A 46,533-nucleotide genomic window follows, 5' to 3' on the forward strand; every position below is an offset into this window, starting at 1 on the left:
AGGTGCTGCAATGCGCAAGCTTATACATCTGTGTTATGGCGTTTTAAAACATCAGACTGCCTATCAAAGAGATTATTTAGTGGTCGAATAATCTCAAAACCTGATTGACTACCAAGACGGTATCTCATCCCATAGAGAGAGGGAGAAATCATTCCTAATTAAAAGCCGCTATAAATTTAATATTGGAAGTTCCCTCTCCTTTTAGGAGAGGGTTAGGGAGAGGTATTTCTAAAACGAAGTACAAGTGAGGATTAGAGAAAAGTCAAATTTCTGCTATAAAATCAAAAACAAACCGAAGAAAAATAAAAACATGTCAAATCACATTATCTTACTCAGCATTATCCTGATCATTCTTGTGTTCATCATTGGCGCATATCAGTCAAGAAGACGTAAATCTATCAAACCACGTACACTCACAGCCAGACAAAGCAAAATTGCCAACCTTTCCGATGGTATCGAGCTAATTTTCACGCCCATTTTCTGGATCATTAAACTCATGATCGGGATATTCAAATCATAAAGCGGTTGTTAACGATTTTTTTGAATTTGATCATAAAATCGTGTCTGTCCCATATTGAAAATCACTCAACAGGAATACAATCTGCACATTCTCCCATCCCGCCCTTACCATGTCGAAAAACCTCGCTACGCTGATTGGCTTAAGTGCCATTTTACAGTGGTCATCTATCGTGGGATTACTCAAAAAAATCAGTTTTAGTATTGGACCTGATCTGGCTGTACTTATGATGTATAGCTTAAGCACCCTGCTCTTACTGGCTGTTTTTGGCGTTCCCAAACTCAAAACCATACCCAAATTTTATCTGCTCAGTGCAGCTGCATTATTTCTGGTATATGAAATCTGCTTTGCCTATGCCGTAGCACTCGCACAAACTGCACAGCAAGCCATTGAAATTAGTCTGGTGAATTATCTGTGGCCCAGTATGACCATCGCCATGTTCATTCTATTTCATGAACTAAAATTTCACAGCTTGGTGGTGGTAGGGCTCAGTATTAGTCTGGCAGGTATTTTTTATATCCAGACGGGCAACGGCGATATTCATTTAGCAACCGTCATTCACAACATGCAGGCCAATCCAACCAGTTACATATTGGCATTCATTGGGGCGAGTTTATGGTCGTTATATTGTGTATTTACCAAAAAATACAGCCAAGGACATAACCCAATCGTGTTCTTTTTCGCGATGGTAAGTGTGGTTCTCTGGAGCAAGACGCTGCTGTTAGATCACGAACAACTGCCGCAACTTCTTAATATTGACTTGAATATTATGCTGTATATGTTGCTGGTTTCGGTCGTAACTGGATTGGGCTATGCAGCCTGGAATATCGGGATTAATCAGGGTAATATCGCAATGCTGGTCGCGTTATCTTATTTTAGCCCGATCTTTTCGTCTATCATTTCGATGTGGGTACTGAATACCAGTCTATCGCATACCTTTTGGATCGGTACGATGATGGTCACCTTAGGTTCATTTATTTGCTGGCTATCGACCAACTGGAATGAAATTCGAGACCGCCTGTTTCCAGGCAAGCTCTATAAAACTTAAACTACATTTTTGCGGTTTAAGTTTACTGCATCTGCAATTCATTAACGGGTGATGCCTAATTTATTCCACACCTCAGGGGTCAAAAAAGTTGTAACCAGTTTGCTCATATCGATATATTTAAGTACGCCACTTAGCTGACTTTTAATTTCCGGATTTTTCAGTATTTCCTGACCTGTGACCTGCCCAAGCTCCTGGAAACTTTCGCCCACTGCTTGTACTCCTTCAGCCTGAATCACCGCTTTGGTTTGGGTTGGACATTGCTCAACCAGAATCCGCTGTAAAACCGTCACTAAATTTCTGTCGAGTGTTTCCTTTTGAGTTGCAGTTACATTGCTAAAAGCTTTCAGATCGGGATGATTACCCAATGCCACAAAGGTCCATTGCAAGACTGTGGTTTTATCAGTGGCCGTCGTGGATTTCATTAAACAGTCACTAAGCTGATCAACTGTTGGACCGGCTGTCGCAATCTGAGTTGCACCCAGCAATGCTGTAGTCATAAAGACTGCCCGAAGACCCGATAAAGCTTTGAATCCCATATTCCTTTCCTTTTTCACCCGTTCAAACTGCTTGAACAATGCAGTTTCTTTGTAGCATGTAAAAGATTAGAAAACCTGTAGAACTCTGTAACCTGAGAGATAAAAAAAAGTCCCGACATCAGTCAGGACTTTTGGAATCGAATGAGGAAATCAGACTTACCAGATTTTTACCCGTTTATCTTCTTCCAGATACATTGGATCTTCTTGCTTGACGCTAAAGGCTTCATAGAAAGGTTTCTGGTTAAGTAAGGTCGCACGACCACGAATGGCTGCTGGTGAATGCGGATCTGTTTTTAACAGCTGTAATGCCAGTTCTGGACGAACTTTGGCACGCCATGCCTGCGTCCAGCCAATATAGAAACGCTGATCTCCGGTATATCCATCAATCACCGGAGCAGGCTTGCCATTTAGTGACAATTTATAAGCTTCATAGGCAATCGCCAGACCTGAGTTATCGGCAATATTTTCACCTAAGGTCAGCTCACCGTTGACGTGATAGCCCGGTATCGCTTCATAAGCATTATATTGCTCGACCAGAGCTTTGGTTTTTTCCTTGAACTTTTTATCGTCTTCTTCGGTCCACCAGTTTTTCATGTTGCCATCTGCATCAAAGCGGCTACCCTGATCATCAAAACCATGACTGATTTCATGCCCGATCACTGCCCCGATTGCGCCATAGTTCACGGCATCATCAGCATTCATATCGAAGAATGGCGGCTGTAAAATAGCAGCAGGGAAAACAATTTCATTGCCCATTGGGTTGTAGTAAGCATTTACCGTTTGCGGCAGCATATGCCATTCTTCACGATCAACCGGTTTCCCCAACTTATCCAGCGCAATGTCATAATTGAAACTGTTGGTACGACGCAGATTACCAATCAGGTCGCCATCTTTAATTTCCAGCTTGCTATAGTCACGCCATTTATTTGGATAGCCAATTTTTACTCTAAAGCTTTTCAGCTTACGGTGTGCCTGTGCTTTGGTTTCTGCACCCATCCAGTCCAGTTTTTCTAGATTCTGTTCAAATGCCAGCAACAGGTTTTCTACCAGTTTTTCCATACGCTGTTTCTGTTCAGGCTGGAAATGTTTTGCGACATAGACTTGTGCCAGACTTTCACCGAGTACGGCATTAGTCATATCAACCCCACGTTTCCAGCGTGCCCGTTGCTCGGTCACACCGCGTAAGGTTTTGCTGTACATTTCAAAGTTTGCATCAGCAAATTCCTGGCTTAAGTAAGGTGCAGCGCCATCAATCAGATGGAATTTGAAATAGGTTTGCCATACATCGAGGGGTGTGCTGCTTAAAATCTTGTTTAAATCTTCAAAATAACTTTTTTGCGCCACAATCACGGTTTTGGTTTTTTTATCTAAACCCGTCGCTTTAAAATAGGTTTTCCAGTCAAATTCTGGCACCAGGCTTTTGACGTCTTTTAATGTATAGACGTTATACATTTTTTCGAGATTACGGTTCTGCACATTATCCCACTGAATTTTGGCAATTTCAGTTTCTAAGTTCAGGATAGATTGTGCATGTGCAGCCGCATCTGCTTCTGTTTCACCCGATAGCGTCAACAGCTTAGCAATATGTTTAACATAAGTTTCACGGGCACTTTTCAGTTTTTCATCGTCTTTTAAATAGTAGTCACGATCCGGTAAACCTAAACCACTTTGACCCAAAAACACCGCCATTTGATCAGACTTTTTCAAGTCAGGAATCACGCCAAATTCAAAAGGTGTACTGACACGGTTTTTTGCATAGTCTGCAAGCAACAAAGTGAAATCTTTTTTGCTTTTCATGGCATCAATTTTGGCGATATCTGCTTTTAGCGGCTGGATACCTTTTGCATTTAAAGTTTCCGTGTCCATAAAGCTGGCATATAAGCTCCCCACTTTCTGCTCATTGCTGCCATAATCCGATTTGGTTTTCGCCAGCTCTTCTACAATGTCATGTAATTGCTGGGTCGAGTTTTCACGCAAAATCGTGAATGCGCCCCAGTTTGGCATATCAGCCGGGATTTCCTCATGCTCTAACCAGTGCCCATTTACATGCTGATAGAAGTCCTGTTGTGGTGCGATTTTTTTATCAAAATGTTGAAGATGAATCCCCGAGCCAAGTGCTGCAATAGCGGTTTGATCTGAAGCATAATTTGCAGAGGAAACGGCTAATAAAGCACTTACCAATGCGGTTTTTAGAAAAATTTTCAAAGCTTGCTATCCTCGCGCTTCATTGCGCAGTTGAATTTATCAATGCGTGTTGACCTGATAATCAAACACTTAAATCTTTATAAGCAGCATATATGCCAATTTTTAAACTGTTCTTGACTCTGCATGCTGGTCATTTAGATAAAAAAATAGGCCAGTTTCTTTTCAGATGAACAGACCTGTTTTTTTAAATCCTGTTACCAGATGGAGATTCGTTTTTCAGGTGATAAATACATCTTGTCCCCTTCTTTAATCCCAAAAGCTTCATAGAAACTTTGCTGATTGCGGACGGCGCCATTGCCACGTACATGACCTGGCGCGTGGCTGGCAATATTTAGGCTATTTAACAAATATTCAGGATTACTTTTGCTACGCCAGACTTGTGCCCAGCCTATATAAAAACGCTGATCTCCACTAAAGCCATCAATGACAGGTGCTGGCTGACCCTTGAGCGATAACTTGTAAGCCATATGAGCGATCCCTAAGCCCAGGTTGTCAGAGATATTTTCACTTTTATTTAATTCCGCATTCACCTTATGCCCTGGCAGAGCTTCGTATTGTTTATATTGCTCGACTAAAGCTTTGGTGCGTTCGTTGAACTTCTTACGGTCGCGCTCGTTCCAGGTTTCTTCACCCTTGCCTTTGGCATCAAAGCGGCTTCCTCTATCGTCAAAACCGTGGCTAATTTCATGTGCGATAACAGCCCCTATGGCACCATAATTCACTGCAGGATCATGACTATCATCATAATAAAATGGTGCCTGCCAGATGGCCGCAGGTAATACGATTTCATTCAGCTTGACATTATAGTAAGCATTGGCTGTTTGTGGCGACATGTGCCAGGCTTCTGGATCGATCGGTTCTCCCACCTTGTCCAGTTCACGCTGGTAATTGAATAGCCGGGTCCGCTGGATATTCCCAATCAGATCATCCTTACGAATCTCTAGGGCTGAATAATCCCGCCATGCTTTCGGATAGCCGATTTTGATATTGATGCTATCTAGCTTATGCCGTACTTGTTTTTTAGTGTCCGAACCCATCCAGTCAGCTTGGTCCAGTTTCAGATGAAAGGCTTTACGGACGTTTTCCACCATTTCCAGTATCGCTGGGCGCTGGCTTTCATTAAAGTGCTTTTCTACATAGAGCTTGCCAAGCACATTGCCTAAAATACCGTTAGTTAGCTTCAAGGCAGACTCATTCCGTGGAGAACGTGCTTGTACACCCTCTAGTGTTTTGTCATAAAATTCAAAATGATGATTTTGAAAAACTTCTGTTAAAAATGGCGAATAACTATTGATCAGATTGAATTTCAAATAGGTTTGCCAGGTTTCAATTGGAACAACCTTCCATAACTGATCCAGCTGACGCAAATAATTAATCTGCGAGATCGCAACCTCTTTTCTTGCTCCTTTTAAGCCCAGTTCTGAGAAATAATTCATCCAGTCAAAAGAAGGCATATAGTTAATAATATTTTTAGTTTCAACGAGATAGGTTCTCACCTCATCATTGCGCAGCTCCACAGCGGACCAGCTAATTTTTGCCAGTGCCTTTTCCAAAGCCAGGATAGTGCGAGCATCTTCAATCGGCTTAGGCTGACCGGCAAAATTCAGGGTATTGGCGATATAAAGCATATAAGTATTGCGAATTTCCTGTTGTCGAGGCTGCTCACTCAGGTAAAAATCACGATCAGGCATTCCCAAACCACCTTGCCCTACATACATCATCGCCTTGGAAGAAGCTTTACGGTCCTGATAAAAACGGGTAGAGAATGGCAAATTCAGATTGATTTTTTCCGCATAGGCAAAAAATTCTGCCAGATCTTTTTTGGTCTTGATACTTTCAATCCGCTGCAGGTCTTGTTGCAATGCCTCAAGTCCGAGCTGTTCTAGCCGATCGGTATCCATATAACTGGCATAAAGATCCGCGACCTTTTGTTCATTGCTACCTTGCGGATGCTGTTTTTTGGCCAGCTCATTAAAAATGCCAAATAACTGCTGGGTTGATCTCATACTCACTTCAGCAAATGCACCCGACAATGCCTGATCTTCTGGAATCTTTGCGGTTTTCAGCCAGTTTCCATTCACGAATTGATAAAAATCCTGCTTTGGATCAACCGTCCGATCAATCGCATTCAGATCAATTGCCGATTTTAATAAAGTTGTACTCACTGCATAACTCACAGGTGAATGTAGAAATGCACCCACAAGAATCAAATGACTTAAAATATGTTTTCTCAAGCGATAAATCTCATTATTGTGTATGTTAAAAATCAATTAGTTTTTCTTGCTCTGTCCATAAGCACAAAACTGATAATTTTTAAGCAAGAGATATACCAATAATTTTTAGAATATGCCGTTGAATGGGCTTGTATTTAACAAGAGAGATAGAGGAGAAAATCTGAGATGGCGGCGGGAAATTTACTCTGAAATGAGGTTCGATTTGCGACCCAATAATAATTAATTTTTATTCCTATCAACAGAATAACTATTTATCTTTTATCATTGATCTTCAAAAGAAAAATATTGTTTTTAAGTTCTGCTATGCTTAAGAAATACTTTTTTAAATATCACCAATATTTAAAGTAGATGACTTTTCATGTGCATCTACTTTGCCAAATAAATGATCAAACTGAATGTGAAAATAATAGACTTATTTTAACTGTCTCAACTGATTCTTTGCCCCAGTATGGTTATAGTTGGTGGCCAGATTCTGCAGTACTCGTTTGGCTTGAACCTTGGAATTTGGAATACGGTTGGCATAGGCTGGAATACTGCTTAAACAGCGTGCCACTAGCATGCCGGATTCGGTATAGACACGTGTTCCTTCTGTACCCTGTAATTTGCCATAGTTATAGGCACGCTGGGCATTATTGCAGGCATTGTTCAGGTTCTTGCCGCTATTGATATCACGACGTGCAGCTACATACAATTTCATCTGTTGCTGTTGTGGCGTTTCGATACTAGTTGTACGAGCAGCAGGGACAGCAACCTCTGTCGGTTCAATAGCAGGTATTTTTATTTCTTTCTTATCAGCTTCTTTTTTATCTAATTCCTTTTTCTCATCTTTGACTGAGGTTTTGGCTGCATTCTTCTCGGCAATTTTATTAGACTTAGTCGTAGTCTTATGGCCCTGATAGAAATGACGTGCTTCAGCTGGGCTTTGAAGTTTGCTCAAGATCCGGACTACACGCGTAGTATTATTCTTATCTGGCTGATGTTCAGAAATCGGCTCAATAGAAACAATCCAGTTTTGTCCTTGAGGCATCGTACATTGATAGGCACCAATACCCTGAGTGACATAACGGTTTTTGCTTAAACGGTTCTTCTGGGCAGAATCTTTTACTGAAGCCAATTGGCTCTTATACAGTAGAGAAAACTTGCCGCCCCGTTCATGACAATACTGGCTTAAGGTGGTTCGTGGATAGAGGGATTGTGGCTCCAGATGCTGCTTGGATTTTTCCCATGAATAAACATATTCTTTTGCCGAACCGTCAGCCTGATTCAAGTTTCTTTTAACAATCAGTTCTTGAGGACTTACATAAGGATGCTGCATATCTGATTTCATTTGCTGAATACTGTTACATCCAGCCAGGCTTGCTACACATATTGTTGGAATTATTAATTTTAGCTTCACTGCTTATCTCCCCCAGGCCTCTATAACATATAGCAAATGTGCCAAAACAACAATCTCAACAGATTGATAAATATAAAAATATAGCGAGACCTATCACTAAAAATGAGGAATAAAATGCCTAATTCATCCGGCTTTAATCCAGATAAATTGATCAAATTAACATTCTTCAAGTCAACAAATACGCTGGATTACTCATCAATTGAAAGATGAAGCAGTAGAAAAAAGATATAAAAAAACAGAAGAAACAGATCAGTTCTCCGGTTACTCATTCAACAAAAATTAGAGATATTATTATCATGGACAATAACGGCAATTATGCTCTCTATCGCTGTCTGAATGAGATTATAATTTGAATAATTTCCTTTACGTACACTAATTGTTTTTATACGCCATATTATTGGAAATTAAACAGCACCCTGGCTGGCCCTTAAAATTCTAGCCAAGAAAAAATAGCTTGAATACCCTAATATTGGGATGTTTGGGTACCATTCATCCTAATTTTTTAGCACCTCTCCAGATCGTAATTTTCAATTGGATTTTGAATAAAAATTAATCAATAAAAAAGCCAGACCTATAATGATCTGGCTTTTAAAATTGTCTAGGAATAGAAGAAAAAAATTAATCGAGATGGGATTCAAATGCTTTCAAACGTTTATAGATGGAGAGCAATTCAATAATCGTAGGCCAAGATAGAATAAGATACTGGAAAGATTCACGAACCTTACCGAAAACATTCAGGATCTGCATCATCAAACCGAGTGTAATCGCACCCGCGGCAATACTTGGAAACAAAATAAATAATCCGTAAATATTGTCCAATTGCAGATACCAGATGCGCACCATATTGAAATAGGCATAGTGGAAATACAAACGGAAATAATTCGTACGTACCCGACTAAACAGTTCTTGCAAGGTAAGCGGGTGAGCACGATCAGCATAATCTTCACCATAAACCAGCTCTTTACGATAAGCCGCTTCAACTTTCTGATTATTGAATTCCAGTCCAGGGAGTTTCATTCCGACAATCATTAAAATCACAGTTCCCAGAACTGCCCATCCGATCGACGCCCACATTAATGCATGCGGTATTTCACCGACAATGGGCAGTACTTTTACATGACTCGATAACTCATACAGGATTGGCAGGAAAGCCATTAATAGCATCAGAGATTCAATGAGTGAGACACTCAGCTGTTCCGTAGTTTTGGCAAAACGCATGGTATCTTCCTGAATACGCTGTGACGCCCCTTCAATATGACGTAACTTTTCCCAATGTGCCGTATAATAGTCATTCATTGCCGTCCGCCAGCGGAATACATAATGACTGACAAAGAACAGGTTAAACACTGCCAGCGTGACATAGACCATGGCAATATAAATAAAGGTCAATGCACCTTGATATAGTAGGCTGACATCTCCGCCCCCTTGGGTGAGCATATTCTGGATCTGGTCATAGAACGGACTATACCATTCATTTAAGACCACATTAACCTGCACCCCAAACCAGATATTGAACAGGATAAAGGCCGAGCCCCACACGGACCAGCGCTGCCAGGGATGTTTCGCTTTAAAATACCAGAAGGTAGCAAATATCGCGGTACTCACAAAAAACCAGAGATAGAACCAGAGAAATTTTGGCGCCCAGAAACGGCTGATTCCTATCGGCATTTTAAGATCATGATAACCTTCAGTCATACCTAAATAGACACCCCAGCCTGATCCACCACTATGCCAAAGGCCAAGATTGATCAGAAACCACAGTACCAGACTACTAAAAAACCACACTGGTTGTGGAAAAAATGACTTAAACATTGGGGCTTAATTCTCCTTATAGATGTAGGGGTCATCCAAATGACGCACAGTTTATTCTTATTTTCAGACTTTCAACGAACTGCAGCATAAATTTGCAATTCAATGTAAAAAATTACATACAAACACAAAATCGCTAAAGCCAAATTAATATCAGATTATATGATTCTTGCTTTAATACTAGCGCATAACATACGCAATATAATGGAGGAGATCATGACTGGCCTGTCAAAAAGTGACAAGCAGATTTTGCGCTAGATTGACTATTTGGTACCGTTTGTCTTTTTCTCTTCTTTTCGTCGGTAAATAAACTGAAAATATTCGAGTTTAAGAAACACAAATCGTTTGAAAATTAAATCTTAATCTCTATCCCTTTAATTTACTGACTTAAGCGCTTTTTAAGAAAAATTGACCGACTTGTTGACTTATGTCTCGGTTTTTCAAAAATTAGTTAAATGTGCAAAAATCATGTTAAGATTAAAAAACAGCGAAGTATCAATATTTGGGAATAAAAATATGGAAAGTTCTGTGATTGAATTACTTAAGCCAGTGACCTTGGAAAAGGAAAACTGTCACCCGATTATTTTTGAAGCTGGTACTGTTTTAAAAGTTTTGATGCAAACCCCTACCAGTCTTTTAGTCAGTAATGATGATGACTTTAACTTTACTATTCCATTGAAAGATGAGAACGATGTCTGGAGAGAGCTATAAGCACTCTGCTCTCCTCTTTATGGGGTTATGTCTACCTAGTCTCTTCAATGATATAACCCTAACTCTTCTTTGTAGCACCAAGATTTTATAATTTATCCTTCCTTTCAAAACTGGCTTTAATAAAAAATTAATAGGCTGCACTATATTCTTATTTTATATTAAATGTGTTTTTTAATATTTCCAATTTAATACCTATTATTTAATAGAAAGCCAATGAATTAATTTTTAGAAATATAAATCAAAACCATTTTTTACATTAAATAATCAAAAGAATCTTATTTATAGCACTCAAACTTACTCAATCACTTAATATGCAATACCTTAAATATCATTATTAATATATTAAAAATCACTGAAAAATTATTTTACAAATATACAAAGAATATCAACTTTTTCTGCTGAATATTTCCAAATTTTACAAAGTAACTTTACATGTCAAAAGTGTTTCTTTTCTGCGCCTAAAGCCATTTTGAAAAATAGAATATGTTATAAAACTAATTAGATTAAAAATCACACAGTTTAACTCTAAATTTTAATCTATTTTATATCAAGTACTTAGGTGGATTTATGTCAGGCATATATAGGGAACAAGATTTAGAAGATTCATCTAGCTCATCTTTTTATATATCGCCAAAGATGATTTTAAATGATTGCAACCTGAATATGGACTCAGACCAGGTTGTTTTATTTCTTGATATTGACGGAACAATCTCTGAATTTCACCCAGATCCAGATAAAAGTATAATTCAACCTGAAATTATAAATATATTGGAAAATTTACAACAATATATTCAGCTGATATTAGTTACTGGTCGTTCTATTTTACAAGCACAAAAACTTATTCACCCTCTGCAATGGAATATCGCTGGATCACATGGTCTGGAATTAATCTATCAAGCTAATTTAAAGACATTAATCTCTTTAAATAAGTCGCAGCTACAAGCCCTAAAACAATATATTCAGGAACAGGCAGTTCAAATCCCTGATTTGCGGATCGAGGTTAAAGATTATTCTGTTGCACTACATTTTCGTGAACATCCTCAACTAGAAGATCGCGTACATGCTTTTGCGCTGGAATGTCTCAACCAGTTTTCCGACTTTGAGTTAAAAGCTGGCAAGTATGTTTTTGAACTGGTGCCCAAAGGCGCCAATAAAGGTTCAGCGATTCAACAGATTATTCAGCAATACCATCTCAATGATCATTATCCCATGTTTATTGGTGATGACCTGACCGATGAAGCCGGATTCAAAGTCATCAATGCCCTTCACGGCTGCTCAATCAAAGTAGGCCCTGGCCAGACCCTAGCACGGTACAGACTGGAAAACGTCTCTCAAGTTCAGGCCTTCCTGAAAGAATTTTTAAAGGTAATTGAAGTACAAGAACAACAACGATTGGAGAAATCACATGTCTAAACTCATTGTGTTATCAAACCGTGTGAATCTACCTAACCCAGAAAGTATGAAGGCTGGTGGATTGGCTGTTGCATTGCAGGATGCATTGCTAGATATAGGCGGTATCTGGGTTGGATGGAATGGCTCCAGAGTTGACCAGAACAAGGAACAGAAATTTCAGATTCTGAAACATCAGAATGTGGAATATCATACCAGTGCACTGAGCGAAGCCCAGTACCAGGGTTATTATTGTGGTTTTTCTAATAATGCCTTATGGCCGTTAATGCATGACCAGCATCAACGTGTTGAATATCAGCCGCAGGATTTTAAAACCTATAAAGATGTCAATTTGCGTTTTGCCAAACACCTGAAACAGGTGGCTTCACCACATGACATCATCTGGATTCATGATTATCATTTTCTGAGTGTTGCGCATTACTGTCGTAAATTAGGTATGCGCAACCGGATTGGGTTCTTCCTGCATATTCCTTTCCCCGAACTAAAACTTTGGCAAACGCTGCCTCCTTATCAGGAACTGGCCCGACATCTGGGAGATTTTGATGTCATCGGTCTGCAAACTCCACGCGATCAGGCCAACTGTATTGATTTCCTGGAACAGGTATTAAATATCCAGCATTGCAATGATGAAATCCTGAGTTATCAGTCTAAACGGATTTATGTGAAAGCTTATCCAATCGGTGTACACCCGGCGCAGATTCAGAAGCAGGCTGCTGAAAGCCAAGTCACTGACCTGCCCTTTGATCTGGATAAAGCACATGCCCATAAGACCATTATTTCGGTTGACCGGATTGATTACAGTAAAGGGCTGCTGGAGAAAATTCATGCATTCCAGGAGTTGCTGGATGAACAGCCTGAATTTAAAAATCAGTTCCAGCAATTACAGATTGCCTGCCCATGTCGACTAGATGTGAACAGCTATAAAAAACTTTATGAACAGTTCCAGGCTGCGGTGCAGAATTTAAACCATCAGCATGGCAATGCAGACTGGCTGCCTTTTGACTGTAGCTATGACACTTTGGGTCATGAAGCCCTGATGCAGCTCTATCGTAAGGCGGATATTTGCTGGGTGAATTCAATCCGTGACGGGATGAATCTGGTCGCCAAAGAATATATTGCTGCGCAAGATCCATTAGATCCAGGCGTATTGATTCTGTCTAAATATGCCGGGGCTGCCGAGCAAATGAAGGAAGCCTTACTGGTCGATCCTTATGATCAGGACAGTATGGCCAAAGCCTTGAAAAGAGCCTTGCGTATGCCTAAGTCAGAACGTTTGGAACGTTACCGCTATTTACAGCAAGGCTTAAAGAATTTCGATATCATTCGCTGGCGTGATCAGTTCCTGTCGGACCTGAAAAAATCACAAAGCTTGCGAATTTATCGACCAGTGGCCAAAGGCATCTCGACCCAGTTCAATATGCATGCATAAGTCTGAAAAGCCCATAAAAAACAATAGCTTTATGCTGGTGTTTTATGGTCTAGGCCGGCAATAAGACCTTCTGCTTTTTCTGATTCTTTGTGACCGGCAGTCAGATGGTTCAGGATTACAATGCTCATTAAAGCAACTGCGATGACCGTAAATACTAAACGCAAGCCAATAATTTCACTACCGAAACCTACCAGCGCTGGTCCGATCAATGAACCGGTATAAGCAAATACCGATACATAAGATAATGCTACATGAGAAGCCATAGTTTTTTGACGGCCTGCACGAGAGAACATCAATGGAACAATGTTAGCACTACCTAGACCCAAGATCGCATAACCGGTTAAAACGACTTGCCATACTGGTGCAAAGATCACCATGAATAAGCCTGCTGCAGCCAGTAAAGCACTTAGTAAAATAGTGATTTTTTCACCCAAGCTTTGAATGATGAGATGACCGCTAAAACGTCCAAGAACCATTAAGCCAGCAAAGAAACTATAAGCCAAACCGGTATGCGCTGCAGGTACATTAAACTGGGTTGCCAGATAAATACCGCTCCAGTCCATTGCTGCACCTTCAGACAGGAAAGATACAAAACAGATCAGGCCAATACCTAAAATTGCGAATGTTGGTAGCGCTTTTTTCGCAGGTTTTGCTGTAGCTGTATTAGTTTCTTCTGTAGTTGATGACTGACCACCTAAGCAGAATGGAATTGCCAGCATCGCAATCGCAAGCAACATCACACTTACGACCAGTGTGCCAGTTAAAGGTGCCAGACCAAATCCCATTAACGTGGTCATGCCCAATACACCGACCAGACCACCCAAGCTACATACGCCATGGAAACCAGACATCAAGCTTTTATCCATGAGTTTTTCAATCTGGGCAGCCTGAATATTTACGGTTACCCCCAAGGCACCAGCACTGGCACCAAAGAAAAACAAGGTAATTGCCATCATCAAGCTGGTAGGACTAATCGCTAGCGCTGGCAAGATGAACAGAAATGCAGCCAGAATAACAGCCAGTACTGTACGGCAACCAAACTTACTTGCCATACGACCTGCCAATGGCATTGCCAGCATTGAGCCAACTCCGGCACATAGCAAAAGCAAACCAAAGTCAGCATGATTCAGTAATAAGCGCTGCTGCGCATAAGGAATTAATGGCGCCCAGGCAGCTGTACTAAAACCTAGACTAAAAAAACACAGTGCAGTGGCGATTTTCTGCCAGAGATACGGTGATGGAGACTGAAGACGAGAAATTAACTGTGAATTTAACATTGTCATTCCAAAAGAAAGAGCTCAGGCATCCATTACCGATCATCCATAGAAAAACCCCGCGGACTTATAGCTGAAAAATATAAGTAGCAGGGCTTAATTTGTGTGAATTATAAACAGAATTTTTCTAAATGAAATAGCTTTTAGAGATGAATTTTTAAATTTTTTACAAGTAATTGATTGTATAAAATTTATAATTTTATAGTTTTATTTGTATACGCTGATCGGTTTTTTCATTGCTTCCTGTAACTCAAGCTTTTGTAAAAAACAGGCGAAACCTTCAGCAACTTTTGACCGTAGACGGCTACTGGTTGTTACCCTTAATTGATTGGACCAGGTAATGTTGACTCCTGCCTGTTGTAAACGGCGAACAAAGTCGACATCTTCATGACAATCTAGCTGGCTAAATCCGTTAGAATTATTATATACACTTGTTTTAAAACATAAATTTGCACCATGAATATGCCGATGATCCATTTTGTCCTGATAGTGGCCTAAATATTTTAGTCGGGCTTCCAAGCTTAAATTTTTCCATTCGTCCACTTCAACGACCCCACAAATTGCGTCAGTGGGTTGGTGCTTCCACATGGCTTTGAACCAGTCTTCCTGTACACTTGAATCCGCATCAGTACAACAGATCCAGTCGCATCCTTGTTCAATTACTTTTTGAATTCCTAAATGACGGGTCTTACCCACCGAACGAAAATTACAACTAATGACTTCTATGCCCAGTTGCACCGCTTTGATCGCGGTTTGATCGGTACAACTGTCTAAGACAACTAAAATCTTAATCTCGGGAATATTTTCTGATGAACCAAGGTATTGATAAAATTCAAATTGTGCTTTTTTTAAGGCCAGCAGGCAGCGTTCTATATAGGCTTCTTCATTACAGGCAGGAATAACCACGCCAATTTTATTCATTTAAGGCCCTCTTGCTCTGCCACAGACTGTGGGCTATTCATCCAGACATCAATCAGAAAATCAGGTTCCTGTAGTTGTGAACACTTTCTATAAGGTAAGTGTGCATTTAGATGGTCATGAATATCATCACCAGTAAAGCTAAAACCTGAAATTGATGCCCGCCAGTGACAAGCCAGAATACAGCCTTCTGCATCAAGGGCGTGCTGCAGCCAGTGGGTCAATTTCTCTAAAGCGGCCTGATCCAGATAATATAAAACCTCACTCAGTACAATTAGCTGGAACTTACGCTCTGGCAAGTCTTCCGGAACAACGCCTTGGACAAAACTGACATGAGAATAATCTTGCAGACGTTGTTGCGCCAGCCGGATCGCTGTCGTATTGGCATCCAGACAGATGAGTTCTCCGGTATGAGGAGCTAGTTCCTGACTTAACATGCCATTACTACAACCGATTTCTATGGCAGATTCAAAATGCAGTTTGGGCAAGAGTGCTTTACAAATTTGACGTTTACGCTGTTCATACCAGCGCTGTTCATAATGCCATGGATCTCCCTGATTCAACGCATATAAAGCATCAAAATAGGCATGATCATAAGTTGATTTACTGTTCATACAGATAAACCTCCCATGGCTGTAAAACACGCTCTAATGCATGCTCAGGGACAATCGGTGCCTGTTCTGTCGTCGGATCATTCTCAATCTGACTTTTGAAACATCGTGCAGCTCGGGCTTTACATTTTAATTCTTCATCTGTCAGCCTGAGTTTGTGCGCAACCGTCCAAGGAATTCGGGTATCTCCTGGTGTGGCCCAGTGCCACGCCCAGATTAAAACTTGAATATATGGTAACTGTAGCTCAGTGGCGAGTTGCTGGACGACCTGCCCAGTTATTTCATGATCTGGATGTCCATCATGAACAAAAGTCGTGACCAATACATCATTAGGCTGTAAATATGAATACAATTGCTGTTTGAGCAAGTCTCGCTGCTCAGCCACTTTTCCATCCTGAATATCCAAAGCAATCCGAAGAACTGGCTGTTCTAAGGACAATTCTTCGAGAGCCTGACGCGTTTCTGCTGGACGAATCTGGTTCAGTTCTTCTGGCGTATACAGACTCGAACCGGGATGGCTGGCCGTTCCATTAGTCACTGCAAACAGTACAATCTTATAGCCGAGTTTATCCAGACGTTGCATCAGTCCGCCACATCCCAGAATTTCATCATCCGGATGCGGTGCCACAATACAGACTCTGGCATCTGCAGGAATTACACTGGAAATATCAAATTCTGACATCTGTTGCAGTATTTCGCAGTTACGCCATTCTTCCACCCGTGTCCCCTCCCCATGGATCACACGATCTTCGACAACCTCATGTTTTAAAGTGCCCATAGTTCTTCCTCCTGTGCGCTTAGTTCTCCAATACGCTCAAGATCAAAAGCAGCATGGCTTTGACGGATAAATACCGGCAGATCTGCTGCGAGCTGGGCAAAATAAGAATTGGTACAATAAGGCGCTGCGCCAAGCGCTTTTCCAACCTGGTTGAGTACATTTAATGCAGTAGCTTCAACCTGCGCGCGCAAAGCCTGAATCTGAAGTTGATGAGGAAATTTAGGTTGCTGGTCTATCAATTCTGCAACCCGATAGAACAAAGCCTGGGTAGCTAAAAGATCACGGCTGATTTCACCCAGATACATAGCTTTATACATATGTGGTTTTCTTAACTGTTCTTGCTGCAGATATTCAGCAAGAGCTACTGTCGCACCATACCAGCAAGTGGCAACGCCTGCTGCTCCATGCCAGAATCCTACCCGATCCAGATAAGCATGTGGATCGGCAACTTTTTTGACAGGGACCTGATTAAATTCAAGCTGAGCCGTGGACGTATGCTGCATTCCCACAGCTTGCCAGACAGTATGGTCATGCTGAATACCGGGCTGCTGCATATCTACAATTAGCAATTGAGAGCGATTTTGTTCATCCCGATACGTCAGTAAACCTGACTCTACCCAGCCAGAAGCGGAACACCAGGTTTTGATGCCAGTCAGCTTGCCTTCATCTAGCTGCAATGGTTGAGGCCCTCCTTCTGCTGCCCAGACTGCCCAGAGCTGATGAGGATTTGCCGGAATATTTAATTCATGCAGAATTGCGAGTGCATCCAGATGCGACTCAAATATTTTTCCCAGGCTTAAATTGGTTGCCGAGATCTGGCTTAAAATTTGCCAGCGTTTTAAAGTTTCCCCTGATGCAGGAAAAGGAACCTGATCCGAAAGTTGCACCAGTTCCTTCAAAGTCGTTTGAATATTTTCTTTAGGTTCTAATGATGAATTTTTAAATCTTTCTAATATTGAACTGAGGTCCATAAAAGTGCTTCCTCAAAAATATCGATATTGTGGTCATTTGATGAAAGCCAGTTAAGGAAAAAGCCTTTTCATCTGTTTTAAACGGGTCATCAGTCCTAGTACCTTACGGCGTGCCATAATTTCTTCTTCACTAAAAGGCAACTCTTCTCTGAGTTGACTCATAGGTAGGTGGTTATGTTCGATCAGATAAATATCCTGCTCCCTGCTCCATTGCGCATTTTGCATCTGTGCCAGTAATTTTTTAGGATCTGGTCTCGCCATAAAAGTTTTATTCCTTGAAATAGAGAATAGAAGCCGAAGCTTCTATTCTCATGGTATTTATGCAGGAATAGTTTCTGAGATCAATTCACGCGCCCAAACACGGTGATTCATGATCAAGGTCTTGAAGCTATCTTGCACAGTATCGAATTGAGAATTTGCTAAAGTACCTTCATCACTAATCAGTTTTAGATCTTCAATCAGCTGACCTTTATCTCCCAAGAAGACAATCGGTTTCAGATGCTTATAAGCCTCAAGCAGATAGTGAGTCGCGATACCATCTTTCAGCACCATGTCATAGTTATCGCCATCGACAATAACCACAGCATCATAGGCAATTGACGGTTCAGCTTTCTGCATACCATCAGATGGGATCACTGTACCTTGCTGGCTCAGAACTGGTCCTGGACGAGGTGTTAACACATCAGCCACAGCACTCTCTGATTCAGCCCAAGCCTGTACAGCTTTAATACTGGCTTCATTGGCTTTGTCATGTGCCAGAATTGCGATTTTACGTGCCTTAATATCGGCAGGTTTAAACGCTTCAAAAGACAGGCGCTTAGAAATCAGAACATCAGGCAGTTTTGCGGCTTTTTTCTCAGCTGGGATTTCAATACCTAATTGATCCGCGACCTGTTGAGCCAGCGTCAAGTCAATATTGCACAGCACTTCGAGAACTTCACGTTCACGGATATTTTGGCGTTGCACTTTACTCAGTTCGAAGACATAGGCATCAATAATATGCTTCTGCTCATGCGGTGCCTGGCTTTGATAGAATAAACGAGCATGAGTGAAGTGATCGTTAAAGGACTCACTACGCTGGCGGATTTTATGACCGTCAATACGCTCCTGATAGCTTTCAAAACCACCTGCCTGAGTCGCACCTGGCGCTTCAGCTGGCCAGTTATCATCAATCGAGTTTGGTTCGTAGTTGGCCTGTCCGGTGTGAATAAGACGTTGATGCAGACCATCACGCTGATTGTTATGGAATGGGCACACCGGCTTATTAATTGGAATCTGATGGAAGTTTGGACCACCCAAGCGGCTCAGCTGAGTATCAGTATAAGAGAACAGTCGGGCCTGTAGTAGCGGGTCGTTGGTAAAGTCAATACCAGGAACCACGTGACCTGGACAGAAAGCAACCTGCTCAGTTTCACCGAAGAAATAATCAACATTACGGTTCAACACCATACGGCCAATTGGAGTCACTGGAACCAGTTCTTCCGGAATGATTTTGGTTGCATCCAGCAAGTCAAAATCAAATTTCATCTCATCTTCTTCAGGAACGATCTGTACGCCTAATTCCCATTCCGGGTAATTACCGGAAGCAATCGCTTCATACAGGTCACGACGATGGAAATCCGGATCCTTACCTGCCAGTTTTTGCGCTTCATCCCATACCAGCTGTGTCAAACCTTGTTTAGGCGTCCAGTGGAACTTCACAAAGACAGCTTTATTTTCGGCATTGATGAAACGGAAGGTATGCACCCCAAAACCTTGAATCGAGCGTAAATTACGTGGAATAGCACGATCCGACATTGCCCACATCACCGCATGTGCAGATTCAGGTACAAGAGAGACAAAGTCCCAGAAAGTATCATGTGCTGACGCACCTGATGGAATCTCGGTTTGTGGTTCAGGTTTCAGCGCATGGACAAAATCAGGGAACTTGATGCCATCCTGAATAAAGAATACTGGCGCATCGTTGGCCACCAGGTCAAAGTTACCTTCATCCGTATAAAACTTAGTCGCAAAACCACGAATATCACGTACCGTATCTGCTGAACCGCGAGGACCTTGTACTGTAGAGAATCGAACAAAGACTGGAGTCTGGGCACCGGTATTGGTTAGAAACCCGGCTTTAGTCCATTTTTCATTGCCTGGATAAGCTTCAAAAAAACCATGTGCCCCAACACCACGTGCATGCACAATTCGCTCTGGAATACGCTCATGATCAAAATGGGTAATCTTTTCACGGAGAATAAAATCCTCCATTAAAGTTGCCCCACGAACACCCGCTTTTAGACTGTTCTGGTTATCCGAAATTTTGACACCTTGGTTAGTAGTCAGTGTCTGTTCGGTGGAGTCACTACGATATGCATCAAGCTGCTCACTTTTTTTATTGGTATTCTGCTTATCTAAACCATTTTTACCTGCGGCTGGACTGTTCGCCTTAATTTTCATGACATTTTCCTTGCTGATCTTGAGTTTAGTGAAGTCTTTTTTTGCCTATCTCAAATTCGCTTGAGTTTTATTCAACATCTTGGCGTTTTTACAGAAAAATAAAGTTCCACTTTTATCTGCATGCGGTGAGCTGTTGCTGAGTATGAAAATCTTTTTATTGATTTCGTCTGTATCCCTAACATAACGAGATTTGACGAATACATTGCTGAGTCTTTGTAGTGGCTTGTTTAATAAAGGCACAGTTCTGTTATTTTTCTTAACCACACAGTTTTCTTGCCGAGTAACGATCACAAAGTTCGAAAAATTTAAAGCTGATAGTTTTTACTAAAAGATAAAATCATGAAATAAAGGCTTAATCATCTAAAAATGAAAACAAGTTTTTAAAAAACTGATCCAGACATTTGAGTTTTATAAGGCAAAATTAATTTCTTTATACAGTTACAATCCTGTCACCAGGCTATACAGAACGCCTATACTTATATCTTTGCCCGTCCTATAAACTATATAACTCAGAAGTACTTAAAATTATTTCCACATATAAATAGTGGCAAAAATCTATTTCATATAAAAGGTCATGCTGCCAAGATTTCCTATCTTTTCAGCCATGACTGGCAAACTTCTATTTTAAAAGATATCTCTCTACAAAATTGTTAAGGAGTAAAACATGGGCTCTTCAGAAAAAAATGCTAAAGCTATGAAAATTGATATTGGTATTTCTTACGAAGACCGTGCCAAAATCGTCGAAGGTCTATCTAAATTATTGGCAGACAGCTATACCCTCTATTTAATGACCCACAACTTTCACTGGAATGTCACCGGACCACAGTTCAATAGTCTGCACAGCATGTTTATGACCCAATATACCGAACAGTGGAATGCTCTTGATCTGATTGCAGAACGTATCCGGGCCTTAGGCTTTGCCGCACCCGGCACTTACCAGCAATTTGTTAAGCTGACTGCTATTAAAGAAGTAGAAGGTGTACCAGATGCCCAAGAAATGTTGCGTTTATTGGTAAATGCTCATGAAACGGTAGCTCGTACCGCACGCAATCTTTTTGAAGTTGTTGATGAAGTCAACGATCAACCGACTGCAGATTTAATCACGCAACGTCTTGATGTGCATGAAAAAACAGCCTGGATGTTAAGAAGTACTTTAGAGTAATTAACTTTTCTCATTGAGAAAATAACTGTAAAATCAGAAAATTAGCTTTTTCTAGAACAAATAAGTGCTCAAATTTAAGTCATATCCTTTTGAGCACTTATTTATCTCACCTTCCACCCTATAGTGAAGGCTTTGAAAAATAAATATTTACCTTTTAAGAAATTATTTTTTAATCAATAAATCTTTATTTATTATCTATTTAATTATATTAGCTTAGATAGGGAATTTGGCTTTTAAATAAAAATTTCTTATATTATAAAAATATAATTTTTACTAAATCAGCATTTAATCACTTTTTTTGATCTCAGTCTTTTTCCATATCTTTTAAATATATTGAACAAATGGACCAAACCATTTCTGCTTACAAAATAAGCAACAGATTAAGCTTCAAAAATGCTTACAAACTGAATATTATTCATCTAAAATAGAGAACCACATCACATAATATAATTATTGAAATATATTGTATACATTTTGTATTTCTGAAAGATTCAGGGGATTAAGTTATGAGTGTTCAAAAGCTGCTCATTTCACTCAAACTTAATTTACGTAAATTGATTTTAATCCTTTTACTTGTGAGTCTGGTGATTCTTTTTTCAATTACATTGATTGTGAGCAATGTAATTCACCGACAGCAACTGATTAATAATTCTCTTGCAACTAATTATGAGTATGCAGCTAAAGTTGCTTCTATTTCTGATTTATATTTTAAAAATATATTTAATGATTTAAGCCTCAGTGCCAATATTATTAAGAATGGCTTTCATAATGAGCAGTTATTAAAAACTGAATTAAACAGATTGATTCAACAATCTAATTCTTTTAGCAGTGTTTTGATCAGCGATGCAGATGGTCATGTCATCGAATATGCGCCTGAAATCTTGAAATTAGATAAAGTTGCGATTATCCGGTCTTTGGGCTTTAGCAAATCACTCGAATCAAAGAAGCCTTATATTTCCTCACCCTATTATTCATTAAAAGGTAATCTGGTCGTCCTGGTTAGTTTTCCCATCTTTGATCAGAATAATAAATACCAAGGCTTTATTGCAGGGTTTATCTATTTACATGAAGAATCCTTATTAAAGACACTTTTAAGCGAAAATTATGGTTATAAAAATAGCTACTTATATGTTTTTGATAAAGAACATAAAATTATTTATCATCCAGAAAGAGAGAGAATTGGAAAAACATTCCAACACAATACCGGTTTAGCTTATATGGAGTCTCATAGCTCAGGTAAAATAAAATTAAACAACGATATGGGAGTTAGCGAACTAGCAAGTTTTGCAAAAATTCCTACGACTAACTGGACCGTGGTGTTTCAGCAGCCTACAGAAGATTTATTCGCCCAAGCCCGTCTTCTTGCCTACAAAGTAATTGGCACAATTTTTGTTATCTATATTATTATCTTTTTAATCATCTGGCGTATTTCAAAATCTATTACCTCTCCATTAAATGATCTTGCCAAAATGGCAAGTCATTTGAATGATCCAGGTATCACTGAAAAGATTAATCATATTACGCCTTGGTATTTTGAAGTTTTTAAATTCAAGAGATCCCTATTATCTAGTGTAAACGTTTTTAATCAGGAGATTGAAGAACTTAAACAGGATACTTTAACCGATCCTTTAACCGGCTTTTATAATCGTCGTGGCTTTGAACTATTTTTAAATGATTTAATTAGCAATAAAACTTATTTTGCTGTGGTGGTTTTGGATATTGACTATTTCAAGAAAATTAATGATCGTCATGGGCATGATATGGGTGATGTGGTATTAACCAAAGTTGCCGGATTTATTCGGGAAAGTTTTCGTGAACAGGATATTTGCTGTCGCGTTGGTGGTGAAGAATTTATTATTCTTGCGCCAGTCAAAGAGATTTCACATGCAACTAAAATCGCTGAAAGATTAAGACATAAACTGGCATCGACTTATTTACTTGAAGTAGGAATAGTCACTGCTTCACTCGGTATTGCACACTGGCCTTTAACTTCGTCTGATATCAAAGAAGTTTTAAAACAAGCAGATACGAATTTATATCAAGCCAAACATTTAGGGAGAAATCGTGTGGTGACAGGTGAAAAAAGTGCTCAGTTATAATATTTTTATACAGTTATTAAGTAGATAATTTAAATATATTATTTTGTTATTGTGTTATGGGGTTTAGATCTTTTATTCAAAAAAACAGTATAATTTCTCTAATACTTCTAGGTTTATATAGAGGTTTATACTTAAGGATACAATATGACTTCTTTTTATAATGGAGGCACCAGCCAAGAGATTTTTAATCTGATTGGTCAAGCTGCTGCCTTAGAGGATATCATAGATGCGATTACCGCATGGTTAGGGGACAAAATCCCGGATGCACTGGTATCTGTCATGTTGTATTCGGAACAGGAACAAACGCTTAATTTAATAAAAGAACCAGCCTATTTTTCCAGAGAATATGTAGAAGCTTCAAAAGATCTAAAAATCGGCCCGAATGTTGGCGCTTGTGGTGCAGCTGCATATCATCGTCGTTTAGTGGTCTGTGAGGATTTACTCAATGATCCGAACTGGGTCGCATATAAAGATCTGGTTAAACAAAATGGTTTAAGAGCCTGCTGGTCGGTACCAATTGCCAACGGGAGTGGCAAACTTTTTGGCTCTTTTGGTACTTATTATCGTTCGATCAAGTCTCCTACTCCCAATGAAATTGACCTGCTGCAATATGCAGCTTCGCTGATCGCCTTAACCTTTGAGCTGTATGAAGAACGCAAAAAACGAAATCAGCTCAAAGATAAATATCAGTCATTTTTCTCTTTTCATCCCGATGCAATTTTTGAGCACAATCTGGATGGCAATATTGTAGATGCCAATCTGGCCACCAAATTTTTTAACGAAGTTGGTGTTAAATCGCATATCGGAACTAAAATTGATCATTTTATTGAACCTGAACATCGCCCTCTTGCCTTAGAAGCCTTTGAGCAGGCCAAGCATGGCTTGACTGGACATCTTGAAGTTCAGGCACATAACTCGGCAGGACAGAAATACTGGCTCGATTTAACTTTTTTGCCAATTAAAGTGAATGAGGAAATTGTCGGTATTTTTAGCGTGGCACGCGACATTACTGAACGTTATCAAAACAATGAAATGCTGCGCTTAATGAAACGTAGTGTCGATGCAAATCCGCATGGCATTATTTTAACCTCGGCAGAAAATGACCAGCCTATTGAATATGTTAATCCGGCCTTTGAGCAGATTACCGGTTATAGCCTGGAAGAACTCAAAGGAAAAAATTGCCGCATCTTGCAGGGACCTGATACTTCCGCGGAAAGCGTCCAGCAAATCAGCGAAGCCATTCAGAATAAATCTGAAATCAAGATTGTCCTGAAAAATTATCGTAAGGATGGACACTGGTTCTGGAACAAGCTGAATCTCGGCCCGGTCTTTGATGATAATCATAAATGCACTCATTTTATTGCCATTCAACAGGATGTGAGTCAGCATGTTGCCCAGCAAGAACTAATCGCTTATCAGGAATCACATGACCATTTAACCGGCTTTATCAACAATAAGCTGTTTGAAGAAGTGGTTCAGGAAAAACTGCATCTAGCGCAGAGTGGTTCTGCAAATCTAGTGCTTTTATATCTGGATCTGGATGATTTTGAACCTTTGAATCAAAGCCTCGGTCATGATATTGGCGATAAAATTTTAAAACTAGTGGGCAATCGTCTGAGCCAAAACCTGGAGCCGGAAGATGTAATTTCCAGATTTTCAGGAGATGAGTTTGCAATTTTATTAACTCAAATGAATGATCTCAAGCAAGTTGCTGTACGTGCCGAAGAAATCATCGCCGGATTATCTCAGCCTTTCCATGTGGATGGCTATGATATTCACCTGAGTGCAAGTATCGGTGTCGCTGATGCTGATCCCGACATCAAATGCGTTAAGCAGTTTATCAATGCAGCCAAGGATGCCATGCGTGATGCTAATGCCGAAGGGGGTAATACTTGGCACTGGTATAATTTCACGAAAGAGCCTTTACCGAAGGTAGATTATGTACAGCTTCGTCATGAACTGATGGTCGCTCTGCATGAACAGCAGTTTAAACTGTTTTATCAGCCGATTCTGGACAGTGAAACGGGCAAGGTCAAATGTCTGGAAGCTTTGATCCGCTGGCAACATCCAGAAAAAGGCTTTATTTCTCCTGCCGATTTCATTCCTTTTGCAGAAAGGACCGGGCAAATCGTCTCAATTGGCGAATGGGTACTTAGACAGGCCTGTGAGGAAGTTAAAGCCTGGAATATGCAGCATGAGACTCAAATTTCGGTTGCCGTCAATCTATCTCCTTTACAGTTTAAAAGAAGTGGATTCCTGAGTGATCTCCAGCAATTATTAGCGGAAATTGAATTCCCGCATGAGTTACTAAAACTCGAAGTGACTGAAAGCATGCTGATTGCCAGCGGTGATAAGTCCATTGAGATCTTAAAAAATGTCCGGGCTTTGGGCATTAAAGTTTCGGTGGATGACTTTGGCACTGGTTATTCGAGTTTAAGTTATTTACGTAGTCTTCCGATCGATGAAATCAAACTGGATCGTAGCTTTGTTCAGCATTTACCTGGCAATCCACGAGATGAGGCCATTATTGAAGCCATAATTACCCTAGCGCATAAGCTGGATCTGGAAGTCGTTGCGGAAGGAATTGAGAATCCTGAACAGGCTGAGTGTTTAAAATCACATCATTGTGATTATCTGCAAGGTTTTTACTATGCAAAACCTGCCCGGCTCAATCAGCTAGAGTTAATCAGTTTCTGATTAATGTTCCCTGTTTGAGCAGTACAGTTTCAGCTTCTAAGTAAGCTAACTCTTCTAAATGATGGGTCACATAAATCATCGGTAAATTCAGCTCATCTTTGATCCGTTTTAGAAAAGGTAAAATCTGCTGTTTTAACTGTTGATCCAGTCCCGTTAAAGGTTCATCTAGTAGCAACAAATTTGGTGAAGACAATAATGCCCGACCAATAGAAACGCGCTGCGCTTCTCCACCTGATAGCTGATGGGCTTTGCGATAAATTAGAGGCTTTAATTCTAATAATTCCACGATGTCTTCAAACTGGAATTTTCGATCTGCTTTAGATATCAGTTTTTCTGCATAACATAGGTTCTGCTGCACATTCATATGTGGAAACAGCAAAGCATTCTGGAAAACTAATGCAATCTTGCGCTGATGCATTGGAATATTAATTTTCTTTTCTATATTGGTTAAATCCTGCTGATTAAACTGAATATATCCTTGGTCAGGTTTTAATAGTCCAACAATATTTTTGAGTAAAGTACTTTTTCCGCTTCCAGATGCACCCACGATCCCTAACAGTTGCTGCGACATTTCCAGTTTAATATTCAATCTGAAATCGGCTTGTTGATATTGAAAATCACATTTCAACATTTCAGCCTCCCAATTTCCGTTGATAGTTTTGCAAAATAAAATAATTGGCAATTAAGGCTGTAAATGCCAAGAAAATAGATAAAGTTACCAAACGCATCGCCATTTCTTCACCATTCGGTTGTTGCAATAAGGAATAAATTGCGATGGGAATAGTGCGGGTTTCATCCGGTATATTGCCTACAAAAGTAATGGTGGCGCCAAATTCACCCAGACTGCGGCTAAAACATAAGATGCTGCCAATCAGCATACCGGGAATCGCCAGAGGTAAATTGATACTCCAAAACACTTTCCACGGTGCTGCTCCCAATGAACCTGCGATATGTTCGAGTTGCTGATTCATGAGCTGAAATGACAAACGGATCGGTTGCACCATCAGCGGAAATGCCACAATCATCGAGGCCAATACCGCCCCTTTCCAGTTAAATGACAGTTGTAGCCCGAGTGTATTGAGATATTGGCCAATCATGCCTTGATTACCAAACAGTATCAGAAGCAGATAACCCAAAACCACAGGTGGCAGCACCATCGGCAATTGCAAACATGCTTCGACCAGAAACTTAAGCCGAAATTCATATCTGGCCAAAACCCAAGCCAATGCTACTGCAAAAGGTAAACAGAATAAGGTCGCAAAGCTGGCCACCTTGGCAGACAGGTAGAGCGCACTGAGTTCTTCTGGACTTAACATCTTGCAGTTATTTCTCCAGCCATTGTCTAGGGGTTCAGCCTAAATCCATATTTTTGAAAGATGGCTTTAGCCTGCGCACTTTTTTGTATAAATTGTTCAAATTGCACTGCTTCTTTATTCTGTGCGCCTTGCCATGTCAAAGCTAAAGGATAAATAATCGGACTATGTAAATTTGCTGGGAAAGTACCGATGATTTTTACTTTTCGGCTGATCAAGGCATCAGTTTTATAGACAATCCCAACTTCACACTCGCCACGTTCGACAAAAGCCAAAGCCGAGCGCACATCATCCGTTCCAACAATTCGTCCTTTTAAGCCATTTAACCAGTTCAGTTTGGTCAGACTTTGCTTGGTATATTTTCCGGCAGGCACTGATTCCATTTGCCCGGTACATACATAACCTTTAAAGGACTGGGCAAAATTAAAACTGGACTGGGGTTTAAAATGAATATTCAGATGTTTCGGGCTGATCGCCACTAACTGATTTAACAGGATGGGATGAACTGAACTGGAATTTATAAGTTTCTTGTGTACCAGATAATTCATCCAATCCTGATCAGCTGAAAAGTATAGATCACTACTAGCTCCTGCTTCGATCTGTTTGGCTAAAGCAGAAGATGCACCAAATACGGAAATAATCTTAGTTTGTGGATGTTGGGCTTGGTAAATCCTGGAAATTTCGGTCACAGCATTATTTAGACTCGCTGCGGCGTAAACCTTCACTGTTCCTGCATGGACTGAGGAAAACATCATGGCAATGCACATGGATAAAAACAGAGATTTTTTCATGTGCATCTACCCTTATCAGTGAATAAATAAGCCTTGAACAAGATCCCCTTCTTTCAGGCTTTTTCCTGCCGGAATGCGAACCAGACAATTGGCCTGCATGAGATTGCTCAGCATATGTGATTGCTGCTTAGACAGACTTTTAACTCGTAAAACCGACTGCTCAAAGCTGGCAGACATTCTTAAAAAGCGCTCTCTGGCATTCATTTTCAGATCATGGGTGAGTACAGCATTAAACCAGTTCGGCTGAGATTTGTGTCCTTGTAAGGCATTTAATAAAGTTGCGGTGTAGATCTGCATGCCCACATACACTGCTGCGGGATTGCCCGGCAAACCCAGCAGATAACAATGTGAACTATCATTGCGCTGTAGCTGGGCAAAGAACATCGGCTTGCCCGGCTTCTGTTTTACTTTCCAGAATATCTGGTCGAAACCTAAATTTAGTGCTACAGGCCGAATGAAATCATAATCTCCGACAGATACACCGCCCGTGGTTAAAATCAGGTCATGGCTTGCTGATAATTCTTGAATGAGATCCCATACTGCCGCTTCAGTATCTGCAACATGAAAAATCTCAACCTGCTGCCCAGCTTGCTGAAACCAGGCTTCAATCAGGGGACCGTTGGCATCAAAAATTTTACCCGCTGCAAAATCCTCGATACTTTCAGCAACTTCATCACCTGTAATGACCACAGCCACTTTAGGATATTGAAAAACCTTAACAGTATTGATCCCCGCCATGCTTAAAGAGGCAATTGCACCGACTGACAGCTGCTGACCTTTATTGGCCAATAATTGCCCGACTGAAATTTCTTCGCCCACATCCCGAATATCGGCATGAATTTTAAGCTGTTCCGTAATTTTGATTCTGGATAAATCAATTGCTTGAACGATTTCCTGACGTGCGACCGTAGTAGTCCCAAGCGGAATTTTAGCGCCGGTAAAAATCCTGACTGCCTGACCATCCTGAAGTTGCAGCTCATCCTGTTGCCCTGCCCGAATTTCACCGATAAGCTGAAACTCACTTTCTGGTTCAATTGCAGCTTGGGTACACAGTGCATAACCATCTACGGCACTTTGCGAAAATAACGGTAAATTAATCCCAGAATAAATATCTTCTGCCAGATAACGATTCAGGGCCTGATTCAACTTCAGTCGTTCAGTTGCTAACACTTGAGTATGCTGCAAAATCAATTCTAAAGCCTGATCTACTGTAATCAGACCATGGTCTGCTCCGCATCCAGACATTATTGATAACCACCTTGATGTGGAATATTTTTCTGCACATCAAATAAATGTACCAACGCTGGTAGTACAGCAATTAAAGATTCTTTAGCCCCTTGTCGGCTGCCCGGTAAAGTCATTACCAAACTGTTATCAATATAGCCCGCAACGCCACGACTTAAAGCTGCATACGGCGTGCGTTTCTGGCCGAAACTGCGTGAAGCTTCCATGAGTCCAGGAATTTCCCGTTTCAGTAAAGGCTGTAAAGTTTCAACTGTTAGATCTTTAGGACCTAAGCCTGTTCCACCTACAGTCAGGATCAATGGATAGTCATTTTTCTGTTGATGAACCAATGCCAATAACTGTTCAGGATCATCTGGAATTACCTGATAGGCAATATTTTCAAAATTGGCTTCTTGTAATATTTCCAGGACATTTTGCCCTGCTGTATCCGGTTTTTTACCGGCAGCGACTGTATCTGAAAGCACAATGATGGATGCTGGCAAGGCTTCTTTTAAGACACGGGTAAAATGCGATTTACCGCCTTTTTTCTTTTGCAATTTACATTGATCCAGACATAAGTCTTCCGGTTCACAATGTGGTTTGAGCATGTCATAGAGGGTTAATCCAGCCAGACTAACGGCAGTCAAGGCTTCCATTTCCACACCAGTTGGACCAATAGTCTCTACTGTGGCAATAATTTCGACATGTGCATCAAACAGTTCATATTCCACATCTGCACGATAAATTGGTAAGGGATGACAAAGTGGAATCAGTTCATCGGTTCGTTTAGCCCCTAAGATTCCGGCGATGCGAGCTGTCTTTAGAGCATCACCTTTTTCCGTATTGCCATTTCGTAATAACTCAATGCAATGTGGCGGTGCATGCAGAATCCCTGTAGCTACTGCAGTCCGATAACTTTCTGCTTTCATCCCGACATTTTTCATTGCATGTTCCTATAGTTCATTTCTTCTTAAAACGTGTGTCTGTTCTGACTTATATCGGCCATTGATAGATGAATGGTGTATTCTCTTTGGCATGATGACAATGTTGATGCGTCTCATCTGAATGTTTTGGATGATGATGCATGTGAGCAGTTTCTACATCTTTACGGATACAACATCCCTCAACATATTGACTGCTGCCATCCATATAAAACTCTTCTTTCCAGACTGGCACCTCATGTTTGACCCGCTCTACTGCTTCCTCACAAGCAGCAAAAGCCTCATGTCGATGTGCAGCATAAGCAATTGCAATAATGGCTTTTTCACCAATATCTAATGCCCCAATTCGATGAATCACCCGCACATAGGACACGCCGTATTTGGCCTGGATTTCCTGTTCAATCTGGCGAATCATTTTTTCTGCAACAGGTGCATAGGCCGTATATTTCAGTGCCTTGACTGCTTTACCTTCATGGTGATTGCGTACCGTTCCAATAAATACTCCAACTCCACCACATTCAGGAAAAGACTGGATCGGATCAAAACTTTCCAGATCTAAAGTAGTATCTTGAATCCTAGAAAATTGCTTGAATTCGCTCATTTCAGCCTCCTGCGACAGGTGACAACAGCACCAAAGTACTGTCAGCATTAAGAGGTGTCTGACGTGAAATGATGTCTTCACCAATGGCACAGGCACAGCGTTCAATCATGCCAAATGCATCAGGATAATCTTGTCCCACCTGATTCAAAACTTCAGATACGGTACTTTGAGATTTGCAGATAATTTCGAGATCTTGCGGTAACTGTCGCTCTACCGCACCGAAGGCTTCAATTCTGATTCTGATCTGTGACATCTTAGCCTCCTATCATGTGCATACTAATTTTGCGGCTGTTTTGATTCATACTTTGATTTTTTAAACGCTGCTCTATGGCATGAAAGCCCTGTTCTTTGTTCCAGATATATCGGGATAAAGCACCATACAAATTCAACTCACTTAGAGCGACAGATGAATTTAGTGATTTGATTTCCTTTTTAAGATTCAAGCCTTGAGGTGCAAACAGGCAGTTATAAAATTCACCTTGTGCAGTCAATCGCAAGCGGTCACAGCTGCCACAAAATGAATTGGTAATGGTTGAAATAATTCCAATCGGATGGCCATCAATCAGATACTGGCGTGCGGGTTCCGAAGCTGATTGGGCAGAATTATTAGTTTTTTGAGTGAGCGTAAATTCAGTCGCCAAAGTTTCTAAAATGTATTGTTCACTGACTACATGCTCAGTAGACCAATTGTGATCACCATCAAGTGGCATAAATTCGATAAAGCGCAGGACAATATTTTGCTGAACTGACCAGCGCGCCAATGGCAGGATCTGATCATCATTGATACCCTGCATCAGCACGGTATTGATCTTAATCGGTAATCCAGCGACTTGTGCTGCCTGAATTCCTTCCAGCACAGGTGCCAAATCTTTTTGAGTCAGCTGTTTAAACTGATCAGCATCCAGACTGTCCAAACTAATATTCAGGTCATCCAGTCCCGCCTGCTTTAAGGCCTGTGCATATTGTTTTAAGTAATGCGCATTCGTAGTCATGGAAATGCGTTGTAGTCCCAGCTTTTTCAGCGCTTGCAGTTGTTCAACAAAATGCACTACGCCCTGACGCATTAACGGCTCACCACCAGTAATGCGGATATACTGGATGCCATGACGCACCATAAAATCGCAAAATTGATACAGCTCTTCAAAACTGAGCAGATCGTGTTTTTTCATCCATTCAGGATGTTCAGGCATACAATAAACACATTTGAAATTGCAGCGATCGGTCACTGAAATCCTTAGCTTGCGCTTGCCACGACCGAACTGATCGACAAACAAGGCATCATTTTTAAGCTGTGTCATCATATTCATGTTGAACATCCATCTTCAGGCATTGGGCGGGTTGTTGCACACATGCGGTGCGCGAAACTCAAATCGCCCAATCTTGTAATAATTAGAATTGCAATAAGTGTTCCAACTTTGTGCCAAAAGCAAAATATTCAGTTTTTAGTGCAGAAATTTGAGCTGTTGATACTGTTGCAGTTCATCCAGCGAGTTAATACTGTGAAAAAATAGCGCACGATTTTTAAAACGTGCCACTTGTGCGTGCAAATCAGCAAAACAGTGTTTAAGACTGCGCTGTTCCTGTTCAAGATGTAAGTTCAGGGTTGCCAGACTGCTGCGTTTGACCAGACAAAATGGATAAAGTGGCTTGCCGTTAATTTCCACATAGGCCACTTCAGCCAGACTATTTTTGGCTAGAGCCTGGTGTAACTTGAGCAATACTTTGGAAGGAATATAAGTTAGGTCACAAGGGACAAACAGTACATAATCCGACTGCACATGCGACCAGGCACTTTTCATGCCCATTAACGGCCCCTGAAAGCCCGGCTCATCATCTTGATAATAATGAACACTGGGAATAAGTTTCTGGTAAATGGAATAGTCGCGATGGCTGTTAATCCAGACCTGTGCAACATTCGATTTCAGCTGTTGGTGAATCTTGATCAGCTGAATCTGGTCATCGAATTTCTGCAACAGTTTGTTGATGCCATTCATGCGTCTTGCCTGTCCACCCGCCAGGATCACCAGATCAGTACGCGGATAGGCTGTTTTATTATTTTCTCTCTCGGCTCCTTTTTTCATTCTACCGTCTCCAATTGACATGTTTTAATCAGGCCACGGATTTCAGGTAAACACGAACCACAATTCCCTCCGGCTTTTAAACATGCGGTCACCTGTTTTTCATCCGTAATATTTTTAGTTTTAATGGTTTCAATGATGCGGTTTTTACCGACTTTAAAACAGCTACAGACCAGTGGACCTTCATTATTTGCCATCGACATTGGTTGTCCGGCAAGTAGAGCCTTACGGTGCATAGCACTTAAACGTTCACGTTTAAACAGACTTGCCACCCAGTCACGGTCCGGCAATAAGGCCTTCGGTGCAATATATAGGCTGGCAATCACATGACCATCCTGAAGTATCACGCTATGACTGATATGGGCGGTCTGATCTTCAAGATTCAGCCATTCAAAACTTTCATCCTGAAATGGCAATAATTCTTTTAAATGCTCAGTGGTATAGCTAAATTTCTTCCGGTCTGCCAGTTCATAACGTACTGCCTTGCTGGTAGTGATTTTAGTCCACCACACAGTGGCTTCAATCGACGGCTGTACGATTTTTTCAAAGCCTTGACGCACATAAAATACGCCTTGCCACTGGCTATAAAATGGATGGATGATAACCGGAGTATGCTTGAATTCTGGCTCACCCGAAATAGCATCCACTACCGGATTCACCAGTTTGCCAATACGCGCATCGGATGCGACCTGATCATTCCAGTGAATGGGTGCAAAGACCTGTCCACGGCGGATATTGTCACTAATAGTCGTACGCAAGACACAATTGCCCCACTGTGATTTGACTTCAACCAGTTCGCCATCCTGAATCCCATATTTCAAGGCATCATGTGGATGAATTTCACAATACGGCTCAGCACGATGGGTACTTAAATTGGCAGAGAGACCGGTACGGCTCATGGTGTGCCACTGATCCCGGATCCGGCCGGTATTGAGAATTAAAGGATACTCACTGGAAACCTGATTTACCGGATCAATCGCTGTGGTGGCAATAAACTTGGCTTTGCCATCCGCATGACTGAACTGGCCTTGAGCAAATAACCGGGTGACAGATTTCGCATCTTGATGCTTATCCCAAACTGGCCACTGCACTGGATCCAGTTCGTCATATTCTTGTGCAGTTAAATTACTTAAGCCTTGCAGGTTGAAATAACGGAAATATGAGGTGTCTGTACGTTTATGCAGTTCGGCATTCTGATAGGCAGAAAGCCCTGCATGCTCCTTAAAGATTTCATAACTATTCTGGAAATCGAAGCCATTAAAGCCCATGTGTTTTGCCACTTGAGCAATGGCCCACCAGTCCGCTTTGGCTTCACCCGGTGCATCCAAAAATGCATGCTGACGTGAAATACGACGTTCCGAATTGGTCACGGTGCCATCTTTTTCTCCCCAGCCTAATGCAGGCAGCAAGACATCGGCATATTGGGTCGTATCTGTATCTTGGCAAATATCGGATACCACCACGAATTCGCATCTTTCTAGCGCACGTTTGACCTGATCTGCATCTGGTAAGCTGACCACCGGATTGGTGGCCATAATCCAGATCGCCTTGATCTTGCCACTTTCAACGGCCTGGAATAAATCAACTGCTTTCAGTCCTGCTTGTTTAGCAATATACGGACTTTGCCAGAAATTTTGTACCAGCCGCTGATGTCCCGGATTTTCTAAATCCAGATGTGCAGCCAGCATATTGGCTAGCCCCCCGACTTCACGGCCGCCCATCGCATTTGGCTGACCAGTCATGGAAAATGGCGCTGCGCCCAATTTACCAATTTTGCCTGTTAATAGATGACAATTGGTAATGCTGTTGGCTTTATTCACCCCTTGCGAAGACTGATTGACCCCCATTGAAAACAGGGTCATAACTTTTTCAGTTTCAGCGAATTTCTGATAAAAAGTTTGCAGTTTCTCGACTGCAATACCGGTACGTTGAGCAACTTCTTGAATCGGAGACTCAGCTTCACTTTGTACTAAGGCTTGCTCCAAGCCTTGTGTATGTTGAGCAATAAATTCTTGGTCTGCGTGACTATTTTTCCAGAGGTACTGCAATAAGCCATTAAACAGTGCCACATCCTGACCTGGCAGAATTGGTAGGTGTAGATCTGCTGCTTCACAGGTACTGGTAAAACGCGGATCAACCACGACCACAAACAGGTCGCGCTGTTCCTTGGCTTTCATAATGCGCTGATACAGCACTGGATGACACCAAGCGGTATTGGAACCGACCAGTACCACCATGTCAGTATGTTCGAAATCTTCGTAGCTGGCTGGAACCAAATCTTCGCCGAAAGCTCGTTTATGTGCAGCAACAGCTGAAGACATACACAGACGTGAATTGGTATCGATGTTTGCAGTACCGAGATAGCCTTTGACGAATTTGTTCACTACATAATAGTCTTCAGTCAGCAGCTGACCCGAGACATAAAAGGCAATGCTGTCACGACCATACTGGTCGATACATTGCTGAAATTTATTGGCAATGGACGAAACTGCAGTATCCCAACTCGTGTCTTCACGCTGATCTTTCCGACCCAGCATTGGCTGTAGTAGACGGGTTTCCAATCCTAAAGTATCTGCTAGATTACTGCCTTTGATGCATAACTTGCCGAAATTGGAAAGATGGTTAGCATCGCCTTCAACAGTCACTTTCGGACCTGATGTGGTCGGCGTTACATGTGCAGTCACACCACAACCCACGCCGCAATATGGGCACGTGGTCTGTGTGGTTTTAGTTTTTAATTCTGTGGAGCTTTCAATTTCCACAACGGGAATACTGTTCATGGATGCTCCTTAGGAGTTGAAACACAATTTAATTCTTTTCAAAAAAGGTTCATTACAACGGTGTCTTTTCAATGCAACTCATTTATTTGGATCAACCTTCGGTTCGACCTACTTTTCTTTCGGGAAAAGTAGGCAAAACCATTGTCATCCGCAAAACTCGCCCTCATCCGGCATGTATCAAAAAGGTCGCAGAAACATTCATTTTCATATTTTGTCTTGGCTCAAACAGTTGCGGATGACGTTTCCGCGGATCTTGGTTTCACCATGACAAATTGATTTTTTACCCTGCTTTCTTTAATGCAAAATCCCGACCAAACAGCAGTTTATTTCGAATCGAAGTGATCGGTGTCTGATCTGCAATCAGTTCGGCATACCAGGTACCGTCTTCCGTATCACCAAACAGCACCGCACCAATGACTTTATCCTTTTGAATAATAATGCGTTTATAGATCTGACGCTTTTCATCATTCAGTACGATATCTTCAAAATCATCTTTTGGTTCGAAGTCACCTGCAGAGAACACATCACAACCACTCACTTTCAGCTGAGTCGGAACCGTTGGCGATTTAAAGGTCAGGCTGCCATGCTCGGCCAGATGTGATGCACAAATGAACGCCTGGCCCCAAAGTGGTTCAACCAGACCAAAGGTTTGACCACGGTGCTCGATACATTCACCCATCGCATAAATACTTGGGTCAAAAGTCTGCATGGTGTCATTCACTAGCACACCACGGTTGCAACGCAGACCGGCACTTTGCGCCAATGCGATATTTGGACGAATACCAACTGCGAAGACCACCAAATCAGCAGCCAGCACGGTGCCATCTTTTAGTTTCACTTGGGTCACATGACCTTCTTCACCAATTAAGCATTCGGTATTGGCTTCAGTCAGGATGGTGATACCTTTCTGCTCAATCGCTGTTTTCAGCATCTGACTGGCTTTGCTGTCCAGCTGACGATCCATGATACGATCCATCAGATGCAATACTGTGACATTCATGCCTTGCTGTTTCAGACCGTAAGCTGCTTCCAGACCCAGTAGACCACCACCAATCACCACCGCATTTTTCTTGGTTTTGCAGTAGTCCAGCATGGTATTTACATCATAGATGTCGCGGAAGCTGAGTACACCTTTTAAGTCGCTACCTGGAATTGGCGGAACGAATGGTTTGGAACCCGTCGCCAGAATTAAACGGTCATAACTGATCACTTCGCCTTTTTCGGTATAAACCTGCTTACGCAGACGATCGATACGAACCGCTGGATCACCTGCAACCAGACGGATACCTTTGTCGGCATACCATGCATGCGGATGTAGCATGATGTCATCAATGGTTTTCTCGCCAGAAAGCACTGGCGACAGCATGATGCGGTTGTAGTTACCCCACGGCTCTTCACCAATCACAGTAATTTCATAACGGTCTGGTGCCATATCCAGCAGGTCTTCCAGACAACGCATGCCTGCCAGACCATTACCGACCAGTACCAGTTTCATTTTTTCCGGTGAAACACCGTTGTTGGTGATATAGGTTTTTTGTGGCACTGGGCTAATGAACACCTTGCCATTTTCAATTTTGTTTGGAAATACCAGCAGTTTTTGATCTTTATCTTCCAGACAGCGGCCAGTCGCCAGACTGAAATGTTGCTTGTAAATTGGTGAAGCGACAACACGCTCGCCTTGCAGGTCACCAATGATACCGCGTGACATCACAAATGCTTTACTAAATGGATCTTGGTTACTGAGTGCATAAACACGTTTTTCTGAGCCCACACGGAATATCGCAATTTGCTGATCTTCCACCAATGCCGCTACGCCAGTATTTGGGGTAATGTCATCCAGTGCACACACTTCAACCCAATTCAGTTCATTCATATCTTTTAAAATTGTCATATTCTTGCTCCTTTATTCTTTGAATCAGGCTTCAACTACCGGAATACGGCTGGCATTGCGTTCAGCTTCAGTTTTTGGACGGATCTGACCGCGCACTTCAGTAAATTGAACGTGCGGATCGTTTTGCTGTTCAGCCTTGGCATTAATAAAGGTTTTGAAACGTTTACGGACTTCTGGATCTTCAACTGCAGTACGCCATTCATCCTGATAAGTGCCCACCACATGCTCCATACGACGCTCGAGTTCTGCTGCCAGACCCAGTGAGTCATTCACAACGACATCTTTCAGATAATCCAGGCCACCTTCGAGATTGTCGCGCCATACTGAAGTACGTTGCAGACGGTCTGCAGTCTGGATATAGAACATGAAGAAACGGTCGATATAGCGGACTAGAGTTTGTGTATCCAGATCTGATGCCAGCAGTTCCGCGTGGCGTGGTTTCATACCGCCGTTACCGCAGACATACAGGTTCCAGCCTTTTTCAGTGGCAATCACACCGACGTCTTTGCTTTGTGCTTCGGCACATTCACGAGTACAGCCAGATACCGCCATTTTCAGTTTGTGTGGAGAACGTAAGCCCTTGTAGCGGTTTTCCAGATAGATCGCCAAGCCCACAGAATCATCCACACCATAGCGGCACCAGGTGCTACCCACACAAGATTTCACGGTACGCAGCGATTTACCGTAAGCATGCCCCGATTCAAAACCGGCATTGATCAGTTTTTCCCAGATTTCTGGTAATTGATGCAGTTGCGCACCAAACATATCGACACGCTGGCCGCCAGTCAATTTGGTGTACAGACCATATTCTTTAGCAATTTGACCAATGATGATCAGACCATCTGGAGTGACTTCACCACCTGCCATACGAGGAACGACAGAGTAAGTACCATCTTTTTGAATGTTACCGAGGTAGTAGTCGTTACTGTCTTGCAGGCCGGCATGGCTTGGTTTCAGGACAAAGTCGTTCCAGCAAGATGCAAGAATATTGGCCACTGTTGGCTTACAGATATCACAGCCCAGACCATGACCATGTTGCTGGATCAGGTCATCAAAAGTTTTGATCTCATTGACGCGCACCAGGTGATACAGCTCTTGGCGTGAATAAGCAAAGTGTTCACACAGATGGTTATTCACTGTCACGCCTTGGCGTTGCAGTTCAGACTTCAATACTTGAGTGACTAAAGGTGCACAACCACCACATGCAGTAGCGGCTTTGGTGCATTTTTTCAGAGCGCCTAGTGAAGTTGAACCATCGGCAATCGCTGAACAGATATCCGCTTTAGATACGTTATTACATGAACAGATCGTTGCGCTGTCTGGGAGCAGATCTACACCGCTACCGCCTGCTTTTGCAGTCGCTTGATCAAAGCCCGGCATGATCAGGCTTTCCGGATTTTCCGGGATTTCCAGACCATTTAGCATCATTTGCAGCAGGTCGTTATATTCTTTGGCACAACCGACCAGCACTGCACCGAGCAGTTTGGTTTTTTCAGCATTAACTACGATTTTTTTGTAGATCTGCGCTGCTTCATCTGCATAGAAGTAGCTCAGTGAACCTGGTGTCATGGCATGTGCATCGCCAACTGATGCAACATCCACACCCATCAGTTTCAACTTGGTGCTCATGTCTGCGCCAGTAAATGAGGCACATTCTTCTTGAAGTACATGTTTCGCAGCAATACGTGCCATGTCGTAGCCGGGCGCAACCAGACCAAAAATCTTGTTATTCCACAGCGCACATTCACCAATTGCGTAAATGTCCGGATTTGATGTCTGGCAGTAATCATTGATCACGATACCACCGCGCTCACCAATCGCCAGCCCACTTTGACGTGCTAGCTCATCACGTGGACGGATCCCTGCAGAGAACAGAATGATGTCAGTTTCCAGCTCGGCACCATCACCAAACTTCATCACATGTTTAGCATTTACGCCGTCTTCAATAGACGAAGTTGCTTTTTGGGTATGGACTTTAACGCCTAGATCTTCGATTTTGCTGCGTAATACTTTACCGCCTAGATCATCAATTTGAACGGCCATCAGGCGTGGTGCAAATTCAACCACATGCGTTTCCAGATTCAGGTCACGTATTGCCTTAGCTGCTTCCAGACCTAACAGACCACCACCAATGACTACACCCGTTTTGGCATTTAAGCTCGCTGCACGAATGGCATCCAGATCTTCAATAGTACGGTAAACAAAGCAATTTTCACGATCATTACCCGGAATTGGTGGAACGAATGCATAAGAACCCGTTGCCAGAATCAGCTTGTCATAGGTCAGTTCCTCACCATGCTGGGTGGTTACTGTACGTGTTACCTGATTGATAGAAACCGCTTTAGTGCCTAAACGCAGATCAATACCATACGCATCCGCAAAGTCAGATCGACATAAAGTTAAATCTTTTGCAGATTTGCCGCTAAAATATTCAGTTAAATGTACACGGTCATAAGCCAGACGCGGCTCTTCTGCCAGAATAGTGATTTCAACCTCATCACCCGCATGCTCAAGCACAGATTCAATAAATTTGTGTCCTACCATGCCATGGCCAATCATTACCAGTTTCATATTCCTTCTCCTAAATTTTCTAAATCTTGTATCTTGTGTTTTAAGCCAGGTTGTTTCGTTCAAGAACAGCTTCTTCATATAGCTTTTGCTCTTTGGCCTTATGCTCAACCGAGAAGCGAATCATCAGAACAAAACTTGCTGCAATCACGACCAGGCCGCCAAGTGCCATCAGACAGGTTTGAATATCCAGCATGCCTTTAAGTAAGAATCCTGCGGCGACCGCACCCACGTTACCGCCTGCACCGATAATGCCGGCCACACCACCTAAGGCATCACGGTCAATAAATGGCACCAGCGCATACGTTGCACCACATGCCATGTGGGTAAATAATGCGAAGACAGTCATTGTGATGATGGCCAGCATGGCACTGTTCATTTGCGAGAATAAAATCAGGAATAAGCCTTCCATCAAGATCATGGCAAACAGCACTTTGGTACGTCCGTCCAGGCCTTTTTTGATGGCAACTTTGTCTGAAACGATGCCACCCAGTGCACGGGCAAATAGTGCTAGCAGACCGAAGATCCCGGCCGTCATACCTGCTTCTTTTAAACCAAAGCTGAAGTTTTCTACGTAGTACATGGCTACGATGTTATGAATGAAGATTTCGATACCGAAACAGGCCGCATAAGCGCCAAATAGAATCCAGACACGGTAGTTACGTGCAGCATGCATCAGAATTGCCATGCCACCTTTTTTCTCGCTACCTACCTGGATTCCTGCTGCACGCAGTTCTTTAAAGTTGCCTTGTGGACAGTCCTGAGTGAATTTCCAGTACAATGCACCGACGATCACCATCATTAGGCCTGGAACGATCAGTGCAATTCTCCAGCCCATCGCCTGTTCAACACCGAACATCACCAACGCAGCTAGAAGTAAGGGCATCAAGGCTTGAGTTGCACCACCACCGGCATTTCCCCAACCTGCAGATGCCGCATTCGCTGTACCGACCACATTCGGCGCAAACATGATGCTGGTGTGATATTGGGTAATGACGAAACTGGCACCAATGGCGCCAATCAGTAAGCGGAAAAACAGAAAGGACTCATAGCTATTCGCAGAGGCCACACCAAAGACCGGGATACTGCCGAGTACCAGTAATGCGGTATAGGTTTTTCGTGGACCATATTTGTCACATAGTGGACCGACAATCAGTCGAACCAGAATGGTGATCGCGACTGCTGCAATATTGATATTAGCGATTTGATCTTTGGTTAAGCTGAATTCACCTGCAATCACAGGCATCAGTGGTGCACAGGCGAACCAGGCAAAGAAGCAGACAAAAAACGCGAGCCAACTCATATGGAAGGCTCTCATTGCTGCGCTGCTGAAATTCAAAAGACTTATTTTTGTTGCTTTCTTTTCATATAAATTTGAAGACATCACCATCTCCTTCCAGAACTGAACGTATAGGCTTATCTGCTATGCGAATCGCTGCACACCAGATGCGATCAGAACGGACGTCATTGGCCGTCTTACAAATTTCTTTAGAGTCGTCTTTGACTCACATTCTATTAAGCACAAAGCGTGCCAACAAAATAACTTTATGAATAAGTACTTGTATTTATATTATTTATCGAGAGGTACTTTTATATTTTTTCTAAATTATAGTGCCTGCAAATCAAGCTCTTTCTCATTTTCCTCAGCATATTTATATTTGGATTTTAAAATTGCCACTTCAATGCACCTTTTGGCACAGCTTTAGTGCAAGGAAGAACATAATTAAACTAAGTATTTTTAATTAAAGAAAAACTTGTAGTTAAAATTTAAATTTTTTAAATGAGTTAGCTAATTAAGCATCTAAATGTGTCTAATACAATTAAATTTGGAAAATTTTAATTTCAAATTATCTACTTCAATTAAATTTCGGATATATCTAGATTAATAAAAATTTATTCCATATTTTTTAAATGATTAGGTGGTAGCAACATTAAATAGAGAGCCAATCCAGAAACTGAATAGCATGGCAACGATGCCCCAAATCATGACACGCAGTGCGCCTTTCCACATACTGCCACCGCCCGCATAACTGGCTAATGCTCCCATCATTCCCAGACTAAGCACTCCCACCAGCATAACGCCCTGATCTAGCAAATGTGAAGGCAGAACTAAAATGGATACCAATGGAAATAAAGAACCTAAAGTAAATGCTGATGCTGAAGAAAATGCCGCCGTAAATGGCCGCGCAGCTGTCTGTTCCAAAATCCCAATTTCATCACGTGCATGCGCATCCAAGGCATTATGTGCAGTAAGCTGTTTTGCCACTTCTTCGGCCAGATCATCTTCTAAACCTCGCTTGATATAAATATTTTTCAGCTCTCTTAATTCATGTACGGGATGCAGATTTAATTCCCGCTCTTCCATGGCGAGATCATTTTTTTCAATATCCTGTTGCGACTTGACCGAGATATATTCCCCAGCTGCCATCGAGGCTGCACCAGAAATCAGGCCAGCAACACAAGCAATTAAAAGTGTTTGTGACGAAGCACCACTGGCTGCCATCCCGACAACCAGACTGGTCACGGAAATAATTCCATCATTGGCACCAAGCACTGCGGCACGCAACCAGCCAGAACGTTGTATATAGTGTTTTTCATGATGACGGGAATGAGGCATGTCTTTCTCGTTCTTCTAGCAGATGAAATAAGATTTTAAATTTTAGTCACTTACTATTTTATCATCTTACATTAAGCCAAATATTTCAAATATGAATCTTCACCTTCAGAGATATCTTCGAGTTTTATTTACTTATTTTTAAAAAAGAAAAATTATTTATTGTGAAGGCTTAAATAGATTTTAGCCAGCGGCCGCCATAAGCAACTCACTGGCTATACCTTAAAGGATGAACTTCTGATTATTATCAATGACCTCTCACTTTATATAAGTAATAAGGCCAAACGCTTAAACTAAATACATGGCATTAATCACTGATATCGAGACCATGCCTTAGCCTCGGATGGCAGCTTCAATTGCAGCGACATCAATTTTCTTCATGGTCATCATGGCATCAAAAGCTCTTTTAGCAACACCACGGTCTGAACTGTATGATGCTTCAAGCAAAGCTTTAGGGATGATTTGCCAAGATACTCCCCATTTATCCTTACACCATCCGCATTCACTTTCCTGACCACCATTATTGACGATCGCATTCCAATAGCGGTCAGTTTCTTCCTGATCTTCTGTGGCGACTTGAAATGAGAAAGATTCATTATGCTGAAATACAGGTCCTCCGTTTAAACCAATACATGGAATACCCAGTACGGTAAAGTCTACTGTGATGACATCACCTGCTTTACCAGAGGGATAATCTCCAGGTGCAAGAACGATGGCACCTACAGATGAATTTGGAAAAATTTCTGCATAAAATCGTGCGGCTTCTTCAGCATCATGATCGTACCAAAGACAAATGGTATTCTTTGCAATATTCATGATCTCACCTCTTCTTTCAGAATAGGTTTTAAACTACCTAAGAACTCTTCAATATCTCATCTACTAGTTGAGTCCTACTCTTCCCATCTTTCACCCAAAATTAAGATAAGCCTGTTTTAGAATTGTATATTTATTGATCTAATTGACTGAAAGCGTCATCAAAAAGAATAGTTTTAAAGAGTCGAGAGGAAACCTTTATCACCACTTAATCATAATATGTGGTTCTCTTTTTAGAGAATCGATCAAGCTGCTTTAAAAATCCTTCGAAATAATCTTTCTGCTTTTCTTCAGTTCGATAACCTGCATATAAAGTCCGACGTAATCCTTTAGGTGCTACACACTCCAAACGGCGCGAAGTCACCCAGCCCTTTTGTTCATATTCATTCACTACCCAATCTGGCAAGGCTGCAATTCCCCGACCACTGGCAACCAGTTGAATCAGCATTTGAGTCAAGTCGGTGGTGCGAATCTGTTTAGGTAAAATATTCGCTGGAATAAACAGGTGTGACATGATGTCCAGACGGTGCTTGTCCACTGGATAAGTAATCAGTGTTTCTTCCGCCAATTCTTGGACGCTAATGTTTTGGGCACGTACTAAAGGATGGGTATTCGACAGCACCAAGCGCGATTCATATTCAAAAATCGGGAAATACTCTATGCCCTTTAGTTCAATCGGATCAGCGGTAATAAGCAGATCGAATTCCCCTGTTTGTAACAGTTCATGCGGATTAGCCTCAAAACCTGAAGCGAAATCCAAATCTACATCTGGATATTGAATACGATATTGATTCAGTAAAGGCATCAACCAGTCGAAACAGCTATGGCATTCGGAAGAAAAAATAATCCGTCCTGTCTGCCCATGCACAATGCGAATGATATCACTCTGTGCAACATGGACTTGAGGCAAAATATCATCTGCCAGCTTCAGCAAGCGCTGCCCGACATTGGAAAAACTGACCGGGCGACTACGGCGATTGACGATTTCGACTCCGAACCATTGATCCAATTCACGAAGCTGATGGGACAAAGCTGAAGGCGTGAGACAAAGATCTCCTGCTGCTGCAACCAGTGAACCATGTTCCCGTAATGCGACTAAGGTTTTTAAATGACGAAGTTCTAACATGAATGCCCTGAAACCTATCTAATCTGATTCAATCTTAATTAAATAAGCTTACCCTATTTTGAACCTAAATATTATTAAATTTCATTTTAAAATTTATAGAATGAAATTTTCTCAACCAATAAAATCTACTACTCTTATCGATACAAAATAAAAACCTTCGAAATTAGGAGGCTTTTACTTCAGTTAGAGTTTAAGACTCAACCTCTTTTCAAAAGAAGGAAATACCCTAGCTCAAAAATCATGAGACATTTCCTTCTATTCAGGCTTAATAAACTTAACTGTTTTTTATGGTCTGAAAGACTTGATAGGCTGCCTTGATTCGCTCTGCATTGGGAATTTTTTTATTCATCAGCATGACCAGTCCAAAATTTTCTTCTGGAATAAACAGTACATAGGTTCCAAAGCCATTGGTTGAACCAGTTTTATGAAAAACTTGTGATTTTGCCTGAACAGTATTTTTGACTACTGGATTTGCTTGCATCACGACTTTTTCAGAATTACTTACCAGCAAAATATCGAGTGTCGTCGGATATGAAAAAGTCTCCCAACCGAGTGCTTGGGTCATTTTCCCAAGCTTAAAATATCCATGATGAGTTTCCAGAAGCGCTTGTTTAATATCAGGCTTGTTCTTTTTCAGATTCAGATTGGTATCTAATAATTTCAGCATATCGGGAAGTGTAGATTTCACCCCATAAGCCTGAGCATCCAGAGCTCCCGGGTTTACCCGCACCGGATGATTGTTCTGATCATAACCAAAAGCATAATGAACCCTTTGTGCTTTCGGAACATTGAGATAGGTATTCTTTAAATTGAGTTTTGGAAAAATCGTCTGTTCCAGCAATACGCTAAAAGGAACATTCATTGATCTTGCACTTAACTCACCAAATAAGCCAATACTGGGATTTGAATATTGCCGATATTGGCCAGGCGGATGTTTAACCTGCCAATTTTGGAAATACTCTAAAACTTGCTGATCAGTCTTAACCTGATCCGGAAATTGCAAAGGTAAGTTTCCACTCGTATAAGTCGCTAATTCCAGCAAACTGACTTTGTTGATTTCTGAATTCTTTAAATCAGGCCAATATTTAGCTGGATGATCATTAAAAGAAAGCTTGCTCTGACTCTTGGCATAGCCCCCTGCAATGCCCGTAAAGATTTTACTTACAGAACCTAATTCAAAAATTGTTTACCGATTTACAGCTTTATGGTCGATATGAGATTGCAGGCCATAATAGTATTCATGATTTTTTCCCTGATAAATCACCCCGACTGCCATTCCCAATACATCATATTGTTGCATGAGCGGCTTGAATGACTGATCAATAGCAGCCTTAATATAATATCCCTTTGTTTCATCTGCATTTGCCTGAACGCTAAATCCTATAGCCAAGACAATGATTCCTGCCTTAAATCCCTTCACATTAGATCTCTTTCATAAATCAAAAAACGATCTTCTTTTTGGTTAATATTTGCACTCCGGATTTCTTAGCATTCGTGCATAATCTGCGGATGAAATACATCGATTCAAACAAGCTTTCTGATCCTC

The 46,533-nt window shown here is 41.5% G+C and carries 36 protein-coding genes and 1 pseudogene; 8 read left to right on the top strand and 29 right to left on the bottom strand.

Annotation, left to right across the window (positions count from 1 at the left end; translation table 11 throughout):
• Positions 1 to 310 precede the first annotated feature (310 nt).
• Together FTU03_RS12445 and yddG are read left to right on the top strand one after the other, a co-directional pair.
• Positions 311 to 520 carry a hypothetical protein gene (locus tag FTU03_RS12445; protein WP_179993177.1) on the top strand — a complete coding sequence of 70 codons (210 nt, stop codon included), beginning with the start codon at positions 311 to 313 and terminating at the stop codon, positions 518 to 520.
• A 109-nt stretch (positions 521 to 629) separates the two neighbouring features.
• A complete protein-coding gene (gene yddG, locus FTU03_RS12450) occupies positions 630 to 1,565 on the top strand; it encodes an aromatic amino acid DMT transporter YddG (RefSeq protein WP_179993176.1) in 936 nt (311 codons plus the stop codon).
• Positions 1,566 to 1,606: 41 nt separating this feature from the next.
• On the opposite strand, the gene FTU03_RS12455 is transcribed toward yddG, so the two are convergent.
• The 5 genes from FTU03_RS12455 to sbmA form a co-directional block, all read right to left on the bottom strand.
• Positions 1,607 to 2,101: a hypothetical protein gene (locus tag FTU03_RS12455; protein ID WP_179993175.1), complete on the bottom strand. Its 495-nt coding sequence runs from the start codon at positions 2,099 to 2,101 to the stop codon at positions 1,607 to 1,609.
• Between the two features lie 156 nt (positions 2,102 to 2,257).
• Positions 2,258 to 4,306, bottom strand: coding sequence for a M13 family metallopeptidase (locus FTU03_RS12460; RefSeq protein WP_179993174.1), 2,049 nt, complete (start codon positions 4,304 to 4,306; stop codon positions 2,258 to 2,260).
• A 194-nt stretch (positions 4,307 to 4,500) separates the two neighbouring features.
• Positions 4,501 to 6,540, bottom strand: a complete 2,040-nt coding sequence (locus FTU03_RS12465) for a M13 family metallopeptidase (protein ID WP_179993173.1) — start codon at positions 6,538 to 6,540, stop codon at positions 4,501 to 4,503.
• Between the two features lie 412 nt (positions 6,541 to 6,952).
• Positions 6,953 to 7,936: a hypothetical protein gene (locus tag FTU03_RS12470; RefSeq protein ID WP_179993172.1), complete on the bottom strand. Its 984-nt coding sequence runs from the start codon at positions 7,934 to 7,936 to the stop codon at positions 6,953 to 6,955.
• Between the two features lie 618 nt (positions 7,937 to 8,554).
• Positions 8,555 to 9,748 (bottom strand): peptide antibiotic transporter SbmA, encoded by a 1,194-nt coding sequence (gene sbmA / locus FTU03_RS12475; protein WP_179993171.1) that lies wholly within the window; start codon positions 9,746 to 9,748, stop codon positions 8,555 to 8,557.
• Positions 9,749 to 10,261: 513 nt separating this feature from the next.
• Here sbmA and FTU03_RS12480 point away from each other — a divergent pair.
• From FTU03_RS12480 to FTU03_RS12490, 3 genes are all read left to right on the top strand, one after another.
• A complete protein-coding gene (locus tag FTU03_RS12480; RefSeq protein ID WP_125279298.1) occupies positions 10,262 to 10,456 on the top strand; it encodes a hypothetical protein in 195 nt (64 codons plus the stop codon).
• A 567-nt stretch (positions 10,457 to 11,023) separates the two neighbouring features.
• The gene (gene otsB / locus FTU03_RS12485; protein WP_179993170.1) at positions 11,024 to 11,869 is read left to right on the top strand and encodes a trehalose-phosphatase; all 846 of its coding nucleotides are present in this window, start codon (positions 11,024 to 11,026) and stop codon (positions 11,867 to 11,869) included.
• The gene (locus tag FTU03_RS12490) at positions 11,862 to 13,295 is read left to right on the top strand and encodes a trehalose-6-phosphate synthase (RefSeq protein ID WP_179993169.1); all 1,434 of its coding nucleotides are present in this window, start codon (positions 11,862 to 11,864) and stop codon (positions 13,293 to 13,295) included. Before otsB ends, FTU03_RS12490 begins: the two co-directional genes overlap by 8 nt.
• A gap of 29 nt (positions 13,296 to 13,324) precedes the next feature.
• Here the strand turns inward: FTU03_RS12490 and FTU03_RS12495 are convergent, their stop codons facing one another.
• The 7 genes from FTU03_RS12495 to katE form a co-directional block, all read right to left on the bottom strand.
• On the bottom strand, positions 13,325 to 14,572 hold the full coding sequence (locus FTU03_RS12495) for an MFS transporter (protein WP_179993168.1): 1,248 nt from the start codon (positions 14,570 to 14,572) through the stop codon (positions 13,325 to 13,327).
• Positions 14,573 to 14,776: 204 nt separating this feature from the next.
• On the bottom strand, positions 14,777 to 15,490 hold the full coding sequence (locus FTU03_RS12500; RefSeq protein WP_179993167.1) for a glycosyltransferase family 2 protein: 714 nt from the start codon (positions 15,488 to 15,490) through the stop codon (positions 14,777 to 14,779).
• Positions 15,487 to 16,101, bottom strand: coding sequence for a class I SAM-dependent methyltransferase (locus FTU03_RS12505; RefSeq protein ID WP_179993166.1), 615 nt, complete (start codon positions 16,099 to 16,101; stop codon positions 15,487 to 15,489). The genes FTU03_RS12500 and FTU03_RS12505 overlap by 4 nt, the downstream gene beginning before the upstream one ends.
• Entirely contained in the window at positions 16,091 to 16,876 is a 786-nt protein-coding gene (locus FTU03_RS12510; protein WP_179993165.1) for a PIG-L deacetylase family protein, read from the bottom strand. The genes FTU03_RS12505 and FTU03_RS12510 overlap by 11 nt, the downstream gene beginning before the upstream one ends.
• Complete coding sequence (locus FTU03_RS12515) at positions 16,864 to 17,847, bottom strand: acyl-CoA dehydrogenase (protein WP_179993164.1); 984 nt, start codon at positions 17,845 to 17,847, stop codon at positions 16,864 to 16,866. Before FTU03_RS12515 ends, FTU03_RS12510 begins: the two co-directional genes overlap by 13 nt.
• 51 nt (positions 17,848 to 17,898) lie before the next feature.
• Positions 17,899 to 18,108 (bottom strand): hypothetical protein, encoded by a 210-nt coding sequence (locus tag FTU03_RS12520; RefSeq protein ID WP_166135421.1) that lies wholly within the window; start codon positions 18,106 to 18,108, stop codon positions 17,899 to 17,901.
• Positions 18,109 to 18,165: 57 nt separating this feature from the next.
• The gene (katE, locus tag FTU03_RS12525; protein WP_179993163.1) at positions 18,166 to 20,289 is read right to left on the bottom strand and encodes a catalase HPII; all 2,124 of its coding nucleotides are present in this window, start codon (positions 20,287 to 20,289) and stop codon (positions 18,166 to 18,168) included.
• A gap of 664 nt (positions 20,290 to 20,953) precedes the next feature.
• Between katE and FTU03_RS12530 the strand changes: the two genes are divergently transcribed.
• The 3 genes from FTU03_RS12530 (at position 20,954) to FTU03_RS12540 (ending at position 26,247) form a co-directional block, all read left to right on the top strand.
• Positions 20,954 to 21,451, top strand: a complete 498-nt coding sequence (locus tag FTU03_RS12530; RefSeq protein WP_004783133.1) for a Dps family protein — start codon at positions 20,954 to 20,956, stop codon at positions 21,449 to 21,451.
• Between the two features lie 506 nt (positions 21,452 to 21,957).
• Positions 21,958 to 23,550, top strand: a complete 1,593-nt coding sequence (locus FTU03_RS12535; protein ID WP_179993162.1) for a sensor domain-containing diguanylate cyclase — start codon at positions 21,958 to 21,960, stop codon at positions 23,548 to 23,550.
• Between the two features lie 144 nt (positions 23,551 to 23,694).
• On the top strand, positions 23,695 to 26,247 hold the full coding sequence (locus FTU03_RS12540; protein ID WP_179993161.1) for an EAL domain-containing protein: 2,553 nt from the start codon (positions 23,695 to 23,697) through the stop codon (positions 26,245 to 26,247).
• Here FTU03_RS12540 and FTU03_RS12545 read toward each other — a convergent pair.
• From FTU03_RS12545 to ampC, 17 genes and pseudogenes are all read right to left on the bottom strand, one after another.
• Entirely contained in the window at positions 26,237 to 26,878 is a 642-nt protein-coding gene (locus tag FTU03_RS12545; RefSeq protein WP_179993160.1) for an ATP-binding cassette domain-containing protein, read from the bottom strand. The genes FTU03_RS12540 and FTU03_RS12545 overlap by 11 nt on opposite strands.
• A 1-nt stretch (position 26,879) precedes the next feature.
• Positions 26,880 to 27,563, bottom strand: coding sequence for a molybdate ABC transporter permease subunit (gene modB / locus FTU03_RS12550; RefSeq protein ID WP_179993159.1), 684 nt, complete (start codon positions 27,561 to 27,563; stop codon positions 26,880 to 26,882).
• A 26-nt stretch (positions 27,564 to 27,589) separates the two neighbouring features.
• A complete protein-coding gene (modA, locus tag FTU03_RS12555) occupies positions 27,590 to 28,351 on the bottom strand; it encodes a molybdate ABC transporter substrate-binding protein (RefSeq protein ID WP_179993158.1) in 762 nt (253 codons plus the stop codon).
• Between the two features lie 15 nt (positions 28,352 to 28,366).
• Positions 28,367 to 29,596 carry a molybdopterin molybdotransferase MoeA gene (locus tag FTU03_RS12560; RefSeq protein ID WP_179993157.1) on the bottom strand — a complete coding sequence of 410 codons (1,230 nt, stop codon included), beginning with the start codon at positions 29,594 to 29,596 and terminating at the stop codon, positions 28,367 to 28,369.
• The gene (moaCB, locus tag FTU03_RS12565) at positions 29,596 to 30,519 is read right to left on the bottom strand and encodes a bifunctional molybdenum cofactor biosynthesis protein MoaC/MoaB (RefSeq protein ID WP_179993156.1); all 924 of its coding nucleotides are present in this window, start codon (positions 30,517 to 30,519) and stop codon (positions 29,596 to 29,598) included. The genes FTU03_RS12560 and moaCB overlap by 1 nt, the downstream gene beginning before the upstream one ends.
• A gap of 49 nt (positions 30,520 to 30,568) precedes the next feature.
• Positions 30,569 to 31,117, bottom strand: coding sequence for a molybdenum cofactor biosynthesis protein MoaE (locus FTU03_RS12570; RefSeq protein ID WP_179993155.1), 549 nt, complete (start codon positions 31,115 to 31,117; stop codon positions 30,569 to 30,571).
• Between the two features lies 1 nt (position 31,118).
• Entirely contained in the window at positions 31,119 to 31,370 is a 252-nt protein-coding gene (locus FTU03_RS12575; RefSeq protein ID WP_005234437.1) for a MoaD/ThiS family protein, read from the bottom strand.
• Position 31,371: 1 nt separating this feature from the next.
• The gene (gene moaA, locus FTU03_RS12580; protein ID WP_179993154.1) at positions 31,372 to 32,424 is read right to left on the bottom strand and encodes a GTP 3',8-cyclase MoaA; all 1,053 of its coding nucleotides are present in this window, start codon (positions 32,422 to 32,424) and stop codon (positions 31,372 to 31,374) included.
• Positions 32,425 to 32,559: 135 nt separating this feature from the next.
• Positions 32,560 to 33,198 (bottom strand): molybdenum cofactor guanylyltransferase, encoded by a 639-nt coding sequence (locus FTU03_RS12585; RefSeq protein ID WP_179993153.1) that lies wholly within the window; start codon positions 33,196 to 33,198, stop codon positions 32,560 to 32,562.
• Positions 33,195 to 35,975 (bottom strand): nitrate reductase, encoded by a 2,781-nt coding sequence (locus FTU03_RS12590; RefSeq protein ID WP_179993152.1) that lies wholly within the window; start codon positions 35,973 to 35,975, stop codon positions 33,195 to 33,197. Before FTU03_RS12590 ends, FTU03_RS12585 begins: the two co-directional genes overlap by 4 nt.
• Positions 35,976 to 36,255: 280 nt before the next feature.
• Positions 36,256 to 37,866, bottom strand: a complete 1,611-nt coding sequence (nirD, locus tag FTU03_RS12595; RefSeq protein ID WP_179993151.1) for a nitrite reductase small subunit NirD — start codon at positions 37,864 to 37,866, stop codon at positions 36,256 to 36,258.
• A gap of 24 nt (positions 37,867 to 37,890) precedes the next feature.
• Positions 37,891 to 40,437, bottom strand: coding sequence for a nitrite reductase large subunit NirB (nirB, locus tag FTU03_RS12600; RefSeq protein ID WP_218949863.1), 2,547 nt, complete (start codon positions 40,435 to 40,437; stop codon positions 37,891 to 37,893).
• 40 nt (positions 40,438 to 40,477) lie between these two features.
• On the bottom strand, positions 40,478 to 41,818 hold the full coding sequence (locus FTU03_RS12605) for an MFS transporter (protein ID WP_004783163.1): 1,341 nt from the start codon (positions 41,816 to 41,818) through the stop codon (positions 40,478 to 40,480).
• Positions 41,819 to 42,349: 531 nt separating this feature from the next.
• Positions 42,350 to 43,051 carry a VIT family protein gene (locus tag FTU03_RS12610; protein ID WP_179993150.1) on the bottom strand — a complete coding sequence of 234 codons (702 nt, stop codon included), beginning with the start codon at positions 43,049 to 43,051 and terminating at the stop codon, positions 42,350 to 42,352.
• 330 nt (positions 43,052 to 43,381) lie between these two features.
• The gene (locus FTU03_RS12615; RefSeq protein WP_179993149.1) at positions 43,382 to 43,864 is read right to left on the bottom strand and encodes a VOC family protein; all 483 of its coding nucleotides are present in this window, start codon (positions 43,862 to 43,864) and stop codon (positions 43,382 to 43,384) included.
• A 205-nt stretch (positions 43,865 to 44,069) separates the two neighbouring features.
• A complete protein-coding gene (locus FTU03_RS12620) occupies positions 44,070 to 44,987 on the bottom strand; it encodes a LysR family transcriptional regulator (RefSeq protein ID WP_179993148.1) in 918 nt (305 codons plus the stop codon).
• Positions 44,988 to 45,261: 274 nt separating this feature from the next.
• A pseudogene (ampC, locus tag FTU03_RS12625) lies at positions 45,262 to 46,407 on the bottom strand (class C beta-lactamase).
• Positions 46,408 to 46,533: the final 126 nt, after the last annotated feature.

The sequence above is a fragment of the Acinetobacter sp. YH12046 genome, assembly GCF_013419905.1.
GTDB lineage: Bacteria > Pseudomonadota > Gammaproteobacteria > Pseudomonadales > Moraxellaceae > Acinetobacter.

Excerpts from the sequence above, each read along its gene's own strand:
- FTU03_RS12445 (WP_179993177.1), top strand. The coding sequence starts at position 311 with ATGTCAAATCACATTATCTTACTCAGCATTATCCTGATCATTCTTGTG.
- yddG (WP_179993176.1), top strand. The coding sequence starts at position 630 with ATGTCGAAAAACCTCGCTACGCTGATTGGCTTAAGTGCCATTTTACAG.
- FTU03_RS12455 (WP_179993175.1), bottom strand. The coding sequence starts at position 2,101 with ATGGGATTCAAAGCTTTATCGGGTCTTCGGGCAGTCTTTATGACTACA.
- sbmA (WP_179993171.1), bottom strand. The coding sequence starts at position 9,748 with ATGTTTAAGTCATTTTTTCCACAACCAGTGTGGTTTTTTAGTAGTCTG.
- FTU03_RS12480 (WP_125279298.1), top strand. The coding sequence starts at position 10,262 with ATGGAAAGTTCTGTGATTGAATTACTTAAGCCAGTGACCTTGGAAAAG.
- otsB (WP_179993170.1), top strand. The coding sequence starts at position 11,024 with ATGTCAGGCATATATAGGGAACAAGATTTAGAAGATTCATCTAGCTCA.
- FTU03_RS12490 (WP_179993169.1), top strand. The coding sequence starts at position 11,862 with ATGTCTAAACTCATTGTGTTATCAAACCGTGTGAATCTACCTAACCCA.
- FTU03_RS12495 (WP_179993168.1), bottom strand. The coding sequence starts at position 14,572 with ATGTTAAATTCACAGTTAATTTCTCGTCTTCAGTCTCCATCACCGTAT.
- FTU03_RS12500 (WP_179993167.1), bottom strand. The coding sequence starts at position 15,490 with ATGAATAAAATTGGCGTGGTTATTCCTGCCTGTAATGAAGAAGCCTAT.
- FTU03_RS12505 (WP_179993166.1), bottom strand. The coding sequence starts at position 16,101 with ATGAACAGTAAATCAACTTATGATCATGCCTATTTTGATGCTTTATAT.
- FTU03_RS12510 (WP_179993165.1), bottom strand. The coding sequence starts at position 16,876 with ATGGGCACTTTAAAACATGAGGTTGTCGAAGATCGTGTGATCCATGGG.
- FTU03_RS12515 (WP_179993164.1), bottom strand. The coding sequence starts at position 17,847 with ATGGACCTCAGTTCAATATTAGAAAGATTTAAAAATTCATCATTAGAA.
- FTU03_RS12520 (WP_166135421.1), bottom strand. The coding sequence starts at position 18,108 with ATGGCGAGACCAGATCCTAAAAAATTACTGGCACAGATGCAAAATGCG.
- katE (WP_179993163.1), bottom strand. The coding sequence starts at position 20,289 with ATGAAAATTAAGGCGAACAGTCCAGCCGCAGGTAAAAATGGTTTAGAT.
- FTU03_RS12530 (WP_004783133.1), top strand. The coding sequence starts at position 20,954 with ATGGGCTCTTCAGAAAAAAATGCTAAAGCTATGAAAATTGATATTGGT.
- FTU03_RS12535 (WP_179993162.1), top strand. The coding sequence starts at position 21,958 with ATGAGTGTTCAAAAGCTGCTCATTTCACTCAAACTTAATTTACGTAAA.
- FTU03_RS12540 (WP_179993161.1), top strand. The coding sequence starts at position 23,695 with ATGACTTCTTTTTATAATGGAGGCACCAGCCAAGAGATTTTTAATCTG.
- FTU03_RS12545 (WP_179993160.1), bottom strand. The coding sequence starts at position 26,878 with ATGTTGAAATGTGATTTTCAATATCAACAAGCCGATTTCAGATTGAAT.
- modB (WP_179993159.1), bottom strand. The coding sequence starts at position 27,563 with ATGTTAAGTCCAGAAGAACTCAGTGCGCTCTACCTGTCTGCCAAGGTG.
- modA (WP_179993158.1), bottom strand. The coding sequence starts at position 28,351 with ATGAAAAAATCTCTGTTTTTATCCATGTGCATTGCCATGATGTTTTCC.
- FTU03_RS12560 (WP_179993157.1), bottom strand. The coding sequence starts at position 29,596 with ATGTCTGGATGCGGAGCAGACCATGGTCTGATTACAGTAGATCAGGCT.
- moaCB (WP_179993156.1), bottom strand. The coding sequence starts at position 30,519 with ATGAAAAATGTCGGGATGAAAGCAGAAAGTTATCGGACTGCAGTAGCT.
- FTU03_RS12570 (WP_179993155.1), bottom strand. The coding sequence starts at position 31,117 with ATGAGCGAATTCAAGCAATTTTCTAGGATTCAAGATACTACTTTAGAT.
- FTU03_RS12575 (WP_005234437.1), bottom strand. The coding sequence starts at position 31,370 with ATGTCACAGATCAGAATCAGAATTGAAGCCTTCGGTGCGGTAGAGCGA.
- moaA (WP_179993154.1), bottom strand. The coding sequence starts at position 32,424 with ATGAATATGATGACACAGCTTAAAAATGATGCCTTGTTTGTCGATCAG.
- FTU03_RS12585 (WP_179993153.1), bottom strand. The coding sequence starts at position 33,198 with ATGAAAAAAGGAGCCGAGAGAGAAAATAATAAAACAGCCTATCCGCGT.
- FTU03_RS12590 (WP_179993152.1), bottom strand. The coding sequence starts at position 35,975 with ATGAACAGTATTCCCGTTGTGGAAATTGAAAGCTCCACAGAATTAAAA.
- nirD (WP_179993151.1), bottom strand. The coding sequence starts at position 37,866 with ATGACAATTTTAAAAGATATGAATGAACTGAATTGGGTTGAAGTGTGT.
- nirB (WP_218949863.1), bottom strand. The coding sequence starts at position 40,437 with ATGAAACTGGTAATGATTGGCCATGGCATGGTAGGACACAAATTTATT.
- FTU03_RS12605 (WP_004783163.1), bottom strand. The coding sequence starts at position 41,818 with ATGTCTTCAAATTTATATGAAAAGAAAGCAACAAAAATAAGTCTTTTG.
- FTU03_RS12610 (WP_179993150.1), bottom strand. The coding sequence starts at position 43,051 with ATGCCTCATTCCCGTCATCATGAAAAACACTATATACAACGTTCTGGC.
- FTU03_RS12615 (WP_179993149.1), bottom strand. The coding sequence starts at position 43,864 with ATGAATATTGCAAAGAATACCATTTGTCTTTGGTACGATCATGATGCT.
- FTU03_RS12620 (WP_179993148.1), bottom strand. The coding sequence starts at position 44,987 with ATGTTAGAACTTCGTCATTTAAAAACCTTAGTCGCATTACGGGAACAT.